The sequence below is a fragment of the Roseateles albus genome (assembly GCF_028595345.1).
In the GTDB taxonomy this organism is placed as follows: Bacteria; Pseudomonadota; Gammaproteobacteria; order Burkholderiales; family Burkholderiaceae_C; genus Paucibacter_A; species Paucibacter_A albus.
This window is the reverse complement of record NZ_JAQQXT010000002.1, coordinates 1-57,671: the sequence shown is the minus strand read 5'-3', so window position 1 is coordinate 57,671 and position 57,671 is coordinate 1. Positions and strand designations below refer to the sequence as shown.

General features: G+C 62.9%; 47 protein-coding genes (1 of these 47 running past the window's edge). 22 read left to right on the top strand and 25 right to left on the bottom strand.

The features are described from left to right. Window positions 1-33, top strand: the final stretch of a protein-coding gene (ugpQ, locus tag PRZ03_RS03290) for a glycerophosphodiester phosphodiesterase (protein WP_273599019.1). Its footprint begins 708 nt before the window's first position; only the last 33 of its 741 coding nucleotides appear in the window; the start codon falls outside the window, past its left edge; the stop codon is at window positions 31-33. Between the two features lie 167 nt (window positions 34-200). Beyond that, window positions 201-1,619: a hypothetical protein gene (locus PRZ03_RS03285; RefSeq protein ID WP_273599018.1), complete on the top strand. Its 1,419-nt coding sequence runs from the start codon at window positions 201-203 to the stop codon at window positions 1,617-1,619. 7 nt (window positions 1,620-1,626) lie between these two features. Here PRZ03_RS03285 and PRZ03_RS03280 read toward each other — a convergent pair whose 3' ends face one another. Then, window positions 1,627-4,770 carry an ATP-binding protein gene (locus PRZ03_RS03280; protein ID WP_273599017.1) on the bottom strand — a complete coding sequence of 1,048 codons (3,144 nt, stop codon included), beginning with the start codon at window positions 4,768-4,770 and terminating at the stop codon, window positions 1,627-1,629. 175 nt (window positions 4,771-4,945) lie between these two features. On the opposite strand from PRZ03_RS03280, the gene PRZ03_RS03275 reads away from it, so the two are divergent. After that, window positions 4,946-6,982, top strand: a complete 2,037-nt coding sequence (locus PRZ03_RS03275) for a M13 family metallopeptidase (protein ID WP_273599016.1) — start codon at window positions 4,946-4,948, stop codon at window positions 6,980-6,982. A 2-nt stretch (window positions 6,983-6,984) separates the two neighbouring features. Here PRZ03_RS03275 and PRZ03_RS03270 read toward each other — a convergent pair whose 3' ends face one another. Beyond that, the gene (locus tag PRZ03_RS03270) at window positions 6,985-7,944 is read right to left on the bottom strand and encodes a glycosyltransferase family 9 protein (protein WP_273599015.1); all 960 of its coding nucleotides are present in this window, start codon (window positions 7,942-7,944) and stop codon (window positions 6,985-6,987) included. A gap of 71 nt (window positions 7,945-8,015) precedes the next feature. Here PRZ03_RS03270 and PRZ03_RS03265 point away from each other — a divergent pair, with 71 nt between their 5' ends. Both PRZ03_RS03265 and PRZ03_RS03260 read left to right on the top strand, forming a co-directional pair. Further along, window positions 8,016-8,696, top strand: coding sequence for a DUF4254 domain-containing protein (locus PRZ03_RS03265; protein ID WP_273599014.1), 681 nt, complete (start codon window positions 8,016-8,018; stop codon window positions 8,694-8,696). A 147-nt stretch (window positions 8,697-8,843) separates the two neighbouring features. Then, the gene (locus PRZ03_RS03260; protein WP_273599013.1) at window positions 8,844-11,669 is read left to right on the top strand and encodes a tetratricopeptide repeat protein; all 2,826 of its coding nucleotides are present in this window, start codon (window positions 8,844-8,846) and stop codon (window positions 11,667-11,669) included. 87 nt (window positions 11,670-11,756) lie between these two features. Here the strand turns inward: PRZ03_RS03260 and PRZ03_RS03255 are convergent, their stop codons facing one another. The 8 genes from PRZ03_RS03255 to PRZ03_RS03220 all read right to left on the bottom strand — a co-directional run bounded on the left by PRZ03_RS03255 (window position 11,757) and on the right by PRZ03_RS03220 (window position 24,367). Beyond that, a complete protein-coding gene (locus PRZ03_RS03255; RefSeq protein ID WP_273599012.1) occupies window positions 11,757-12,473 on the bottom strand; it encodes a PEP-CTERM sorting domain-containing protein in 717 nt (238 codons plus the stop codon). Between the two features lie 234 nt (window positions 12,474-12,707). Further along, complete coding sequence (locus tag PRZ03_RS03250) at window positions 12,708-13,763, bottom strand: GGDEF domain-containing protein (protein WP_273599011.1); 1,056 nt, start codon at window positions 13,761-13,763, stop codon at window positions 12,708-12,710. A gap of 98 nt (window positions 13,764-13,861) precedes the next feature. Further along, complete coding sequence (locus tag PRZ03_RS03245; protein ID WP_273599010.1) at window positions 13,862-20,149, bottom strand: hybrid sensor histidine kinase/response regulator; 6,288 nt, start codon at window positions 20,147-20,149, stop codon at window positions 13,862-13,864. A 16-nt stretch (window positions 20,150-20,165) separates the two neighbouring features. After that, entirely contained in the window at window positions 20,166-22,466 is a 2,301-nt protein-coding gene (locus tag PRZ03_RS03240; RefSeq protein WP_263531763.1) for a methyl-accepting chemotaxis protein, read from the bottom strand. 61 nt (window positions 22,467-22,527) lie between these two features. After that, a complete protein-coding gene (locus PRZ03_RS03235) occupies window positions 22,528-23,118 on the bottom strand; it encodes a chemotaxis protein CheW (RefSeq protein ID WP_263531762.1) in 591 nt (196 codons plus the stop codon). A gap of 130 nt (window positions 23,119-23,248) precedes the next feature. Next, window positions 23,249-23,614, bottom strand: a complete 366-nt coding sequence (locus PRZ03_RS03230) for a response regulator transcription factor (RefSeq protein ID WP_263531761.1) — start codon at window positions 23,612-23,614, stop codon at window positions 23,249-23,251. 54 nt (window positions 23,615-23,668) lie between these two features. Then, window positions 23,669-24,091, bottom strand: coding sequence for a response regulator (locus PRZ03_RS03225; RefSeq protein ID WP_273599337.1), 423 nt, complete (start codon window positions 24,089-24,091; stop codon window positions 23,669-23,671). Window positions 24,092-24,214: 123 nt separating this feature from the next. Beyond that, window positions 24,215-24,367 carry a rubredoxin gene (locus tag PRZ03_RS03220; protein ID WP_263532277.1) on the bottom strand — a complete coding sequence of 51 codons (153 nt, stop codon included), beginning with the start codon at window positions 24,365-24,367 and terminating at the stop codon, window positions 24,215-24,217. A 242-nt stretch (window positions 24,368-24,609) separates the two neighbouring features. Between PRZ03_RS03220 and thiD the strand changes: the two genes are divergently transcribed. Genes thiD through PRZ03_RS03200 form a run of 4 tightly spaced genes read left to right on the top strand, consistent with a single transcriptional unit; the run spans window position 24,610 to window position 28,796 of the window. Beyond that, window positions 24,610-25,611, top strand: coding sequence for a bifunctional hydroxymethylpyrimidine kinase/phosphomethylpyrimidine kinase (gene thiD / locus PRZ03_RS03215; protein WP_273599009.1), 1,002 nt, complete (start codon window positions 24,610-24,612; stop codon window positions 25,609-25,611). Between the two features lie 42 nt (window positions 25,612-25,653). Next, on the top strand, window positions 25,654-26,940 hold the full coding sequence (gene hemL / locus PRZ03_RS03210; protein ID WP_273599008.1) for a glutamate-1-semialdehyde 2,1-aminomutase: 1,287 nt from the start codon (window positions 25,654-25,656) through the stop codon (window positions 26,938-26,940). A gap of 27 nt (window positions 26,941-26,967) precedes the next feature. Then, on the top strand, window positions 26,968-28,344 hold the full coding sequence (mpl, locus tag PRZ03_RS03205) for a UDP-N-acetylmuramate:L-alanyl-gamma-D-glutamyl-meso-diaminopimelate ligase (RefSeq protein ID WP_273599007.1): 1,377 nt from the start codon (window positions 26,968-26,970) through the stop codon (window positions 28,342-28,344). After that, on the top strand, window positions 28,344-28,796 hold the full coding sequence (locus PRZ03_RS03200; RefSeq protein WP_273599006.1) for a GNAT family N-acetyltransferase: 453 nt from the start codon (window positions 28,344-28,346) through the stop codon (window positions 28,794-28,796). Before mpl ends, PRZ03_RS03200 begins: the two co-directional genes overlap by 1 nt. Window positions 28,797-28,798: 2 nt before the next feature. Here the strand turns inward: PRZ03_RS03200 and PRZ03_RS03195 are convergent, their stop codons facing one another. Then, on the bottom strand, window positions 28,799-30,031 hold the full coding sequence (locus tag PRZ03_RS03195; RefSeq protein WP_273599005.1) for an MFS transporter: 1,233 nt from the start codon (window positions 30,029-30,031) through the stop codon (window positions 28,799-28,801). A 79-nt stretch (window positions 30,032-30,110) separates the two neighbouring features. Here PRZ03_RS03195 and PRZ03_RS03190 point away from each other — a divergent pair, with 79 nt between their 5' ends. From PRZ03_RS03190 to PRZ03_RS03180, 3 genes are all read left to right on the top strand, one after another. Further along, window positions 30,111-30,932: an AraC family transcriptional regulator gene (locus PRZ03_RS03190; protein ID WP_273599004.1), complete on the top strand. Its 822-nt coding sequence runs from the start codon at window positions 30,111-30,113 to the stop codon at window positions 30,930-30,932. A gap of 32 nt (window positions 30,933-30,964) precedes the next feature. Further along, on the top strand, window positions 30,965-32,065 hold the full coding sequence (nadA, locus tag PRZ03_RS03185; RefSeq protein WP_273599003.1) for a quinolinate synthase NadA: 1,101 nt from the start codon (window positions 30,965-30,967) through the stop codon (window positions 32,063-32,065). Between the two features lie 98 nt (window positions 32,066-32,163). Beyond that, the gene (locus tag PRZ03_RS03180) at window positions 32,164-32,454 is read left to right on the top strand and encodes a late competence development ComFB family protein (protein ID WP_273599001.1); all 291 of its coding nucleotides are present in this window, start codon (window positions 32,164-32,166) and stop codon (window positions 32,452-32,454) included. Here the strand turns inward: PRZ03_RS03180 and nadB are convergent. The 3 genes from nadB to PRZ03_RS03165 form a co-directional block, all read right to left on the bottom strand. Further along, a complete protein-coding gene (gene nadB, locus PRZ03_RS03175; protein ID WP_273599000.1) occupies window positions 32,451-34,091 on the bottom strand; it encodes an L-aspartate oxidase in 1,641 nt (546 codons plus the stop codon). The two genes, PRZ03_RS03180 and nadB, sit on opposite strands and share 4 nt — an antisense overlap. Before the next feature lie 164 nt (window positions 34,092-34,255). Continuing rightward, window positions 34,256-34,771 (bottom strand): GNAT family N-acetyltransferase, encoded by a 516-nt coding sequence (locus tag PRZ03_RS03170; RefSeq protein WP_273598999.1) that lies wholly within the window; start codon window positions 34,769-34,771, stop codon window positions 34,256-34,258. A 324-nt stretch (window positions 34,772-35,095) separates the two neighbouring features. After that, complete coding sequence (locus PRZ03_RS03165; RefSeq protein WP_273598998.1) at window positions 35,096-35,977, bottom strand: sterol desaturase family protein; 882 nt, start codon at window positions 35,975-35,977, stop codon at window positions 35,096-35,098. A 139-nt stretch (window positions 35,978-36,116) separates the two neighbouring features. Here PRZ03_RS03165 and PRZ03_RS03160 point away from each other — a divergent pair, with 139 nt between their 5' ends. Both PRZ03_RS03160 and PRZ03_RS03155 read left to right on the top strand, forming a co-directional pair. After that, window positions 36,117-37,106: an AraC family transcriptional regulator gene (locus PRZ03_RS03160; protein ID WP_273598997.1), complete on the top strand. Its 990-nt coding sequence runs from the start codon at window positions 36,117-36,119 to the stop codon at window positions 37,104-37,106. Next, a complete protein-coding gene (locus PRZ03_RS03155) occupies window positions 37,103-38,116 on the top strand; it encodes a DUF2804 domain-containing protein (protein WP_273598996.1) in 1,014 nt (337 codons plus the stop codon). Before PRZ03_RS03160 ends, PRZ03_RS03155 begins: the two co-directional genes overlap by 4 nt. A 24-nt stretch (window positions 38,117-38,140) precedes the next feature. Here PRZ03_RS03155 and PRZ03_RS03150 read toward each other — a convergent pair whose 3' ends face one another. Continuing rightward, on the bottom strand, window positions 38,141-38,443 hold the full coding sequence (locus PRZ03_RS03150; protein ID WP_273598995.1) for a DUF3297 family protein: 303 nt from the start codon (window positions 38,441-38,443) through the stop codon (window positions 38,141-38,143). A 171-nt stretch (window positions 38,444-38,614) separates the two neighbouring features. On the opposite strand from PRZ03_RS03150, the gene PRZ03_RS03145 reads away from it, so the two are divergent. After that, window positions 38,615-40,720, top strand: a complete 2,106-nt coding sequence (locus PRZ03_RS03145; protein WP_273598994.1) for a M3 family metallopeptidase — start codon at window positions 38,615-38,617, stop codon at window positions 40,718-40,720. Window positions 40,721-40,770: 50 nt separating this feature from the next. Next, complete coding sequence (locus PRZ03_RS03140) at window positions 40,771-42,081, top strand: M16 family metallopeptidase (RefSeq protein ID WP_273598993.1); 1,311 nt, start codon at window positions 40,771-40,773, stop codon at window positions 42,079-42,081. A gap of 113 nt (window positions 42,082-42,194) precedes the next feature. Here the strand turns inward: PRZ03_RS03140 and PRZ03_RS03135 are convergent, their stop codons facing one another. From PRZ03_RS03135 to clpB, 5 genes are all read right to left on the bottom strand, one after another. Then, entirely contained in the window at window positions 42,195-42,791 is a 597-nt protein-coding gene (locus tag PRZ03_RS03135) for a hypothetical protein (protein WP_273598992.1), read from the bottom strand. Window positions 42,792-42,802: 11 nt separating this feature from the next. Further along, window positions 42,803-43,873, bottom strand: coding sequence for a M48 family metallopeptidase (locus PRZ03_RS03130; RefSeq protein WP_273598991.1), 1,071 nt, complete (start codon window positions 43,871-43,873; stop codon window positions 42,803-42,805). A 53-nt stretch (window positions 43,874-43,926) separates the two neighbouring features. Further along, entirely contained in the window at window positions 43,927-44,640 is a 714-nt protein-coding gene (locus PRZ03_RS03125) for a hypothetical protein (RefSeq protein WP_263531733.1), read from the bottom strand. 296 nt (window positions 44,641-44,936) lie between these two features. Continuing rightward, entirely contained in the window at window positions 44,937-45,590 is a 654-nt protein-coding gene (locus tag PRZ03_RS03120; RefSeq protein WP_273598990.1) for a GNAT family N-acetyltransferase, read from the bottom strand. 201 nt (window positions 45,591-45,791) lie between these two features. After that, window positions 45,792-48,398 carry an ATP-dependent chaperone ClpB gene (gene clpB, locus PRZ03_RS03115; protein ID WP_273598989.1) on the bottom strand — a complete coding sequence of 869 codons (2,607 nt, stop codon included), beginning with the start codon at window positions 48,396-48,398 and terminating at the stop codon, window positions 45,792-45,794. Between the two features lie 142 nt (window positions 48,399-48,540). Between clpB and PRZ03_RS03110 the strand changes: the two genes are divergently transcribed. Continuing rightward, window positions 48,541-49,056: a DUF1993 domain-containing protein gene (locus PRZ03_RS03110; RefSeq protein ID WP_273598988.1), complete on the top strand. Its 516-nt coding sequence runs from the start codon at window positions 48,541-48,543 to the stop codon at window positions 49,054-49,056. Between the two features lie 119 nt (window positions 49,057-49,175). Next, window positions 49,176-49,658 carry a YciI family protein gene (locus tag PRZ03_RS03105; protein WP_273598987.1) on the top strand — a complete coding sequence of 161 codons (483 nt, stop codon included), beginning with the start codon at window positions 49,176-49,178 and terminating at the stop codon, window positions 49,656-49,658. A 40-nt stretch (window positions 49,659-49,698) separates the two neighbouring features. Here the strand turns inward: PRZ03_RS03105 and PRZ03_RS03100 are convergent, their stop codons facing one another. From PRZ03_RS03100 to PRZ03_RS03090, 3 genes are all read right to left on the bottom strand, one after another. After that, complete coding sequence (locus tag PRZ03_RS03100) at window positions 49,699-50,667, bottom strand: collagenase (protein ID WP_273598986.1); 969 nt, start codon at window positions 50,665-50,667, stop codon at window positions 49,699-49,701. A 109-nt stretch (window positions 50,668-50,776) separates the two neighbouring features. Continuing rightward, window positions 50,777-51,166, bottom strand: coding sequence for a fluoride efflux transporter CrcB (crcB, locus tag PRZ03_RS03095; protein ID WP_273598985.1), 390 nt, complete (start codon window positions 51,164-51,166; stop codon window positions 50,777-50,779). Further along, entirely contained in the window at window positions 51,163-51,648 is a 486-nt protein-coding gene (locus PRZ03_RS03090) for a molybdenum cofactor biosynthesis protein MoaE (protein WP_273598984.1), read from the bottom strand. The genes crcB and PRZ03_RS03090 overlap by 4 nt, the downstream gene beginning before the upstream one ends. Before the next feature lie 107 nt (window positions 51,649-51,755). On the opposite strand from PRZ03_RS03090, the gene PRZ03_RS03085 reads away from it, so the two are divergent. The 3 genes from PRZ03_RS03085 to PRZ03_RS03075 are packed head-to-tail and all read left to right on the top strand — an operon-like array spanning window position 51,756 to window position 54,732. Further along, a complete protein-coding gene (locus PRZ03_RS03085; protein WP_263531725.1) occupies window positions 51,756-52,808 on the top strand; it encodes an SPFH domain-containing protein in 1,053 nt (350 codons plus the stop codon). A gap of 7 nt (window positions 52,809-52,815) precedes the next feature. Continuing rightward, on the top strand, window positions 52,816-54,465 hold the full coding sequence (locus PRZ03_RS03080) for a DUF4178 domain-containing protein (RefSeq protein ID WP_273598983.1): 1,650 nt from the start codon (window positions 52,816-52,818) through the stop codon (window positions 54,463-54,465). A 42-nt stretch (window positions 54,466-54,507) separates the two neighbouring features. Continuing rightward, window positions 54,508-54,732, top strand: a complete 225-nt coding sequence (locus tag PRZ03_RS03075) for a DUF350 domain-containing protein (RefSeq protein WP_263531723.1) — start codon at window positions 54,508-54,510, stop codon at window positions 54,730-54,732. A gap of 78 nt (window positions 54,733-54,810) precedes the next feature. Here PRZ03_RS03075 and PRZ03_RS03070 read toward each other — a convergent pair whose 3' ends face one another. After that, complete coding sequence (locus PRZ03_RS03070) at window positions 54,811-55,314, bottom strand: hypothetical protein (RefSeq protein ID WP_273598982.1); 504 nt, start codon at window positions 55,312-55,314, stop codon at window positions 54,811-54,813. Between the two features lie 203 nt (window positions 55,315-55,517). After that, window positions 55,518-56,423, bottom strand: coding sequence for an NAD(P)/FAD-dependent oxidoreductase (locus PRZ03_RS03065; RefSeq protein ID WP_273598981.1), 906 nt, complete (start codon window positions 56,421-56,423; stop codon window positions 55,518-55,520). A 145-nt stretch (window positions 56,424-56,568) separates the two neighbouring features. Here PRZ03_RS03065 and istA point away from each other — a divergent pair. Further along, window positions 56,569-57,671 (top strand): IS21 family transposase (gene istA, locus PRZ03_RS03060; protein ID WP_273598980.1); only part of this gene is annotated, 1,103 nt, incomplete at its 3' end.

Below are 57,671 nucleotides of genomic sequence, written 5' to 3'. Positions count from 1 at the left end.
ACCGACGCGGTGGACAAGTTTTCGCCCGCTTGAGCGCCTGCCCATGGGCGCCACAAAGGTGACAGCTTGATGCGAATCTGACTTTGGCTTGACGGCCACAGAAAGTGCAGTCAACAATGCGCCGCCCCGGCCTCGGGCTTGAGTTTGGGCTTGGGGCAGCTGGCTCCAAGCCAATCCTTTGTTGAACAAGGAGTGATCACATGCCCTGTACCAAGACCCGCAGCGTTAGCAGTCTCCAACGATTTGCCTGGGGCGGCCTCGTTTTCTGCGCTGTGCAGCTGAACGCTTGGGCGCAGGTGCCCGACCCCTTCGCCGGCAACAACACGCTCTACCCGCCGGAATGGTCGCAGCCTTTTCGAACCAGTCACTACGACTACCCCTTGCAGCCGGTAGCGGCCAAATGGCCCGCGGCCAGGCCCGCAGGCCCCTTGAGCAAAGAGAGCGCGCCGGCCTATGTGGCAGCGGTCAAAAAAATGCTGGAAAAAGATTTGAAGGGCCTGCTCAACGACCCGCTGCACTGGTCGCCGCAGCAGGCGGGCTGGTACGACATGCCTTGGGGCGGGCAAGGTGCGACCATGAGCAACGGCAAGATCGACCCCTCAACAGGCCGCGAAGCACTGCTGGGCTCCTACACAGGGCAGATTCTGCAAAGCATTTCCTACCCCGAGAACCAGCGCCCCACCGTGGCCTCGTTTCAGAACCATGCGGTGGTCTATTACAACGATGTGGCGGCCCATCAACTGGGCAAAATCTGGAAGAACCCGCTGCGCCCCGACCTGAGTGCTGCACAGTTCCCGGAAGGTTCCATCGTCGTCAAGGTTGAAGGTGTGACCTTGCTGGAGGACCAATGGCCGAGCAAGAACGGCCCGCCGGTCTTGAAGGGTTCTTCGGTGTCTCATCTCTACCGCCCATCGGTCGCTTCGATGGAGAAAGAGCCGGACCCGACCAAGCGCGTGCCCGTCATCACGCCGATGCGCTTTTTGCAGATGGCGGTGCGCATCAAGGACAGCCGCGCCTCGCCCAAAACAGGCTGGGTCTTCATGGCCTTTGCCTACGACAGCCGCTCTAACGCTGCCACCGTCTGGGACCGGGCGCTGCCGGTGGGCGCGATGTGGGGCAACGACCCCGAATTGGCCAAATTCCCCGACGGCCTGGGGCCCAACGGTGTGCTGCAAGAAACCTGGGTCAGCAAAGATCTGCCCGATTTCATCAGCTATGGCCTGGGCTGGGGCGGCAGGCTGGCCGGCCCGCTGGACGTGGGCATTAGGCACAATGTGGTGACCGTGTCCGGGCGCCGCTCAGCCCTTGGGCAACCCTTCCCGGCCACCTCCTGCGTGAGCTGCCACTCGGCCGGCCAATACCCATTCGTCGCCAATCTTTATCCCTCGCCGAACAAGGTTTTTCCGGAAGACGGCGGCCAGTTCATGCTCTTCGACCCGGGCTCCAAGCAATGGGCGCAGTGGTTCCGCAATCTAGCGGGCAATCAAGCGCTATCCGGCCATGGGCGCGACGGCATCGTCGCCACCGACTACGACATGATGCTGACCTTCGCCTTGATGACAGCGGGCGGGTCGACCGGCGCCGACGTGTTCGTGAGGCCGCGCCTGCCCGGGCACTGACGCTGCGCTACTGCGGCAAGACCTGGGCCCGCCGGCTTGCGATGCGCTGCGACCAGGCGGCCGCACCTTGCTCGCGCGCCAAGGCGGCCGCTGACTCGAAGTTCGCTTCGGCTTGGGCTTCGGCTTTAGCTTCGGCACTGCGTCCAGGCAGCGCAGCAAGAGCGGCCGCGCGTTCCCCCAAGAGCAAGCTTTCGAACTGGTGCTCACCGTTGGCCGCAACGCGTGCGAGTTGCCGCTCCATCAAGGCCAGCGCCGCGCCATGCTGCCCCAGCTGCCCCAGCATCTCCGCCTCCAGCACCGCGAACCAGGTCTGCCAGTTCTCGAAGCCGGTCTCGGCCCAGCCCGCAATACCGGCCTGCAGCTCGGCCAAACCTTCGGCCCAGCGCGCTTGCCCATGCGCCCAGGCCCAGCCCCTTGCGATCCGCGCCATCGCGATGAACTCAGGGAAACCGAACTGGCTCGAAAACTCGATGCAGCGCTCGGCCATAGGTAACGCCTCGGCGGCGTCCCCGCGCATCACTGCAGTATTGAAGTTAGCCAGCATCGCAAAGCCGAGCGTGTGGGGCTGGTTCAGGCCCTCGGCCAAGAGCAAGGCCTCGGCGGCAATACGCCGCGCCGCATCGGCAAAGCCCAGCACCTGGGTCGCCAGCGCCAGATAAAAGCGCCCGAACACACCGAAATCCATCAGGTAGACCGGATAGAGCGCGGCATCGCGCTGCGGCTCGTAGAGCGCGGTGGACTGCGACAAATGGGCCCGCGCCGCCTCCGGCTGACCTCGGTGAAACTGCACCATGCCCGCCATCGTGTGGGCGGCCAAGGCCGCTTCGGTTTCACCGGCGCGCAAGGCGGCGGCAAGCAGCAAGCCGTCCGCCAGCTCGCCGGCCTCAACCAGCCGGGCACGCCCCCAGTTGAACAAGCACCAGGCGTAGCTGGTGGGGAACAACAGGGGCTGGCCGGGCAAGGTCTGGCTGAGTTCATAGGCGCGTTGCTGGACGCTGCCAAATTCGTCGCTGCCTGGGCCCAGCAAGACCATGGTGGTGGGGCCCAACATGGACAGGAGGCCCAGTTCGGCCCGGTCGCGCTCAGCGCTGGCAGCCACCCCGCCCAAAGCAGCCACGCCGGCGCGCAGATGACCGGCAGCCTCACGCGGCGCGCCCCGCGACAGCGCTTGCCCGCCGGCGGCCTGCCACCAAGCGGCGGCCTCCAAGCCCCGGCCGGCGCGGCTCAGGTGGCGAGCGGCCAGCTCGGGTTGGTGATGGACGCGAGTCTTGAACTGACTGAGCAGCACATCGGCCAAGCGGCCGTGAATCTCGGCACAGCGCTTGGCCGGCACCGAGCCGTATGCGGTGTCTTCAACCAAGGCATGCTTGAACAACAAGCGCTCGCCGTCGGCGCTACCGCTCAGCAGCAGGCCGCTGTCCAGCATCGCTTGCAGCGCAGCCTGCAACCCGCCTTCAAGTTCGGGCGCGGCCGCAAAAAGCAGCTCGCGGTCGAACTCGCGGCCAATCACCGCCGCGACCTGCGCCAACTCCTTGGCCGCCGCCGGCAGCCTGTCCAGCCGCTCGGTTAGCAAGTCCACCAAGGTCTCGGGCACCGCATGGCCCAAGCCCACCGCGCCACTAGGTGCCGCCCGGCGCTCCAGCAGCATATGCGTCATTTCCTCGATGAACAGCGGCACGCCGTCCGTTCTTTCGATGATCGCGGCCAGCCATTGCGGCGGCAGGTCGGCCTGCTGCAGCTGCTGCGCCGCCACGGCAAAGGCGTCCTCGTCAGGCAAGCGCTGCAGCACCAGTTGCAGAAAGTTCTCGCCGTCCTGCCAGCGCGAGGAAAAGTCATGGCGCGCGGTCATCAAGAGCAGGATGGACGCGTCGTCGCCACTGGCCAGCAACTGCTCGATCAGCTCCAAGGAGGTCGGGTCGACCCAATGCATGTCCTCGATCACCAGCAGCAAGGGTCGCTCCTCCGCATGGCCGACGAAATACCGGGTGAGCGTTTGCTCATTGGCCGGGCTCAGGCGCTGGTGGGCCAGGCCGGAGAAGTAATGCTTGAGTGCCTCCTTGATCAGCTGCAGCTGCATAGGCGGCGGCATGGCCAGGGCCGGGTAACGGCCGTCCGATGCCACGCCCAAGAGTGCGGCAATCAGCGCGCAGTCGCTCGGGTCCTCGATACCGCCGATGGCCAGCTGCGCTTCGAGCTTGTCCAGCTTTACCGGATTGCTGTCGCTGCTGCTCAGGCCCGCGGCCACGGCCAGATGTTGGACAAAGGGCTGCAAGGCGCTGTTGACATGAAACGGCGAGCATTGCAGGCGCAGCATGGTGTGGCCCTGCGCCGGCAGCACAAGATCCAAGGCCGTCACCAAGCGCGATTTTCCCAGGCCCGGCTCACCGAGCACCAAGGCGCCGCAGGTGCGCCCGGCGCTGGCGCGCTGCCAGATGGCCTGCAGGCTGTTGAGCTCGGCCCTGCGGCCGACCATAGGCAGACGGGTGTCGCGGCCGCGCCAAGCGGACCTGCTGTCCTGCGACAGCGCCCGGCGCACCACATTGATCGCCACCGGCGCTTCGAAGCCCTTCAGTGCATGCTCGCCGAGTTCAGCAAACTCGAACTGCCCTCCGGCGATGTGGCGGGTGCTGGGTGCAACACCGATGGCACCCGGCGGCACCGCAGCCTGAATGCGCGCGGCCAGATTGGGCGTGGGCCCAGCCACCGCAACCCCTTGCCCTACGCTGACGGCGACCATGCCGGTGGCGATGCCAATGCGCAAGGACAGCGGCACGCCCGGCTCCACCTCGATGCGCGGCAGCTCGGCCGCCAAATTCAGGCCGGTGTGCAAGGCCCGGGCTGCATCGTCCTCATTGGCGAGCGGATAGCCGAAATAGACATCCACCCCGTCACCAACGATACGGGCGACAAAACCGCCATAGCGCGCGCTGACTCGCCGCACCAGATCGTGATACTGCTGCAGAGCTGCCAACCAGTCGTCCGGGTCGCAGCGCTGCGCCAATTCGGTTGAGCCGACCAAGTCGCAAAACAAGACGGTCATCTGGCGGCGCGAGCTGCGCTGCACCGCGTCCGAAGCCGGCAATGGCGCACCACATTGCGCGCAAAATCGGCCGCCCGCTGGACTGGCGGCTTGGCAACGAGGGCAAAACATAGGGTGCTTTTCAGGAGGCGGACCGCCGCAGTGTACGCGTTGACCCCTGCCAAATTGCCGGAAAACCTGAACAGCAGCCGTCGCAGCAAGGGTCTACCCACCGTGCGGAAAGTCATCTTGCCAAGCCATTGCCCTTGCACTACGCTGCGCGCTCTCCTATCCCAGGCATTTCCGCATGAAACTCTTTCGACTTTTGCCCCTGTCCGCCCTGCTGTTGTCGGCCGCTCTGACTCAAGCTGCAACGCCCGCAAAGGCCCCTACCTCTGGCCTGGACCTCAGTGGCTTTGACAGCAAGGTCCGCCCGCAAGACGACTTGTTCCTGGCCGCCAACGGCGCCTGGGTCAGCAAGACCGAGATCCCGGCCGACAAGGCCGAGTACGGCAGCTTTTATCAGCTGCGCGACCTGTCCGACAAGCAAGTGCGCGTGATCGTTGAGGCTCTAGCCGCCAATCCAAAGGCGAGCCAAGCCAAGGGTAGCGTCGAGCAAAAGATCGCCGCCTTCTATGGCTCCTACACCGACCTGGCGGCCATCGACAAAGCCGGCTTAAAGCCCGCCAAAGCGATGCTGGCCAGCATTGACGCGATCAAGACGCCGGCCGATTTGGCGCGCTGGTTGGGTCGCGCTCAGGGTGCCGTCAACACGCCTATGGTGCTGTGGGTGATGCCTGACTTCAAAGAGCCGGGCATCAACCGTGCGCTGACCTGGCAAGGCGGCACCGGCATGCCGGACCGCGACTACTACCTGAAGGACGACGACAAGCTGAGCCAGGCGCGCAAAGCCTATCTGGCCTATTTGACGACCCTGGCCAAGCTCTCGGGCGAAAAGGCTCCTGGCGCTGTGGCCGCCCAAGTGATGGCGCTAGAGAAGCGCATTGCCGAGGCCCATTGGGACAAGGTCGACAACCGCAACCCGGTCAAGACCTACAACCCGATGACGCCGGACGAGTTGGCCAAGGCTGCGCCCGGTTTCGACTGGGCCGCCTTCATGGCCGCCGCACAACTGCAAGGCGTTGACCGCATCACGGTCTCGCAGCCCAGCACCATGGCCGCGCTGGCCAAGATGACACAAGAAGTGCCTTTGGCCGACTGGAAGGCCTATCTGAAGCTGCGCGTGCTGGACGAGAACGCCGAACTGCTGCCCAAGCCCTACCGCGAGGCGCGCTTTGCCTTCCATGGCAATGCGCTGACAGGGGCTAAGGAAGAAAGGCCGCGCTGGCAAAAAGGCATTGCTGAGGTCAACGGCGCCCTGGGCGAAGCCATCGGCCAGGTCTATGTGGCCCAGCATTTCCCGCCCGCTTATAAGACCCGCATGGTCGAGTTGGTCGGCAATCTGATGAATGCCTACGGCGACTCGATCGACGGCTTGAGCTGGATGACGCCCGCCACCAAGGCCGCCGCCAAGGACAAACTGTCCAAATACATGGTCAAGATCGGCTACCCCGACACCTGGCGTGACTACAGCGCGTTGGAAGTGCGCGAAGGCGACGCCTTCGGCAACCGCGCGCGCTCGGGCCGCTTTGAATGGGAACGCATCGCCACCCGAGTTGGCAAGCCGGTCGACCGGGCCGAATGGGGCATGACGCCGCAAACCGTCAACGCCTATTACAACCCGTCGATGAACGAGATCGTCTTCCCGGCCGCGATTTTGCAGCCGCCCTTCTTTGATATGGCCGCCGATGACGCGGTCAACTACGGCGCCATTGGCGCCGTCATCGGGCATGAGATCAGCCATGGTTTTGACGACCAAGGCAGCCAGTTCGACGGCGACGGCGCGCTGCGCAACTGGTGGAGCGATGCCGACCGTCAGGCCTTCGAAAAGGTCGGCGCGCAGTTGGTGGCGCAGTACGAAAAGTATGAGCCTCTGCCCGGCAAGACGCTCAACGGCAAGCTGACCTTGGGCGAGAACATTGCCGACCTGTCCGGCCTGCAGATTGCCTACAAGGCCTACCGGCACTCACTCGGCGGCAAACCGGCCGCCGTGATCGACGGTTACACCGGCGAGCAGCGCTTTTTCATGGGCTGGTCGCAAGCCTGGCGTGCCAAGGCGCGGGATGAACGCACCATGCAGAACTTGACCGTAGACCCCCATTCACCGGCCAAGTTCCGCGCCAACGGCGCCGCAGTCAATCACGACGGCTTCCACGAGGCTTTCGGCACCAAGCAGGGCGATCAGATGTTCAAGGCCAGCGAGGAGCGCATTCGCATCTGGTAAGTTCAAACGAGGCGTTGGCTCACCCGTGCCAACACCTCGTCCGCGCTGAACCACTCGGGATAGCGCTGCATGATCTCCACATTCGGCCCCCATGGCGCCCACAGCGCCAGCGGGGTCGGCCCGATCACGCTGAGCAGCGGTGCGCCGACAGCCGCCGCCATATGAGCCGGGCCGGTGTCGTTCGAAACCACAAGCCTGGCTCGCGCCAGCAAGGCGTTGTAAACGCCCAGGCCGACGCCTTCGAGGCGTAGCGCTGTCGGGTACATACGGCGTCCGCCCTCGGCCTCATTGGGCCCCGGGCAGATCAGCACTTGCTGGCCGCTGGCGACCAGCCGCTCGACAAAGGCCGGAAAATGCGGCCAGGTTTTGTCGACCAGCTCAATGGTGTCATTGGCAAATGGACACACCAACACAAAGCCGGGCCGAACGCCATGCTGCTCCAGCAAGGCATCGGCCTGCGCAAATTGCGCAGCGCTGACTTTGAAATCGATCGAAACCGGCGGGGGCTCGCTGATACCGAGAAATGCACAACTCAGGTCCCAATAACTGCGCAAGGTATGGACCTGCATATCGATGGCATGGCTGCGCGCCAGCAGCCAGCTGCGCCCATCACCGGCATAGCCCTCGGCTCGCAAACCGGCCAAACGCATATCCAGCGCGGCTGAAATGGCACCGGGAAATACCACGGCATTTGAGCGGCGATCAAAGTCGGGGTCGAGGCGGCGTGCTTCGGCGCGCAAGCGGCGCAATTGCTTGATCCGATCACCCAGCTTTTTGGGCCGAACATGTACCGGCCAGCCTTCGGCGGCGAACAAATCCGGCGCCCAGCCCTTGCCGACCAGTTGCAGCTGATAGCCATGGCGCTCAAGCAGGCGCAGCGCCGGCAGACCCAGTACCGCATCGCCGACAAAATTGCGCAGACGCACAATCAAGGGGCGCGGCCCATTTGCCTTGACTATCATCGCGAGTACTCCCGGTTATGCTCTGCGGCGGCATTCTGCCATTGCACCCAATGCCCACTCTCGAGAACCTTATGCCCTCTTCTGCCCAAGCCCCGATTGCATTGCCCACCGCGCGCGAAATCATTGCGCTGCAAACCGTGGCCCTGGAACTTGGCTTACCCGCCACAGCGCCCGTCGCCGACGACCTGCTCGGCTGGATCAGCGTCAACCATTTCTACAATGCAAGCCTCTGGGGCGAGGAAGATCTGGCTCGCCGGCAGCAGGCGCAGGATGCGGATATCGTCGCCAACAAGCGCGCCATTGACCGCTTCAACCAAGCGCGCAATGACGCCATCGAGCGCATCGATGAATTCTTGCTCAGTGCCTTGGGCTTGGTCGACGCGGCCAGCATCGGCAGCCCGACACCGCGCTCGACGCAAGGCCCCGGCGCCCGGCTCAATAGCGAAACCGCCGGCAGCATGGTGGACCGCATGTCCATCATGTCTTTGAAGGTCGAGGCGATGCGCTTGCAGACCCTGCGCAGCGACGTTGACGAGGAACACCGCGCCGTCTGCAGCGAGCGCCTCGCCCGCCTGCGCCAGCAACGCAGCGATCTGGGCGACTGCTTTGATGCCTTGCTGGCCGATTCACTCGCCGGCCGCGCCTACTTCAAGGTCTACCGCCAGTTCAAGATGTACAACGACCCGCGCCTTAATCCGGCCTTGGTCATGGAACAAAGCACGGCGACCTCGCCAAGCCCCAGCAAGGCCTGAAGGGATTTCGCGCACGCTGGTGACGCAGCGCTGCAGCCAGCCGTTTCAGCTTGGCTGCGTGATCGACCCATCGGCAAACCTATACTCCCGGCCATGCCGCAGGGAGTTTCGCCCACCGAACTCTGCTCGGCCAGGGAGAATCAGTTAATGTCGGAAATTCGTGTCTTGCTGCTCACCGACGTGGTTGACAGCACCAAACTCTCGGAACAACTGGGAGACCAGTTGATGGCCGAGGTCTGGGTTCAGCATGACCGCGTGGCCCGTGACCTCTTGATTTCTTGGCGTGGCCGCGAAATCGACAAGACCGACGGCATGCTCTTGATGTTCGAGAACGCCGATGATGCGGTCCGTTATGCGCATGCCTATCACCAGGCCATTGGCGCGCTCGATACACCGCTTGCGGCGCGCGCGGGCATTCATCTTGGCCCGGTCATTCTGCGTGAAAACAGCGAAGAAGATGTGCTGCGCGGCGCCAAGCCCCTCGAAGTGGACGGTTTGGCCAAACCCACTGCGGCACGCATCATGTCCATTGCAGCCGGCGCACAGACGCTTTTGAGTGCCGAGGCCAGAGCGGCACTTGCTGCGCCCGAATGGGAGGTCGAATCCCACGGTCATTGGATGATGAAGGGCGTCTCGGACGCGATCGAGATTTTCGAAGTCGCCCTGCCCGGCAAGCACGTCAAAGCCCCTGCTGATGGAGAAAAGGTCTACCGCGTGACTCGGGTTGCCGAGAACTGGATGCCGGTCAAGGAGATTCCCAACAACCTGCCGCTGCAGGGCAGCAAGTTCATCGGGCGCGAGCAAGAGCTGCGCGAGATCAAAACCCTGCTCGGCAACGCACGCTTGGTCACATTGCTGGGCATGGGCGGCCTGGGCAAGACCCGTTTATCGCTGCAAGCAGCGTTCGAGTTGATTCATCAGTTCCCTGACGGCGTCTGGTTCCTGGATCTGGCTCCGATCAGCGACCCGAGCTTGGCCCTGAGCGAGGCCGCGCAGGTGCTGGGCGTGCGCGAAGAACCGGAGCGCACGCTGCTGCAATCGGTCTGCGCCTATCTGAAGAATCGCCGGGTCTTGATGGTTTTTGACAATTGCGAGCATCTGATCAAGGCCTCTGCAGACTTGGCTCAGGCCGTCATCAAGGCTGCGCCCTTCGTGCGCCTGGCCGCATCAAGCCGCGAGGCATTGCGCATTCCTGGCGAACGCGCATACCCTATCTTGCCCTTGCCGCTGCCCAGCGTCGGCGATAGTGTGAGCAGCCTGCTCAAGTCCACTGCGGTGCGGCTCTTCGTCGATCGCGCTCAAGCGCACAAACCCAGCTTCGAGTTGACCGAGGAAGTTGCGCCGGCGGTGGCCGAACTGGTTGCGCGCCTGGAAGGCATACCGCTGGCCCTTGAGCTGGCCGCTGCACGGGTACGGGTGCTGTCGGTCGAAGATATCAATCGGCGGCTGAACGACCGCTACAAAATCCTAACCGGCGGTTCGCGCGTGCTGCAAGAACGGCAGCAAACCCTGCGCGCCTTGGTCGACTGGTCCTACGACATGCTGTCGGAAAACGAGATGACGCTGCTCAATCGCTTGGCGCCCTTCAAGGGCGGCTTTGATATGCAGGCTGCGGAATCCATATGCGGCAGCGAGCCGCTCAATCCCGACGATATTCTCGACTTGCTGTCCGCGCTGGTGGAAAAGTCTCTGGTCATGCAAATCGAGGAGGCCAACGGCACCCGCTACCGAATGCTGGAGACCATTCGTGAATATGCGCAGGGCAAATTGAATGACAGCGGCGAGGCCGATGACCTGCGAGTGGCTCATTGCCAATACTATTTCGAGCTGGCCAAACAGGCGCGCGATGGCCTGCGTGGCGCCAAGCAAGGGGAATGGCTGGCCCGCTTTGAGGCCGAACAAGACAATTTGCGCGCCGCCATGAGCTTGGCGCTGTCGGATGAAGGCCTGGTGGACCCCATCCTGACGGTGAAGCTGGCCGTCGCGCAGCAAAACTTCTGGGTGCTGCGCGGCCACGCCGCAGAAGGCCGAGCCGCTGTGACCGCCATGCTTGAGCTCGCGGCGGTGCAAGACTCGGCGATGGTGCACGCCCATGCGCTTTATGTGGCTGCGGTGCTGGCCTGGAGTCAGAGCGATCACGCCTCGGCCTTGAAAGCACTTGAGCCTTGCTTGGCGCTGCGTCGTGAGCTGGGCCAAGCGGCCTTGCTGGCGCCGACGCTGTCCACCATTGCACTGGCCAAACTCAGCGCAGGCGACGGCCGCGGCGCACGTGAAGCTGTGCTGGAAAGTCTGGCCCTGTTCCGGCAATGCGGCGATGCGGGCAACGAAGCGATCGTGCTGACCCAATTGGCGCAAATCGACTACTTCAATGGCGATGACGAAGAGGCGGCTCGCCATCTTCAAGAAGTGCTGGCCTTGGCTCGCACGCACAAACATCCGGAAACCGAAGCCGAAGCCGAGTTGATCACCGGCCTGATCGCTTTTGAAGCGCAGGATTTTGACAAAGCAGACTTGGCCTTTGCCCGCTCTTTGAAGATTTGCCTGGCAGCAGGCGACCGACGCGGTGTCGCCAACGCGCTGTGGCGGCAGAGCCAGGTGTTGTCGGTCAAGGGTGAATGGGCCGAGGCCAGCAGCCGGCTCTATGACGCGCTCACCGCCTTCAATGCGTTCGAGATGCGTGAGCAGTTGCTGGGCTGCCTGGATGATCACGCCGTCTTGGCTTTAGGCCTGGGTCATCAGGAACTGGCAGTTGGCTTGGCATCCGCCAGCACTCAGCTGCGCAACAACGCAAGACTCACGCGCCCGCAGCGAGCGCAAGCGCGCTGGCAGGCGTGGTTAGAGCAACTGAAAGAAGCGGTGCCCGCTTCAGCCTATGAGCAGCTATGGCAGGAGGCGCTGGGCTGGGGCTCGGACGACTTGCTGCGCAAGTCATTGGCACTGTCGCTGAAGCGAGTGGCTGCACGGGCTCAATGAGCCAATAGCTCTTGAGCATCTGCATGAAAAAAGGCGGTCGCTTCAAGCGACCGCCTCTTTCTCTATAGCGGCTTTGGCCGCGCTGACTCAGCGCTTGCGGCGAACCATGAAACCCAGGCCCAACAAACCGGCCAGACTCAGCATCAGGCTGCTCGGCTCCGGCACTTGCGTGATGACGTTGTTGATGCTGCTCGGTGAGCCGCCATCCAATGTCATCGTGACAATATGGGTAACGCCACCATCGTTGCTCACAATTGATTTTTGGATGAAGTTATCGTGCTCGCCGCGAATGTTGCTCGTTCCACCATTGCACTTGAGGCAATTCAGCAAAGGCACGCCGCTCTTATACGAAAACTTGAAACTATTGACGTAGGACGATGGGCCGTTTGCGGCAGCCAAGCCAGCAAAGTCGGCCTTCAAGTCGTCCGATGGGTCTGTACTCCAACCAACCACGATACCGTCTTTCACATTCAGGCCAACAATGTCCAGAACGATCCCGGGAACTGTAACTTTGTTGATCGCCGGGTTGTTTATGTCATACAAAGTCAAACTCGCCAGCCCTGTCAGCGAGCCGCTGCAGGGCAGAATTTCCTCATGGACACCAGACATCGAACCCAGGCAACTGTCAGGGACCATGAAGTCAAACGTACCCGCATAACCCAGATTGGGCAAGGCGATCCCAAACAGCGGATCAAAGCTGGTGCTGACCGCGCCAGCGTGCGCGACACCGGTAAACGCACTGGCCGCCAAGGCGACGGTCAAGCCGGTCTTTTTGAAAGCATTGAAAATTTGACTTGTCGACATGACGTTTTCCTTAATGAGGCCCAGGCATTCGGTGGGGGCAGACTGCAGATGAATCTATTCACCGACGAGCATGATGGCATAACGGTGCTCCAAAGTACCGATAATTTTCACCAAAACCACGTTCACCCCCTAAGCCGGGGGGGCTGAGATTTGCGCAAACTGGCGCAATAGACTGGCCACTGGCCGGGCTTTTGCCCATCAAGCCAAATCAACCCAGCCCTTCGCAGGCCAGGGCTAGAACAATTCCATCGCGCTGAGCTGCGCCTGCTCGCTCATCTTGCCGGCCAAGACCAGCTCGGCATGGCTGTGCACCTGATTGCGGCCCGAATCTTTCGCGTGGTAGACGGCCTTGTCGGCGCGCTCGAAGGCAGAGGCCGGCGAATCCTCGATACGCACTTGCGTAAAACCAATGCTGACGGTGATGCGGCCAATCTGCGGGAACGCATATTGCTCGGTATTGAGGCGCAGGCGCTCGAAGGCATGGGCCGCGTCTAACTCGTCTTCGCAGCGCATCAAGACCACGAACTCCTCACCACCAAAGCGGTAAAGCAAGTCGTGAAAGCGAAAGCTGCTGCGCATCAGGCGCGACAACAAGAGCAAGACCTCGTCACCGATCAAATGTCCGAAGCGGTCATTGACCTGTTTGAAGTGATCGATATCAATGACGCCCAAAAAGTAACGCGGACTGCTGCCCTCGTGACGCCGCCCATCATCGGTATCGGCCAGAATCGCCCGCGCCGGCAGTTCGCTGACGGCCTTCAGGAAGCTGTCCTCAAAGGTCTTGCGATTGAGCAGGCCCGTCAAGGTGTCACGTTCGCTGTAGTCGAGCAGGCCTTGGAAGTTGTGATAAATCCGCAGCACGCTGCTGACCATGCGCTGGGCCTTAGGGCTCATGCGCTGCGTTGAAATAACTTCCAAGACCCCCACCACCTCACGATCGGTGGCGATGGGGAACAAGCTGATGAACTGCTCGGCTTTGTCGGCCCAGGCTGGTAGCTCGCCCTGCACCACGGCGCGGCTATGCATGCAGTCCAGGCGCTGCGGGTAATCTTGCAGCAAAGGCAGGCCAGCGGGGTCGGACCAGAGCGGGTCGGCGGTGGCCACAGCATCATCGGCGCCCAAGCGCGCGCGGGTCAGCCAGCGCTGCTCGCCCGCGTCGCCGACACAGCGAAAAATCGCCACCGACAGCGGCTCCAAGAGGTCACGCAATGCGCACACCAGGGTCACGTCCATGACGTCCCGGTCCCGGAAGCCGGTCATTTCGGCCAGATGATCAACGACTTCGGACATTTTTTTGACTCACTCCATTGCAGGAGTTCGAGCTACTTTTATTGACTTCGACGGACCCAGAGGGTTAAAGCTGCGGCCCCGACCCGCAGCGCCGAGCGCTAAACAGTGGGCTCGGCCGCAAATTGTGTCGAAGTGTATCCAGCAATCAATGACAAAAGTAACTCTTCGTCATAGGGCTTGCCCAAGTAATGGTTGACCCCTAGTTGTTGGGCGTAATCGCGATGCTTCTGCGCAATTCTGGAGGTGATCATCACCACCGGCAGGCCGGCCAGGCGCGGATCGGCCCGCATATTGCGAACCAGGTCGAAGCCGTCCATGCGCGGCATCTCGATGTCGGACAAGACCATGGCCGGTAACTCCTCGGCGGCCAGGCATTCCATCGCGTCCAGGCCGTCTTTGGCCAACTGCACCCGGTAGCCCTCGCGCTCCAGCAGCCGCTGGGTGACGCGGCGCACCGTCAATGAGTCGTCCACTACCAGCACCAGCGGTGCCAAGGCCTGCTCGGCCTCGGTCGGCTTGGCCTGACTACCCGGCCCATCTTGACCCAGTGACTGGCGCAGCGCGGCCAAGCGCTGTTGCGCGGCGGCGCCATACCAGGTGGACAGCGCGACCGGGTTGTAAATCAGGGCAACCTCGCCCGAGGCCAGCAGGCTGATGCCGGCAAGACCTGGCACCCGGCTCAGCTGCGGGCCTAAGTTCTTGACCACCACTTCCTGATTGCCTAAGACCTCGTCGATGTGCAGTGCGATGCGCTGCTGGGCACTTCGCACCAAGACCACCGACATATGCTTGCCCTGGCCATGGCCGCGACCGGCCAGGCCCAGCAGGCCACCGAGCCAGTAAAAAGGCAAGGCCTCGCCGCCGAATTGCAGCGTTCCGCTGGCATAGGCCGCCTCGACCTGCTCGCTGGGCACACGCTGCAAGGAATCCATCAAACCGGCCGGCACCGCCACCACCTGCTCGCCGCAACGCAAAAGCACCACCTGCGTCAGCGCTGTGGTCAGCGGCAAGCGCAGCATGAACGCCGTGCCTTGGCCAGGCACCGAGCTGGTTTCGATTGAGCCGCCCAGCGTGCTGACTTCGGCGCGCACCACGTCCATGCCTACCCCGCGCCCGGACAACTCGGTCACCTGCTCGGCGGTCGAAAAGCCCGGCGCGAAAATCAGCTGCATCAAGGCGGCCTCGTCAGGCATGTTAAGCGCCCCCACCGACTCGCCTGTCACGGCGGCCGGCAGCAAGCCCAGCTGCAAAGCGCGCTCGCGGATGCGCTGCAGGTCCAGGCCGGCTCCGTCATCGCTGAAGTTCAGCAAGACTTCATTGCCTTCTTGGCGCACCGTCAGGCGCAATGTGCCGACCGGGTCCTTGCCCTGAGCGATGCGCGCCTCGGCCGCCTCAATGCCATGGCTGACACTGTTGCGCAGCAAATGTTCAAAAGCGCCCGCCATCCGCTCCAACACGCTGCGGTCCAGCTCGGTCTGCGCGCCAACAATCTCCAGCCGCGCCTGCCGCCCAGCGTCGCGCGCCGCTTGGCGCACCACCCGGTGCAAGCGCTCGGCCAAGCTCTCAAACTCGACCATGCGGGTGCGCAGCAAGTCGTCTTGCAACTCTCGCGTCAGGCGCGACTGTGCGGCCAGCTCATCCTCACCCAACTGCACATTGCGCTGCAAGGCGCGCTGCACGGTGGCCACGTCGCCGACCGACTCGGTCATCATCCGCGTCAACTCTTGGAAGCGCGTGTAGCGATCGAACTCCAGCGGGTCAAAGTCGGCCGAGCCGTCCTTGGCCTGGAGCAGCTCTTGTTGGCCACCCAGCTGCGATTCGGCCTGCAGCTCCAGTTCACGCAACTGGGCGCGTAGCCGGCCCAAGTTGTCGTCCAAATCAAGCAAGCTGCTCTTCATCTGTGCCAGCTCAGACTCCAGCCTTGCGCGCCTGATGCTGACCTCGCCGGCCTGCGCGGCCATGCGCTCCAGCAAGCTGCCCCGCACCCGCACCATGGCTTGCAGCCCGGTCGCGGCCGCCTCGACGCCCTCGTCCTGTGGTGAATCGGTGAAACGTGACCAATCAATTTGCACCCCGGCCATCGCGGGCTGAGGCGCTATCGGCAAGCTCTCCGAGAGCACAGCGTCGCTGACCTGTTCCAGCTCGGGTTCCACGAGCGATTCGGCAGGAGCTTGGGCCGACAGTTCAGCGCTCACTTGCGCCGCCGGCTCCACCGCCAATTCGAGCAGCGTCTCAGCCGCGGGCTCGATGACTAGCTCAACTACTGGCTCAACTACTGGCTCGACTACAGGCTCCGCAATGGCCTCGACTTCAGACATAGGCGCCTGTACCGGTACCGCTACCGCTACAGCACCCAAATGCTCAAAGCTGGCTTCCAGCGCATCCGCAGCGGCCTGCAAGCCCAGCAAGTCGTCCGGCGAAGGCAGGCCATCGGCGACGGCTCGCTCGAGCGCCGATTCCAGCGCATGGGCCTGCTCACCCAAGCGCATCGCGCCGGTCAGGCGGGCGCCGCCCTTGATCGTGTGCAATGCCCGCATGCAGGCCGAGGCGCAACGCAAGTCGCTCGGCTGGGCAACCCACTCCCGCAGCGCCGCATGCAGATCACGCAGCAAATCGCGTGCCTCTTCTTCGAAAATGGGCAAGAGCACCGGGTCGATGTCATCGGGCAGGCCCGGCTCGACCTCATCGGCTTCAGCCAAGGGCATGCCAACTTCGGACGCATCTGGCACATCCAGGGCAGCGGCTGCTGCCCCCGGGCGCGAGTCCCGCCAATGTTTGCCATCGTCCTCAAGATCACTCAACTCACCGAAACGGCTATTGGGCTCAAGATTGGGCTCATAGGCGCGCAAAGCCGCCAGCGTTGCCGAGTCAAAAGTCTTCAAGAAACCGGCCGCAAATTGGTGCAGCAATTGCCGCACTTGGTCCGCCGCGCCGACAAACAGCTGCGCCTCGGCTTCGCTGTAGCGGCTGGCTCGCGCGGCCCGCCCCAAGGCATGCTCCATCGCACGAGTCAAGGTGGCCAGATCATCAAATTTGACCGCCGAGGCGCTGCCCGACAAGGCATGTGACAAAGCCTCGCAATTGGCCGGCACCGGGCGGTTCAACTCCAAGGCCCATTCGGCCAAACTCGTGGCCAGGCGACGCGACAACTCGTCGGCCTCGTTGAGGAAGATATTGAACAACTCCAACTTGACCGGCAAGCTGCCAATCATTTTGTACTGCTCGTCCAGCGACTCATCCAGCGCGACCGGCTCAGACTGCGGCATGTCCTCGGCCTCATCCGGCACCAGCGGATGCGGCTCGACGGCTGCGCGGCCACCCATGACCAAGACCGGCTCAAAGGCCGAGCGCGGCGGCGTGCGGGCGACGCTGGGCTCGACCGAGCCATGAGCTTCCTGCGTTTCGGCTTCGGCCTGTAGTTCTGCTTCTGCTTCCGCTTCTGCTTCTGCTTCTGCTTCTACAGGCGCATCCACCGGGATCAGCGGTGCCGGCGAAGCAGCCACCAAGGCCGACTGCTCCAGTTCCTCGCCCAGATCCAAGCTGAGCTCGAACTCGGGCAACTCAAACACCGGCGCGGCAGGCGCGGTCGGCTCGGGCGGCAGATGGAGTTCGAAGGGCAAGACCTCGAGTGTCGACAAATCGTCGAGCGCGGTGTCCGGTTCCGGCAAGGGGGCTGCGGCTTGTTCCAGCTCCGGCAACACCGGCAACTCCCGCAAATGCAGCGGCTCCAAGGCGTCGGCCGGTGCTTGCGCCAGATCGGTCGCCGGTGCATCGATCGAGGTCACGGGCCAATCGGTCGGAACTTCTAGCTGGGGAGCAGTTGTCGTTTCAGCCGCCGATTCCAGCGGCGCGGCAGCCTCGCCCAGACGCAAGGCATCGGCCGCCTGGCGCAAATACTCGGACCGCTGTGAAACCGGCGCTTGCGCCGCGATCTGCGCGCACCAATCGCCGAGGTAATCCAGCGCCTCGCCGGTAAAGCTCAGCAGGGCCGCGTCGCCAAAAGGCGCGGCCTCGGCCAGGCGGGCGTTGTATAGCTGCTCGCAGGCCCAGGCGCCCTCGCCGAAGGCGTCCATGCCGACCATGCGGGCGCTGCCTTTGAGCGTGTGAAAAGCGCGCCGCAGGACAGTCATGGCCTCGCGCTCGCTCGGCGTCTCTTGCAAGGTCGCCAGCGCCGCGCGCGCATTGAAGATGACCTCATCGGCCTCCTCCAGGAAGATCTCTTGCATCTCCGGGTCATGCGGCGGCTGGGCCACGGCGGCCGCAGGCGCAAGCACGGGAGCTTGGGCTTGGGCATGAACTTGGGGCGCAGCGATCGCCTCAGGCTGCGGGGGCTCCTCAATGCTGACGGGCAATTCAAGCGGTGCCGTGGGCGCGGCTTCAAATGCCAGGTCAAGCGCCAAGTCAAGGGGCGGCAGCTCGGCATGCGACGACCCGACATCGATCTCAGCAGCAACAGCAACAGGCTGGGGCTCAACCGCATCATGTGCGGGCAAGGTCGGCAGCGGCTGATCCAGTGCCGGTGGATTGCGTGGCGGCACCGGGCTCGCGTCGCTGCGCCGGCCCATGACCGGATTGAGGCGGCCACTGGCTTCGTCGAAGCTGAACATGCGCTTGGCCAGTTGCGGCTGCACACTCAACATATCGATGAGGAAGCCCAGCGCACCCAGGTTATTGGCCAAGCGGTCAAACAATTCGCGCGGCCCGCCGCGTTCGACGTCGACCTCGGTATTGGCCAACTCGTCGACCTCATCGCGCATGCGCAAACAGGCCAGCGAGGCTTGATCCAGCCCCAGCACCGTCAAGACACCGCGCATCGCTTGCAACTGGCCCGGCACCGGGATCAGCCGCTCGCGCTGGCTGGGGTTGCGGAAATACTCGTCCGCCTGACGCTCGATCTCGGACAGGTTGACGCGCAACTCCTGAACCACGCTGCCCAGGGTTTGACGATCGGAGACCCGGCGGTACAAATCCTCCATCCAGGCTTCCAGCGGCTCGGGCTCGCCGCCGCGCGCCACCGACTCGATTCGGCCGGCCAGCCGGCGCACCCGTTCGGCCTGCTCGGGCTGATCAAAAGCGGCATCATCCAGCGCAGCTTCGACATACAGCAAGCTGGTCGCAACCTCCATGGCCAAGGCTGGCGGCGGCGGGGCTTCCGAACGCAGAGTTGCCACCACCGCACGCTGCAGCGACTCGGCCAACACCTCGCCGCTGGGAAAGAGTTTTTGCAGTGATTCGGCCAGAGCCGCAAACTGCTCATTCAAGGCGCTGGCCCGTTGGCTGTCGCCCTCGGCCGCACTGCCCCAAGAGTCCTTGGCCGACACCACCCGGCGGCGCGCCTGCGTCACCCAAGCGGGGTCGATATGACCCAGCGTCGCGTCCTCATAGTCACCGGCGGGCATATCCAACAGCCCATAGCTGGCCAGGGCCGCTTGCAAGCGCGGGGCCGACTGCATCGCCGTGGACGTGGGCGTGGGCGCACTGCTTTGGGCGCAAAAGAACAGCAGGTCTTGCGCCAGGCGCTCATTCACACCCGCATCGCCCTGGGCCAGCGCGCGCATCTGCGACAGCAAACGCGAGCCCAGGCGCTTGACCAAGGCATCGACCGTCAGCAAGCCCAGCGTCTGCGCCTCGAACACCGCGGCGGCCAGCTGCCACAAGGTTTTCGAGCGGGGCGACTGCAGTCCCGCAGCCAAGCCCGCGCTGAGCTCACTCAGGCTGCGCGCATGTTCTGCGTTAGGCGCACGCATATGCTTGAGCAAAGCGGCCTCAAACGCCGGCCGCACCGTCGCTGCTGGCAAGGCCTGCGCATGCGCATCGGCCGGCAGCGAGCGCCAGCTCCATTCAAACTGCCATAAGTCGGCCGGATGAATGCGCTCGGCGCCATTCATCGTCTGCAAGTCCCGGTAGGCCGGAAACAGGCTCAGGGTCGATACGGGGCTGGCACTGTGGGTGGTTGCCTGGCTCGCCGCCGGGCCACCGGCCAACATGCGCGCAATCAGCGACAGCAAGGCAAAGTTGGCGCGCTCTATCGTTTCGACGTGCGTCACATCAACCTGAGCCGGCGCCTCGGCCAGGGCAGTCACAGCCTGTTCGGCCGCCCGCAAAACCAAGGCTCCCGCCGGCAAGCCCACCAAGCCCAAGACACCGGCCACTTGGTGCAGCTGTGCGGCCGCCGCCTGCAGCGCCGCCTGTGCGCCCGCATTGACCGGAGCAGCCACCATGCCCTCTGCGCCCAAGCCCGCCGCAGCCGATTGGCGATTTTCACCATCGCGCAGTATGCGGCGCAGGGTTTTATGAACCGCCTCAAGCGAGCGCCGCAACTCCTCTTGCACCCAGGCAAGCGGGCTGAGGTCGGCGGGAAATTCTGAATCGCGTGCAATATCCATGCTCGGATCCCAGGCCTTAGGCTACTTTGAAGCGAGCCACCGACTGCTTCAATGCGTCAGCCGATCGGGACAACTCATGCACCATCAAGGCAGTCGAACGCGTGCCTTCGCTGGTCTGCTCGGTCACCGCAAAAATGTGCTGGATATTCGAGGCCACTTCATTGGCCGAATGCGCCTCACTGAGCGCCTGGCTTGAAATCTGCGCAATCAAGTCATCCAAACGCCTGGACACTGCATCAATCTCCTCCAGCGCGCGGCCGGCCGCGTCTGACAAACGCGTGCCCTGCACCACGCCCAGTGTCGAGCGCTCCATCGCCGCCACGGCGTCATGGGTGTCGGTTTGAATGGTCTTGACCAGCGCCGCAATCTGCCGCGTCGCGTCACCCGAGCGCTCGGCCAAACGCTGCACTTCCTCGGCCACCACCGAGAAGCCGCGTCCGGCCTCGCCGGCAGACGCAGCCTGGATCGCCGCATTCAGCGCCAGCACATTGGTTTGCTCGGTAATGTCGGAGATCAGCTCGGTGATTTCGCCAATCTCTTGGGACGACTCGCCCAGGCGCTTGATGCGCTTGGAGGTTTCCTGGATGTGCTCGCGGATGGCGTTCATCCCGCTGATATTGTTCTGCATCGCCTGCAGGCCCGATTCGGCCGCCTGGCGCGACTGACGCGCGACGGTGGCGGTAGCCTGGGCTTGGTTCGACACCTCATTGATGCGGCCGGCCATTTGCAGCACCGCCTCGCCGGTGGAGCGAATTTCGTGCAACTGCTCTTTGGACGCGGCCAGCAGATCGGTCGAGGTTTGATCGACCTGGCCGGTGGTGTCAGTCACCCGGGAAGCCGTCAGCTGCACCTGGCTGACCAAGTTACGCAATTCTTCGACGGTGTAGTTGACCGAATCGGCGATCGCGCCGGTGATGTCTTCGGTGACGGTGGCTTGCTGGGTCAAGTCACCCTCGGCCACCGTTTGCAACTCGTTCATCAAACGCAAAATCGCACCCTGATTGGCGTCATTGACGCGCTTGGCCTCTTGCTCCTGCGCCTCGGCCTCGGCCTTTTGCGCCTCCGCCATGGCCGCACGCTGCGCCTGCCCGCTGACATACAAACGCAGGAAACCTAAAGCCCCAACCACCAAGGCCGCCAAGGACGCCAACATCAGCGCCAGCAAACCCATGCTGACGCCACCTTCCGATTCCAGCTCCAGCGCCACTTGCTCCAGGCCTTTGCGCAGGCTTTCGCTGTCGCCCAAGATACTGCTTTGAGCCTCACGCGCCGACACCAAACCCTGCAAATTGCCCAGAATCGCCGTCGCCTGTGTGCGGGTTTGGTCGTATTGCTTGAGCAGGCTTAGCAAACGGGCGCGCAATTGACCGTCCTTGGCGGCGGTCAAGCGCAACTCGGCGCTGCCATTGAGCAAGGCATCGGTGATCAACTTGAAGGAGTTCAAGTCCTTGCCCAGCAAGAAGACCGCCTCCGGGCTAACGCCCTCTTGGGTCAGGAATTCGTTCGCACTCTTGCCAATGCGCTGCGTCAACATCACCAGTTGCCCAGCGGCCGCGATCTCCCCGGCAGAGCCACCTTGTTGCAAGGATTCAGCCGACACGGCTTCGGCGCTTTCCAGCAAATCGGCCGACTGCCGATTGATGGCCCGCAAAGCCGCTGCCACTTCGGTCAAGACCTTCTCTTGCGACTGCACCAGCTGACCGTTTTTGGCGGCACGCTCGACCAGCGGCGCCACCACTTCCAAGCTTGGCTGGACCGCTGCTGCGGCGGGTGCCAACACCCCTTCGCCACCGCGCAAATTACTCACCACCGAGCTCAAGATGCCGGTACTTTCTTTCAACTCGGCAAAAGCGGCCGGTGTACCGACCAAGGCCGCAGAAACAGATTTGGCCATGCGCTGCGAATGCATCAAGGCCTGACCGGTGGCCCGCACCTGGGCAGCGCTGCGCGAAGCGCCCACCAAGCTCAAGCTGACCGTGGCGGCCGTGCCCAGCAAACCCAGGGCCACAAGAGCAGTCAACAGCGCTTGACGGCGCCCGCTGCTGGGAGGGGCCACGACAGCTCGGCCAGAGCCGTTGTCGGCGGCCGAGACCGTGGAGGCAAAGGTTGCGGTGGTCTCGCCAAATTCAGTGCTGTTGGCTTCGGTCGGCAGTGACTCGGCGATGATTGACACGGCCGGCTCGGCTTGCCTGACCATCCCGTCTTGCCCGGGCACAGAAGAAATCAAGGCATCGCCCGTCTGCATGGAAGCAGCGTGCTGTGCTGACAGCTCCGACTCGGTCTTGCCCAGGTTCTTGATCTTGTCCAGGAAGCTCATCTCACCCTCGTTCATCGTTGGTTAAGCGGGCGTGACCCCAGCTTGTACTTGCTACACCGAATCAAACCACAACTCGCAAGAACTGTTCGTGCCTAGAAAGGGCGTCCAAATGCAGCTGTTGCCACGATCGCCCCTCGCCGTCGACCATATGCGGGCCGGCAAAACGGGGTCGTTTCACCGAAACCTCCCTCCCCGTTTCGTCAAAACGGGGTCGTGGGTCGCCTTCCACGGTCTCGGTTTGTACGGTCAGCTGCTCGTCGCTGCGCAGGCCCACCAAGCGATCGACCAACAAGGCGCAGTTGATATGGAGCTCGGGGCTCAAGGACACCAAGCGGGTTTGCGCGCTGTCGGCCCGCATATCGGAGCGCACGCTGCTGCTTTCCCGCAGGCCCAGGAACATCGCCAAATCAACGACCGTGAACAGGCCACCGCGCAGATTCGCCACGCCTACCAACCAAGGCTTTGCGTATGGCACGGGCTTGATGGCCACCGGGGTGAAGATTTCCGCCGCCTGCTTCAAGGACAGCAGCAGGCCATAACCAGCACATTCCACGGCCAGCCAGTTGGCGACCTCGGTTTTTTGTTCGCGCGCATCTTGCATGCGCTGGGCCAAACGTTGCTGCAGTTCCCGCAGAGCTTGCTTATTGGACATGGAACCCCTCGCTCAGCAGGTACGCTGATCGGCCCCCCGAGGGGGCGCCAAGCCTGCGCTTGGCAAATCGGCCCGGCTTGGGAGCGGCCCGGCGCTCGATCCGAAATTCAAATAGACTCGCCATCGCGACTCAGCCCAGCGCCTTGATCTTGGCCAGCAACTCCTCGGACTTGACCGGCTTGACGACATAGTCGCGTGCGCCCTGCCGCATGCCCCAGACCTTGTCGGTCTCCTGGCCCTTGCTGGTGCACATGATCACCGGCACCGCCGCAAAGCGCTCATCGCGCGTGATGGTGCGGGTCAGTTGGAAACCGTTTTGCCCCGGCATCACCACGTCCATCAAAATCAGGTCGGGCGTTTGCTCGGCCAGGCGCTTCATCGCCTCCTCGCCGTTTTCTGCCGTGCGCACCGTGAAGCCCCGCTTGATCAGCATCTCGCTGAGGACATGCAATTCGGTTTTGGAATCATCGACCAGCAGGATATTTTGGATAGGCATAGGGTGTTCCTCAGGCCAGCGCGGCGAGCAGGTCGGCGCGAATAGAGCTTTGCATCAAACCCCGCGCCGATGCGCCAGCACGGCCTGCAGCAATTGATCTTTGGTGAAGGGCTTGGTCAGATAGTCTTGCGAGCCCACCATGCGGCCACGCGCCTTGTCAAACAGGCCATCCTTGCTGGACAGCATGATCACCGGCACGCCGGCAAAGACGGGGTTGCGCTTGATGATGGCGCAGGTTTGATAGCCATCCAGGCGCGGCATCAAGATGTCGCAAAACACCAGGTCGGGCTGGTAGTCACTGAGCTTGGCGAGGGCGTCGAAGCCGTCTTCGGCCAGAACCACCTCGTGCCCGCCTTGCTTAAGGAAGATCTCGGCGCTGCGCCGGATGGTGTTGCTGTCGTCAATGACCAGCACTTTGGCAACGGCCGCTGCTGAGCCGGCGGCACGACCATTTGCGTTGCCTTCAGGAACTTGCACGTCCAAGCTGTTCTCCCCTCACCAACAAACAAGTGGCTTCGCCTAACGTCCCGCCTCTTCGCATGATGCGCAGTGTGACACGCCGCAGCCACCGTCACGCATTGTTACGTGAGCGCAGTCGCTTTAGATACGAACCATCTCGAAGTCATCTTTACGTGCCCCACATTCAGGGCAGGTCCAGTTCATATCGACGGCGGCCCAGAGGGTGCCGGGTGCGATCCCGTGTTCAGGGTCGCCCGTTGCCTCGTCGTAAATCCAGCCACAGATCAGGCACATCCAAGTACTTGCTTCGCTCACGATAGGTATCTTTGCTCACTACAATGCGAAGATTGTAGCCACGCCGGAGGACTCCGCCTTCGCTGGTGAATCGGCAAGAATGCGACAGACTGCGGTCGGATCGCACACTTGATGCACGCTTCACCGTGAAAAGGATCCGGCCACGTTTCTTGCCGCCTGCGGCCAGCCTATTGCAGCATTGAAAAAAGCTTGCAGAACCAAATCCGTCGCGCCGCAAAACCATGACCAAACCCGCTATCCCTGCCACCTCTGCGGCCGTCCTAGTCGACCCCGCCCTCAGCCTAGAAGAACAAGAAGAAGCGCAAGCGCCGGCCTGCGTGATGAGCTTCAATGCCAGCGACGCCAGCGGCGCCGGCGGCCTGGCCGGCGACATTGCCACCATCGCGGCGATGGGCGCGCATTGCCTGCCTGTCGTGACGTCCATCATTTTGCGCGACACCGCCGAGACCTTCGAGCATCACACGCTGGACTCCGAGACCATCGCCGAGCAGGCCAGAATGATTCTCGAAGACGTACCGATTTCAGCCTGGAAGGTAGGCTTTCTCGGCAGCCCCGAGGGCATCAGCGCGGTGGCCGAGGTCTTGAGCGACTACCCCGATGTACCCCTGGTCGCCTACCTGCCCAATGTGGCCTGGCTGGACGAAGAGCAGCAGCAAAGCTATATGGACGCCTTCCGAGAGTTGGTGCTGCCGCAGACCCATGTGCTGGTCGGCAATCACAAGACCCTGACCGACTTTTTGCTGCCCGACTGGGACGCCGACCGGCCGGCCTCGCCGCGCGAGTTGGCGGTGGCCGCTGGCCAGCACGGCACGGCCCACGTCTTGGTAACCGGCATCAGCATGGCCAACCAATTCGTTGACAACGTGCTGGCAAATTCGCTCGGCCCCATCACCGGCGAGAAGTTCGAGCGCCTGGACGCCAGCTTCATCGGTGCCGGCGACACGCTCTCGGCATCGCTGGCTGCGCTGCTTTCGGTCGGCGCCGAGATTCACTCCGCCGTCGGCGAAGCGCTGTCCTTTTTGGATCAGGCGCTGGACGCGGGCTTCAGGCCCGGCATGGGCAACGCCATTCCCGACCGTTTCTTCTGGGCGCTGCCGCCCAGCGAAGAAGAGGAAGCCGCTGCAGCCGCCGAGGCTGAAGCTGCCGGCGCGCTTGAAGTCGAGCAAACCGCAGCGGGGCCAGAAGACAGCCCGCCGACCCGCCCATCACGCCGCATGCACTGAACTGCTGGCTCGCTTCGTTCAATCTTTGTTTTTCGTCTGCTCATGTCCCAAAACCAAACCCTGTTCGAACGCGCTCAGCGCGTGATCCCTGGCGGCGTCAACTCCCCCGTGCGCGCCTTTCGCGCTGTAGGTGGCACGCCGCGCTTCATCACCCGCGGTGACGGCGCTTATATCTATGACGCTGACGGTCAGCGTTATATCGACTACATCGGCTCCTGGGGCCCGATGATTCTGGGCCACGGCCATCCGGCTGTACTGGAAGCGGTGATCAGCGCAGCCCGTGAAGGTTTCTCCTTCGGCGCGCCGACCGAACGCGAGATCGAGCTGGCCGAAGAGATCCTCAAGCTCGTGCCCAGCATGGAACAGGTGCGCCTGGTGTCCTCGGGTACCGAGGCGACGATGAGCGCCATCCGCCTGGCGCGCGGCGCCACCGGCCGCAGCAAATTCATCAAGTTCGAAGGCTGCTATCACGGCCACACCGATGCCTTGCTGGTCAAGGCGGGCTCGGGTCTTGCCACCTTTGGCCACCCGACCAGCGCCGGCGTGCCCGAAGAAGTGGCGCAGCACACCTTGGTGCTGGAGTTCAACCATCTGGCGCAGCTGGAAGAAGCCTTCCTGCTGCACGGCAAGCAACTCGCCTGCGTCATCATCGAGCCGATTGCCGGCAATATGAACTTCGTGCGCACCCAAGTCGCCTATATGAAGCGGCTGCGCGAGCTGTGCACCGAGTACGGCGCGCTCTTGGTGCTGGACGAGGTGATGACGGGTTTCCGCGTCGGCTTGGCTTCCGCGCAGGGCCACTACGCCAAACTGATCCCCGGCTTCAAGCCCGATATCAGCGTGTTCGGCAAGGTCATCGGCGGCGGCATGCCGCTGGCTGCCTTTGGCGCCAGCCGCGACATCATGAAACACCTGGCGCCGCTGGGTGGCGTCTACCAGGCCGGCACCTTGAGCGGCAACCCGGTCGCCACCGCCTGCGGTCTGGCGACCTTGCGCGAGATCCAAAAGCCCGGCTTCTTCGAGGCGCTGTCGGCCAAGACTCGCAGCCTGGTCGACGGCCTGGCCGCAGTCGCCAAGGAAAACGGCGTGCCCTTCAGCGTCGACTGCGAAGGCGGCATGTTCGGCTTCTTCCTGATGGACCAGCTGCCGCAGGAATACCAAACCGTGATGACGACCGACAAGGCCCGCTTCAACCATTTCTTCCACGCGATGTTGGACGCCGGCGTCTACCTGGCGCCGGCCCTGTACGAAGCCGGCTTTGTGTCGGCCGCGCACAGCCAGGCCGATATCGAGGCCACGCTGGCCGCCGCCGCCCAAGCCTTGCGCTGATTCGACATTCGCCTTTTCCCGTTCAAGATGCATATTCACATCCTCGGTATCTGCGGCACCTTCATGGGCGGCCTGGCTGCCTTGGCCCGCGAGGCCGGCCACAAGGTCACCGGCAGCGACGCCAATGTTTACCCGCCGATGAGCGAGCAGCTCGAAGCGCTGGGCATCGAATTGATCAGTGGCTTCGGCGCCGATCAACTCAGCCTCAAGCCCGACCTGTTCGTGATCGGCAATGTGGTGACACGCGGCGAGAAATTCCCGCTGATGGAAGCCATTTTGGACGCCGGCCTGCCCTACACCAGCGGCCCGCAGTGGCTGGCCGACCATGTGTTGCAGGGCCGCCATGTGCTGGCCGTGGCCGGCACGCACGGCAAGACCACGACGACCTCGATGCTGGCCTGGATTCTTGAGCATGCGGGCCTGCAGCCGGGCTTCTTGGTGGGCGGTGTCCCGCAGAATTTCGGCGTTTCGGCAAGGCTGGGGTCGGGGGCACCGTTCGTGATCGAAGCCGACGAATACGACACCGCGTTTTTCGACAAACGCAGCAAATTCGTGCACTACCGGCCGCGCACGGCGGTGTTGAATAACCTCGAGTTCGACCATGCCGACATCTTTGCCGACCTGGGCGCCATCGAGACGCAGTTCCACCACCTGGTGCGCACCGTGCCGGCCAAGGGCCGCTTGGTCGTCAACGCTCGCGAGGAGGCGCTGCAGCGGGTGCTGAGCCGGGGCTGCTGGAGCGAGTTGCAGCGCTTTGGCGCTCGCAAGGAAGAGCCCGGCGCGCTGCGTGCGCGCGGCGAGCCGCAGGCCTTTGACGTGTTGCGCGGGAGCTTGAAGGTGGCCCGGGTCGAATGGGCTTTGTATGGCGAACACAACCAGCTCAATGCCCTGGCCGCAATCGCCGCCGCCGAACATGTCGGCGTGACGCCGGAGCAAAGCGCGGCAGCCTTGGCCGAGTTCCAAAATGTGCGCCGCCGCATGGAGTTGCGCGGCGAGGTCGTCCGTGCCGGTGGAAGCATCAAGGTCTATGACGACTTCGCCCACCACCCCACGGCCATCCGCACCACCGTCAACGGTCTGCGCCGACGTATCGCGCCAGTTGAGCGCATCCTGGCGATCTTTGAGCCGCGCTCCAACACGATGAAGTTGGGCGCCATGAAGGCTCAGCTGCCTTGGGCGTTGGAAGAAGCCGACCTGAGTTTTTGCAATCAGCAGGGCCTGGACTGGGACGCCAAAGACGCCTTGGCGCCGTTGGGCGCACAAGCCATCGTTGGCGCCGATGTCGACGCACTGGTGGCCGCCGTGCTCAAGCAAGCCAAGCCAGGCGACCATCTGCTGTGCATGAGCAATGGCGGCTTCGGCGGCATCCACGCGAAGTTGCTGGCGGCCTTGGCCGAGCGCTGATGCAAGTGCAGCTTCGCCCCACTCGCGCCGACGAGGTGGGTGAGCTGTTTCGCGTACGGGCGTCCACCGCCGAGAACGCCATTTCCACTGAGCGCTTGGCCGAACTGGGCATCACACCCGAGGCGGTACGCGCCTCCCTGCTGGCCGGCGAGATACACAGCTGGGTCGCTGTGCACGAAGCGCAGGTGGTCGGCTTTTGCAGCGCGCAGAACAGCAGCGGCGAGGTCTTGGTGCTGGCCGTGCAGGCCGGCTTTGAGGGCCGTGGCTTGGGGCGTGCCTTACTGGCTTGCGCCGTGCAGCATCTACGCGCCGTGGCCAACTGCCAGCGCATCTGGCTGATGGCCGGCGCCGACCCCGCGCTCAGATCACATGGGTTTTACCGTGCACAGGGCTGGCAGGCCAGCGGGCGACACGATCAACACGGCGATGAGGAATTGCTCTGGCAAGCTTGAGCTCAGTGCTTGCGCGCCAGACCCACCAGGCTCGCCGCTCCTATCGCCAGCAACAAGGCCAAAGCTGCGCCATAGAACACGCCGCTGGGCTGATCGCGGTCCATCAAGGCGCCAAAAATCGGCGCGGCCAGCGCAAAGCCCAAATCCAGGCCCGAATAGACGGTGCCGTAAACCCGGCCAGTGGCACCGGGCGGCGCGGCGCGCTTGATCAACATATCGCGTGAGGGGCCAGCCAAACCGGTGCCGAAACCCGCCACCGCAACAATGGCCGCCGCCAACAAGGGCGCAATCCAGCCGGTCGCCGCCAGGGCCAAGAGCGCAGCCGCGCCGGCCAAGCCGATCGTGATGTTGCGCTCCAGGCGGTGGCCCTTGGCGACCCAGAAGCCACCAATCACCATGCCGACAGCCCCGCTGAGCATATAGCCGGTGACGACAAAGGCCGTCAGCTTCAAGGGCAGGCCGTACAAGCTGGTCAGGGCCGGGCTGGCGAAGCTCTGAATCGCCGTCAAGGCGGCGGTACCGAAGAAGAAGAACGAGAAACACAACCACACCGAGGGCAGGCGCAAAAACGCCATCGGGTGCTCGTCTTTGACACTCGCAGCGCCGGCTTTGTCATGCGACCACTGACCTTGGCTGTCGTCGATGGCGGCGCGTTTCACCCACAGCAGGCCCAGGACAGTCAAGGCCAGCAAGCCTGTGCCGACATAGGCATAACGCCAATTGCCCGTGAGCTCGGCAATGCCGATCGAAAACACCGGCGCCAAGGCCCAGCCCAGATTACCGGTGATGCCGTGCACCGAAAAAGCGTGACCCAAGCGCGCCTGCGAGACACGCTTATTCAAAATGGTGAAGTCGGCCGGGTGAAACGGCGCATTGCCCAGACCCGCCAGAGCGGCCGCCAGCAGCAAGCCGCCAAAGCCGCCCGCCAGCGCTGCCGCCACCGACGACAGCACAAAACAGCTCAGCGCCGCGAACAGCACAGGTCTGGCGCCGGTGCGATCAACCAAGAATCCGGCCATGGCCTGGCCAAGCCCCGAGATGATGAAGAAGGTCGTCACCAGCAGACCGAGCTGCGAATAGCTCAGGCCAAAGTCATGCATAAAAGCCGGGAACAGCGGCGGCAGCAGCATGTGGAAAAAATGCGAGGTGCCATGGGCCAGACCGATCAGGCCTATGGTGGAAAAGTCGCGGCGAGCCTGCTCGGAGGCTTGAAGTGGAAGCGTTGCTGTGTTCATGCCCAGACTTTAGGCGCGCCGAGGCAGGCCGAGTTACGATAGATGGACAAGTTCTATCGAATTCAAGCCAATGTCTTCCATGACTCGCAAATTAGCCAGCAAGCCCCGCAGCAGACGCACCAGCCTGCCGCCGCTGGATCCGCTGCGCTATGCGCCAAGTGCCGCACGTCCGGTACGCGCCAAGGCCCGCCTGCTTGAGCATGATGTGGACATCCAGGCCCATCACCATGCTTGGGGTCAACTGGTTTTTTCGGTCAGCGGCGCGGTGCGCGTCAACACCGCACATGCGACCTACCTGGTGCCGCCGGCGCGCGCCGTCTGGATCGCGCCAGGCATCGTCCATGCGGTGACTGCCGTGGAGCGAGCCGATCTGCGCACCGTCTACCTGCATCAAGCGCCGGCCGACGGCGCCTTGTGGCAGGGCTGCCGCGTCATCGAGGTGACGCCCTTGCTGCGCGAGTTGGTGATGCAACTGGCCATCTCGCCCGATGCAGCGGACGACCCACACCGAGAACAAAACATCGCCAGCCTCGTGCTGGACGAACTGCGCCGCGCCAACAGCCTGCGCCTGGGCGTTGACTTGCCGCAGGACAAACGCCTGCGCCGCCTGTGCGAGGCGATGCTGGCCGAGCCGCTTCGTCACGCCGATTTAGACGGATGGGCGACTGAGGTGGGGGCCAGCGCGCGCACTATCTCAAGGCTGTTCCGCGATGAGTTGGGCAGCAGCTATGCGCAGTGGCGCTCGCAAGTGTTGCTGGCGCGGGCCTTGAGCTTGGCCGCACGCAAAATGCCGATGAGCCTCATCGCCCATGAGCTGGGCTACGCCAGCGCCAGCGCCTTCACGGCGATGGTGACGCGCACCGTGGGCATGCCGCCGAGCCGATTCTTTGCCCTCGCCTGAGGGCTTTGCCGTCACCCCTAAAATCCACGCCCATGGAACAAGTTCTCTTCGACTACACCCGCCAAGACGGCGACGGCCTCAGCTGCACTGCGCAAGCCTGGGCCAAAACGCCTGCCCCGCTGACACAAAGCCAAAAACAGGCGCTCAAGGCCCGTGCGGCCGAGCTGCTGAAGGCCAAGAATGCGGTGCTGGTCGCGCATTTTTATGTCGACGGCGACTTGCAAGACCTGGCGCTGGAGACCGGCGGCTGCGTGTCGGACTCGCTGGAGATGGCCCGCTTCGGCCGTGACCACGCGGCGCAGGCGTTGGTGGTGGCCGGCGTGCGTTTCATGGGCGAAAGCGCCAAGATTTTGAGCCCCGAGAAGCGCGTGCTGATGCCCGATCTGGACGCCACCTGCTCGCTCGACCTGGGCTGCCCGGCCGATCAGTTCGCGGCTTTTTGCGACGCGCACCCGGACCGCACCGTGGTCGTCTATGCAAACACCAGCGCGGCGGTCAAGGCGCGCGCCGATTGGATGGTGACCAGCTCTTGCGCGCTCGAAATAGTCTCGGCCTTGAAGGCGCAGGGCAAAAAGATCCTCTGGGCGCCGGACCGCCATCTGGGCCGCTATATCGAGGAGCAGACCGGCGCCGACATGCTGATGTGGCAAGGCGATTGCATCGTCCACAACGAGTTCAAGGGCCTTGAGTTGCAACTGCTGCGCGAGCAGCATCCTGACGCGAAGATTCTGGTCCACCCAGAGTCGCCGCAAAGCGTGGTGGCGCTGGCCGATGTGGTGGGCTCGACCTCGGCGCTGATCAAGGCCGTGGTTGAAGGAACGGCGCAGGAATACATCGTCGCCACCGACAACGGCATCTTGCACCGGATGCGCCAGCTCGCTCCGACCAAGACCTTGATCGAAGCGCCCACGGCGGGCAATAGCGCCACCTGCAAGAGTTGCGCCCATTGCCCCTGGATGGCGATGAACGGCCTGCAAGGTTTGGTGGACTGCCTGGAGCGTGGCCTGCCGGAAATCGAGATCGAAGAGGCCACGCGCGTCAAAGCGCTGGGCTGCATTGAGCGCATGCTGGACTTCACCGCCAAGTCCAAAGCTGCGGCGGCACGCCTGGTGCCCGGCATCGGCGCGGCTTGAAACGACGACAAATAGGCGGCCGGATCAGGGCATTTCAGCGACCCGCTGAGAGCAAAAAGCGTTTATCGTGTGGGAATCTTTGACGGAGGCTTAGCCCCATGAACCAAGACTTCAGCTCGATCTACAACCACCATGAACGCGAGGTACTCGGGGCCGTGATGGCCTTGGCGCCACAGTTCCCGGCCATTGCCGCCGACAGCGATCTGCTCTGCGACGTGGCCTGCGTCGCTCTGAACCGCCTGCCGCCGCGCTATATCCGCCATGCGGTGGACTTTCTGTTCTACCTGACCGAGCATGAGCGGCGCGAGATTGACTCGGCCATCGATGAATCGGTTGGCTACGCGTTCAACTTCGTGCAGGCCAGGCTGGCGCTACGCGCCAAGCCCTAGAGTTTCCTTAAACCTCGCTCGGCCATCAACACCGTCGGGAAGCTGACCGGCAGCGTCAGCGGATAGTCGCGGCTGTAATGCAGGCCGCGGCTTTCATGGCGCAAGAGTGCCGAGCGCACGATCAGCTCGGCGCAATCGACCAGATTGCGCAGTTCCAGCAAATCGCGGGTGACGCGGAAATTGGCGTAGTAATCATCGATCTCGCCGCGCAACAAGGCGATGCGGTGCAACGCCCGCTCCAGCCGCTTGGTGGTGCGCACGATGCCGACATAGTTCCACATCAAGAGCCGTAGCTCATCCCAGTTATGCGCGATGACGACCTGCTCGTCGGCGTCTTCGACCTGGCTTTCATCCCAACCCGGCAAGGGCGCAGGCTCCGTTGCCGGCAGGCCCAAGATGTGATCGGCACAGGTCTGACCCAAGACCACGCATTCCAGCAGCGAGTTGCTGGCCAGGCGGTTGGCACCATGCAGGCCGGTGTAAGCCGTCTCACCCACCGCATAGACACCTGGCATATCGCTGCGCCCGGCCAGATCGGTGACCACGCCACCACAGGTGAAATGCACGGCCGGCACGACCGGAATCGGCTGCTTGGCGATATCTATGCCTAAGCTCAGGCAGCGCGCATGGACGGTCGGGAAATGCTCCTTCAAAAAGGCCTCGCCCAGATGGGTGGCGTCCAGCCACACATGGTCGACGCCGTGTTTCTTCATCTCGAAGTCGATCGCACGGGCCACGATGTCGCGCGGCGCCAGCTCCATCCGCGCATCATGAGCGGCCATAAAGCGGCCCCCGCCGACATGCTCGGGCAGCTTCAAATAGCCGCCCTCACCGCGCAGCGCCTCGGTGATCAAAAAGCTGCGCTCCTGCGGGTGGTACAAGCAGGTCGGGTGGAACTGGATGAACTCCATGTTCGCGACCCGGCAACCGGCCCGCCAGGCCATCGCGATGCCGTCGCCAGTGGACGTGTCCGGGTTGGTGGTGTAACGGTAAACCTTGCCGGCACCGCCGGTGGCCAGCACCACCGCACGCGCCGGCAGCGCTTCAACGCGCTGGGTGTCAATGTCCAGCGCGTAGATGCCATAGCAGCGCGGCTCTTCCTCGCGCTGCACATGGCGCGAAGTGATCAGATCCAGCGCCATCCAGCGCTGGCGCAGCGTGATGTTCGGGTGGGCCTTGGCGGCGGCCAACAGCTGGTCGTGGATGGCCTTGCCGGTGGCGTCTGCCGCATGGGCGATGCGACGCACCGCATGGCCGCCTTCGCGTGTCAGGTGCAAGCCAAGCGGGCCGTCGTCATCGGGCGTGAAGGGCACGCCCTGGTTGACCAACCATTCGACCGCCGCGGCGCTGCGCTCGGCGATGAAGCGGGCAGTATCGACATCTACAAGGCCAGCTCCGGCATCTTGGGTGTCGCGCACATGGGACTCGATGCTGTCGTCATTGCCCAGCACGCCGACGATGCCGCCCTGCGCCCAGGCGGTGGCGCCTTCGGTCAACTCGCGCTTGGCCAGCACGACCACCGGCACCGTGTCGGCCAGATGCAGCGCCACTGTCAAACCGGCCAAACCGGCTCCCACGATCACAACGGGTGACACCGGCGGAGCGGGCGTTTTCGACTTGGCAGCAGCAGCATTCATTCGTGGGCTTCCGGCGCCTTGTTGAAGGCGCCATGCAGGGGCAGGAGGCTGGATTCTAAAGACAGGCTTCGCAGGCCGATCAAATAGGGGTAAGGGCGAGACCGGTCTACCCGCACGATGCCGGGGGTCAAGTCCTGCCTAAAGATCCGAGACCTGGCCCAACCCTAAGAGACCGCGCAGCGAGAATCCTGCGTCATAGGGTTGTTCATCACGAAGATGCTTTGCGGCGCACCGAACCGAATGGTCGTCTTCAAACAAGACATGCCGACACGCGCCAATAGCAGCACCGACCGCCCATTTGCGGTCTGGGTTTCGGCGACGACGCGGTGTAGGCGCATGACCTCGAACGCATGGTTCAACGCAAGTCGAGCTGCGTCGGCAGCGTAGCCAAGACCCTGGTACTCGGGAAGCAGCGCGTACGAGAGCTCTACATCGAAGCCGTCGTGGTGGGAATCCAAGGACACCACACCCGCCAATTGGTTTGGCTCCGCGCTCAAGGGTCGTATGGCCCAGGCGGGCAAGTCGCTATTGTTCTCCAGCTGAGCCCGCACGCGCTCCAGAGCAAGGGAAGGCTCGACTGGACCACCAAGAAAGGTCCTCACAGCTGGGTCCACAAGCAAGCGATACAGACTGCTGGCGTCTCGAGCCCGAAACTTGTCAAGTGTGCATCTGTGTTGCATGTTCGCCGGGGTCAGTTGCCGCGCTCCAACCATTAGCTTCGAACTGTCGCATGAACGGCAAGGCTTGCAGACCATCGGTTCAGGGTCGAATTGGCGAAAAACTTCAATGATGGAAGGCCGCCACGCCGTGAAGAGCGATACCGCTAGGCCCCATCCCCTTCATCCCCTCCATCCAGGCTGAAAGTGCTTCTTCTCAAATGTGCCACCCGACAAGTCTGGCCGGGCGACATCTGCAACGTGCAGTAAATCGCTGCCTTCAGGGAAGCATTGGCCAGGATGAAGGGGATGGAAGGGATGAAAACGTCAAGTCCAGGTTTTCATGAGCTAAGCCACATCCCCCCGCTCCCACTCCGGCGGCGCCCACAAATGCTTGAAAGCCAGCCACCACGAGCCCTTCTCGCGCAGCTCGCGCCGCATGTCCTTCAACATCGCCGCCCATTCATGCACATTCAGCCAGACCAGATTATTGGTCGGCACCGGATGCTCCAGCCCATAGTCAACCGCCTCCTGTTCCGGCACAAAGCTGCCGAACAGACGGTCAAAAATGATCAAGGTGCCGCCGAAGTTACGGTCTATATAAACGGGGTTGCGGCCATGGTGCGCACGGTGATGCGAAGGCGTGTTGAACAGCCACTCGAACCAGGCCGGCAGCTTGCCCACCCATTGCGTGTGCACAAAGAACTGATAACCCAGGTTCAGAGACAGCGCAAACAAGACCCAATGCGGCTCGAAGCCCAGCCAGACCATGGGCGTGTAGAACAACCAATTGCCGGCAATCGCATAGAACCAGCTCTGGCGCAGCGCGGTGGTGAAGTTCATATGCTCGGAGCCGTGATGCACGACATGGGCGCACCAGAACCAGCGGATGCGGTGGCTGGCGCGGTGAAAGCCGTAATACAACAGTTCAACGCCCATAAAGAGCGCAAAAAAGGTCCAGGGCGTGATCTCTATCGTCCATAGCCGGAACTGATAGACCCACTGCATCGCCGGGATCACCAAGACAATCACCAGCAATAAATCGACGAACAGATAGCTGCCGCCGCTGTTCATGCTCATGAAGGTGTCGCGCCAGGTGTAAACGCCGGGCACCTTGCGAAAGCGCCAGGCCTCCAGCGCGATGCTCAGCATGAACAGCGGAGACAAGAGCAGCAGGGTCAGGTCGCGTGGGTCGAGATGCTGGCGAAAAAAATCGAGCAAGGGTTCCATGTCTTCACAGGCCTTTTGGTTCAAACCGAGCTGCCGATCTTGCAAGCTTATGTGCGTTTTGCCTTGACCATACGCGCCAAGTTGGCGCGGGGTAAACCACGGCTGTGATGAGCGCTGCGCTGCGGCATCATCATGCCCCATGACCGAAGCCCGCCTTGCCGCCTCCTATGTGCATCTGCTCTACGAGTATTTGCGCGGGCTGGGGCTTGACCCCCACAAGCTGCTCGGCCCCTTGCCCAGCGGCCATTTTGTGGCTCTTCCCACATGGCGCGCTGCACTGGATCTGGCCCAAGCGCTGGACCCACGCCCTGCTTTGAGCTTGCGTTTGGCCGCTGGCATCAGCGCGCGGCATTTCGGGGTGGTGGGCTTCGCGGCGCTGGCCTGCCCAAACTTGTTCGCGGCGCTGCAGCGCCTGGAGCGCTTTCACAACTCGGTCTATGACGTCAACCCGGCACAGGTCGAGCTCACCGCGCAAGGCCTGTGCATTGAATGGGGCACGGCACGCGGGCGCCCCGGCGCCTTGGTGGACGAGACCGCGCTGGCCTCGCTGGTGCAGCTAACGCGTGACTTCACCGGTCGGCGGCTGGCGCCGCTGCAGGTCGACTTCGTCAACCCAAGGCCGCTCGATACCTCGCCTTACTTGAGCTTCTTCGGCTGCCCGGTCTATTTTGAACAGCCTTCGACAAGGCTGCTGCTGGCGACGCAAGACCTCTCACTGCCGCTGCGCAAGTCTGACCCTGCCCTCTTGGCGCTGCTGGACGCCCAAGCTGAAGCCTTGTTGCAAGCGGTCAGCCAGGTGGCGGCACCCGTTGCGGCCTTCCGGCTCAGCTTGGTGGCCTTGATACGCGAAGGCCACACCTCGCTGGACGCGCTGGCGCGGGCCCACCACCTCAGCACGCGCAGCCTGCAGCGGCGCCTGGCCGAGCAAGGCCTGAGCTTCCAAGCGCTGCTGGACGGCACGCGCCGGCAACTCGCCGAAGCCTATTTGCGCAGCCCCGATCTGGAGCTCAGCGAGATCGCTCTGCTCTTGGGTTTTTCCGAGCAAAGTGCCTTCACGCGCGCCTTCGGTCAATGGACCGGCATGGCCCCAGCGAATTGGCGCAAACAGCATTTGAGAGACCCACTATGACTGAAGCCCGCAGCCGCTTGCCGGCGCCACCGCCCGAGGTGGTGATAGACGGCGCACCGGCAATCGGCCGTTATGCCGGACGCATCGCGACGATTGACTGGCGCGCCTTGAGCGAGCCTCATCGGCGCTCGGCCTTGTGGCAGCGCCTGCATCACAAGCGCTGGCACTATGTGGGGCTGGGCAATGGTGAGTTGTTCATCGGCGTGGCCATCGTCGACCTGGGTTGGACCTGCACCGCATTCGCCTATGTGTTCGAGCGCCGCAGCAAGAGCCTGTTAGCCAATTGGCGCCAAGACGGTTTGCCGGGCCTGCAATGCCGCGTGTCGGATCAGCCGCTGAGCGGATGCGAGAGCTGGTTTCGCGGCCCTGGCGCGCGCCTGAGTCTGCGTCATCAGCCTGAGGACACACTGAGTCTGAAGGTACAAACCGCTGGCATCGACTTGCAAGCCGAGTTGAGCTTGACTGACGCCGCGCCCATGCTCTTGGCCATAGGCCGGATAGAAAACGGCGGCGTGGCCCATGCGACGCAAAAGAGCCCGGCGCTGATGGTCAAAGGCCAGTTGAAGGTCGGCGGCCAAGCTTTCTCACTGGACGATGCGATCGCCAGCGTGGATGCCTCCAATGGGCTATTGGCCCGCAACACCGATTGGCGCTGGGCCTGCGCGCACAGCCCGGAAGTTGGCTTCAATTTGCAGAACGGCTATTTCGGCGCCAACGAGAACGCGCTCTGGCTGCAGGGGGAATTGATCCCCTTGGGCGCGGCGCGTTTTGAGTTTGAGCCCAAGCAGCCCATGGCGCCTTGGCGCGTCAGCACCGATGACGGTCTGCTCGATTTGAGCTTTAGCCCGGAGGGCGCGCGCCAGGAAGACCGCAATCTATTCATCGCCGCTAGCCATTACATCCAGCCGGTCGGCACGTTCAGTGGCCAGGTCAAGGCCTCAAAAGACGCCCTGCCTTTCGCCGTCAAAGGCTTGCTCGGCGTGACCGAGGATCACCAATCGCGCTGGTGATCGTGGCGACGCCCGGTCAGCTGCTTATTTGTAAAACGCTTCGACCTTGCCCTTGATCTTCATCATCAGCGGGTTGCCCTTGCGGTCGCGCGTCTTGGCGGCGCGCACCATCACCCAGCCTTCGCTGATCGAGTATTCCTCGACGTCGGAGCGCTCTTTGCCGTTCAGGCGAATGCCGATTTCATGCTGGAACACGGCCGCGTTGAAATGCGGGCTGCGCTCGTCCACCGACAGGCGGTCGGGGATGGCGGGCTTTTCAGCGGCTGGGGCTGGGGCTGGGGCTGGGGCTGGGGCTGCGATGGTTTCTGGCTTGGCTTCTTCGGTCATGATCTTTTTCGACTGCTGTTTTCAAAGGCGCCGTGAATGGCGGACAGGCTAGATTCTCGCGGATAAATCTCAGTTAACTCTGCCAAGCCGCAGCGTTTTCACCCGGATCGCGGTGGGCAGCTCGCGGCGATACTGCAGCCCACCTGACCCAATCCGCCCTCGACACGCCTCATGCGCAAACTCCTGCTCCCCTTATTGCTTCCCGTCTTGCTCGCCAGCAGCTTCTCAGCCGGCGCACGTGACAACCCGCTGCTGCAGCCCTCGACCCTGCCGCTCGGCTACCCCCATTTCGACCAGCTCCAAGACGCCGATTTCGCGCCGGCGCTGCAGGCCGGCATGGCGCTGCACTGGCGTGAAGTCGACACCATCCTGCGCAATCCGGCGGCGCCGACCTTCGAGAACACGGTGGAAGCGCTGGAGCGCGCAGGCCGCCTGCTTGGCCGCACGCAAAACATGCTGGGCAGCCTCAGCGGCACCGACAACAACCCGACCCGCCAAGCCTTGCAGCAACGCTTTGCGCCCGAGATGGCAGCGCACCGCGACCGCATCGCGCTGGACCCGCGTCTGTTCGCCCGCATCGACTCGCTACTCAAGGCCAAACCCAAACTCGACGCCGAGCAGCAACGCCTGCTGGAGCGCATGCACCGCAATCTGCGCCGCGCCGGCGCCGAATTGCCCCTCGACAAGCAGCAGCGCCTGCGCGAGATCAATAGTGAACTCGCGCAGATGGGTGCCGAGTTCAACCGCAAGGTGCAGGCCGGCGTCAACGACGCGGCCTTGTTCATCACCGACCGCGCTGCGCTGACAGGTCTAAGCGATGCCGAAATCGACGCGCTGAAGCAAGCCGATGGGCGCTTTCGAATAGCGCTGCAAAACACCACCGGCCAGCCCTTGTTGCACCGTTTGCAGTACCGCCACCTGCGCGAGCAGCTCTACAAGGCTTCGATTGCACGCGGCAGCCAGGGCGATGCGAACGACACCACCGCCCTGGTCAGCCGCTTTGCCGCCCTGCGCGCCGAGCGCGCCGCGCTGCTGGGTTTTGCCACCTATGCCGACTTTGAATTGCAGGAGCAGACCGCCAAGGAGGTCAAGACGGTCAATGCGCTGCTGCGCCAACTCGCACCTGCCGCAGTGGCCTCGGCACGCAAGGAACAGGCAGCGCTGCAACAGCTGGCCGACCAGGAACAAGACGCCGCCGGCAAGCCGCGTTTCGCCTTGCAGGCCTGGGACTGGGATTTCTACAGCGAGCGTCTGCGTGCCGTCCAACATGGCTACGACGGTGAGCAGCTGCGCCCCTACCTTGAATTGCAGACGGTGCTGGAGCGCGGTGTTTTCCATGCCGCCACCGAGCTCTTCGGTCTCAACTTCAAGCGGCGCCACGATCTGCCGGTCTACCACCCCGATGTGCAGGTCTGGGAGGTCTTCGCGCCGAACGGCAAGACGCAGGCGCTGCTGTTGTTTGACTTCTACGCCCGCCCCAGCAAGCGCGGCGGCGCCTGGGCTAACGGCTATGTGCGGCAGAGCCGCCTATTCGGCGAAAAGCCGGTCGTCGGCAACCACATGAACATCCCCAAACCTGCGGCCGGTCAGCCCACGCTTTTGACCTGGGACGAGACCAAAACCCTGTTCCATGAGTTCGGCCACAACCTGCACAGCATGCTCAGCGACATCCGCTACCCTGGCCTGGCCGGCACGCCGCGCGACTATGTCGAGTTCCCCTCCCAAGTCAACGAGATGTGGCAGACCTGGCCTTCGGTGTTCAAGCACTACGCCCGCCATCATCAGACCGGCGCGCCCATGCCCGAGGCCTTGTTGAACAAGGTGCTGGGCGCGGGCACTTTCAACCAGGGCTATGCCACCACCGAGTACCTGGGCGCGACGCTGCTTGACCAGCGCTGGCATCAGCTGAGCTTGGCCGAAGTCCCCAAGCCCGAAATGGTGATGGCGTTTGAAGCTCGCGTGCTGGAACAAGAAGGCTTTGGCCCCGCGCAGACCTTGGTCGCACCGCGCTACCGCTCGCCTTATTTCAGCCATATGGTCGGCGGCTATTCGGCCGGCTACTACAGCTATCTGTGGAGCGAGCTGCTGGATGCGACCACGGTCGAGTGGATAGAGAAAAACGGGGGCTTAAGCCGCCAGGTCGGCGAGCAGCTCAAGCGCCATGTGCTGGCTATCGGCGGCAGCAAAGACATCATGGCGGAGTTTGAAACCATGGTCGGCTCGAAGCCGAAGCTGGAGCCCTATTTGAAGCGGCGCGGGCTGAGCTTGAACAATTGAGCCGGCTCAGCCCTCTCCCGCTTGATAACGAACGATCCACATTGACAATTTTGAACAATTTGACCGCCTTACACCCCAACCACAGCGCCCAATTCGAAACGCTGGCCAACGGCCTGCGCACCGTGGTGATACCAATGCCCTGGCGCCAAACGGTCAGCCTGAGCGTCTTCATACGCACCGGCAGCCTTGATGAGAGCTCCCGGCTGAACGGCATCAGCCATGTCGTCGAGCATATGGCCTTCAAAGGCACGGCGAGCCGTGATTGCCAGCGCATCAACCTCGACGCGGAGGCCATGGGCGCCGAGGTCAACGCCCACACCGACAAGGACCATACCGCTTTTCACATCGAAGGCTTGCCGGCTGACTTGCCGGCCTTTGTGGCCTGGCTGGCTGACATTGTGCTGAACAGCAGCTTTCCGGCCGATGAGCTGGAACGTGAGCGGCGCGTGATCGAACAGGAGTTCAACGAGTTCGAAGACGACCCCAGCAGCGTGGTTTTCCAATTGCTGGACCGCGCTTGCTACGGTCAGCGCCATGCCGCCGGTCGCCCCATCATCGGCACGCGCGCCAATATCCTGCGCTTCAGCCGTGATGAACTGCTGGCCTACGTCCAGGCCCAGTACACCGCCAGCAATGTGGTGGTGGCCGTGGCCGGACCGGTGGACGCTGAGGCGTTCACGCGGCTGGTTGAGCAGTTCTTCGGCGCCATGCCTGAGGGTCAGCCGAATGCGCTGAGCGCGCCGCTCTGGCTGGGCGGCATGAAAACGCGGCGCATGGCCGGCAGCGGCCAATGCCAGCTGATGCTGGGTTTTGAAGCGCCCAGCCTGGGCGAGTACAAGAGCAAACGGCATCTGCCGCATGTGCTGGCTGCTGCCCTGCTGGGCGAGGGCATGAGCTCGCCGCTGCTGGACGAGATCCGCGAGCGCCGCGGGCTGGCCTATCACGTCGCCTGCTCAGCCGACATCCTGCCGCTCTACGGCCAGTTTTTGATCGAGGGCGCGACCGCACCGGCCCAGGCCGAGGAGTTCTTAAAAGCGGTGCAGCAATTGCTGCAGCGTCAGGCCGACGGGCCGCTGAACAAGGTCGCGCTGGCGCGTGCGCGCAAGCAGTTGCAAGTGCGCGGACTGCGGGCGCTGGAGCAGCCGGCGCGGCGCATGGAAGCCGCCGCGCAAGAGTTGTTCAACTTCGGCCGCCTGCGCGAGCCCCAAGAAACGATGGCCCAAATGCGAGCGGTCACGGGCGCGCAGGTGCAGGCGGTGTTCGAGCAGCTGCTGCAGCCCGGCCGCTCAAGCCCGGCCATTGCCTTGGCAGGCAGCGTGCCGCAACGCGCACGGGACTGCGCTAGAGCGCTGTTTTCCTGATCGCGAGGGCGCTTTTCAGGTCAAGCCAAGGTCATAGCTTGAGGATCAAATCCGCGCGATACGAAACGAAGCTCTAGGGCCGGCGCCGTGATCGGCGGCCCGCCCTCCCGCTCTCACGACTTTAGCTTGGCACCTCGAGCCAGAGTCTCGACGCGAGCTTGGTAGCGAGGGAAGAACACCAGGCGCGGCGCGCTGTAATGGATCACGAACAGTTCGCCCTTTTGCACCGTCCCATAGGCCAGGCCGCGCATCGGAACATCATCGACCTTGCGATTCAGCGCGTACTCGAAGCGAAAGCCCTTGCCGCCCAGGAACTCGGCCGGCTCAAGCTTGACAAGCTCGAAGCTTGAGCCATCACGGGTCAACATCGCCTGATAGAGCGCCACCACATCGGCGGCTTGCATGGAAGACTTGAAATTCAACGGCTTCTGGTTCTTGGCCGCGTCAGGCAGCTTGGCAATCGGCTGCCCGTCCTTGATACCCACATAGAACTGCAAAGCGTCTATGGTCACGCCTTCAACGGTCCAGGTCGGGGTATCGTTACCCAAACCACGTTCGAATTGGTTCCAGGATGTGTCTAACTTGAGCGCCATACGGTCACCAACCAAGGCGTCACCCGTGGACACTTTGCTGACGGCGGCGCAACCCGACAGCACCAGCACCAAAGTCGCGGCGGCCAACAGGCCTGCCAGATTCTTGTTTTTCATCATCGAATACTCCCTCATAGAAAACTCTTGATCAACGCGAGGTCAGCGGCCTCGGGGGCCAGCTCGACATAACGGGCAAAGGCCTCTCGGGCCTGCTCTGGCTTGGCGCGACCTTGGTACAGATAACCCAAGGCGCGGTGCAATTGCGCCGGTTCCTGACCGAGTTGCAGGGCCTGCTCGAAATCTTGCAGTGCCCGGTCACCGTCATCCCCGGCGGCCCGCTGTCGCCTTGTCTCGCCGCGGAAATACAGAAGATCACTGCGCTGGGGCGAACGAGCTATCAGCCGGTCCAGCAAGACCAGGGTTTCGCCATGTTGGCCGCGCCGCAATTCATCCTCCAGCATCAGCTGCTGCAGGCCAGCCAGCCGGCTACTCAACTCTGTAAACCCGACAAAGCCCCCGCCGTCCGCCGCTGCAAGGCGCGCCAGGGTCGCGCTGCGCTCTTCAGACGCCGGGTGGGTGGCAAACATCGGACTGGATCTTGAGGGATCGTGAGCGGCGGCGGCCTCTGCGCGCAAATTCTCCCAGACCTTGGCGGCCTCGCGAGTGTCGTAGCCGGCCTTGCGCATCAGATCCAAGCCGATGCCGTCGGCCTCGCGCTCCTGGTCGCGCGAGAAACCAAAAGCACCCGACAACATGGCCAGCTGACCAACCAGACCCACCACACCGAACATACCCATGAACATACCAAAGGCGCTGCGCGCCTTGACATCACGCAGCTTCTCCAAGGTATGGCGCTGCATATAGTGGCCGATCTCATGACCGATCACCGCAGCCAGCTGAGCCTCGTTGTCGACTCTCAGCAGCAAGCCGCTCCATATCTGCATCATGCCGTTCGGCGCCATGCTGGCATTGAAAAAGGGCGTGCGAACCGGATAGACGCGCACATCGGCACAATGCTCGCCAGCAAGTTTGCAGGCAATGTCCTGGATGTAGTCGCGCAGCGGGGCATCGCGCAACATGAAGGGGCTGCGCCGCAGCCGAGCTTCCTCCCGGTCCATCATGGCCCAAAGCCCGCCCTCGTCGCTTGCCGCGTCAGGCTTGGCAAACCGAGCAGGCGCCAACCAAGCGCTGCCCTGAGCCATTGCAGAACAATGGGCGCAGCCTATGCCAAGGGCCGCCAAAAGCCCACGGCGCTTCATTGCACCTTGGGAAAGCCGGCCAGCAAGGCCTCGATAGATTCGGCCGCTGCTTCGGCCTCACGCAGATCGCCACTGGCACGCGCCAGCCGGTTAAACCACATCACTTGGCCACTGTTCAGATCAACCAGCGATGCATAACCGGTCTGAGTACCCCCTGCCAGACCTATGCCCAGCAGCGCCAGGCCCGCCATCGCCAACTTGCGCTCGGCGGTGGCATAACTGTCTCGCACCCAGACAAAGAGGCCGTACTGCGCGCCCGTCGTGGCTTGCAACTGCTTCATTGCATCGCCAAAGCTCCAATCCAACTTGCCTTCTTTGGTCGGAAGCGCCCAAACTCCACCCACCGAGTGATGCAAGGCAATTGAACGCGCCACTGCTGCATGCAGGGCAATGGGTTCGGCAAACTCGTCGGCCGCCCCCTCGCTCATGGGCTCCGCGCTAAACCCGAGTTTCTTAGACTTGCTGGCCAGGGCGGCTTTCATATGTCCGTGGGCCGCCGTTGTCCAATCGGCTCGCGGTTCATTGACGCCACCGGCTGACATCGAGAACAGCTCGACGTCTACCGGCATGACCACCACTTTGGCGGCCTTGGCCAGCTGAGTAAAGCCCGGCGCCAGATTCGTATTCTCTGCCAGCGCGGCACCCGAACTCACGGCCAAACCGATTGCCAAGCCGGCAACAGCCAGCATGGACTTCAAATCATTGCTCATCAAAAACCCTCCCTAAGCGATAGCGTCAACTGGCGCAGACGCTCTCCGGCGCCTTGCGTTCTCTGAATCTCACGGGTGAGGAATGTAGCAGCGCGCCGCTAGGCTCAAGCCTGTGAAATACCCTAGGCGAAAAGATTCACCAGTGGCGGCAACTGTTTGACTTGTCAGGCGATGCCCGGCACATCGCAGCCGTGCGTAGGGGCAAACCGGCCCGACGCTGCGCGAATGCGTTATTTGAGCGGCATCACCAGCAGCACGTTCTACACACAAGGCCACCGGCCGCTTGCCGGTTTGGCCTATGCATCCACGTCCTGCGCGATCACGTCCCAATTGCCATACAAACTCAAACCGACGGCCTGGGCCAAGGCAATCGAGGCCGCGTTGTCAAGTTGGCAGCGGTATTGGGTTTGCAACCCGGCTTGAGCCGCATGGCGACAAATGGCTCGCACCACCCGACGCGCTTGGCCTTGGCCGCGAAAGGCAGGCAAGGTCAAAACACCGATGTCCGCGATTTGCGCGCCGTCCCAGGGGTACATGCTGGCCGCGCACATCAGCTGGCCCTGCGCATCAACGGCGCCAAACACCGCCCAGTGATCCAGCTCGACCCAAGCATCATCCAAATCCTGCTCACTTGCCTGCGACTGGAATGCGGCAAACAGTTTTTCATCGGCAGCACTCAAAGGACGGATGTGCGCGGCCTGAGGCTCAGCCAACAAGGCCGCCAATGCCGCCTCGCTGAAATGGAAAACATGATCCGCCCCGTGCAGGGCAATGCCGGCGGCCTGCAAGGTCAGCCGCAAGCTTTCAGGCGTCAAGTTCTGGTCTTGTGACAACAAGCCGATCTGCTGCGCCAACGCCGGCTTCATGGCCACCATCAGCTTGCCCTCCGCGCGCTCGAGCGAGACCAGCCGGCGCGCCTCCTCCAGTTCGGGCTTGATGTGCACGCTCATGCGTTCACTGTCGAAAACCGCTGTCTCGGCAAGGAATTGGCTTTGCCAAAAAGACTCAACAACAGGAGAGAACATAGGCGTGACGGGCGCTGAACGCCTTTTTAAAGGAGGATTGAATCAATCAATCCCCCATTATCAGAGCGCACAAGCCACCGTGAAGCAAGCGACGGCCCTTTGACGGGGCCGTCTGAAGAGCAAGCCTCAGTGCACCACTCGCCCGAAGTGGAATTCGCCGTCCAGCACGTCGACCGGGATCACATCCTTGGGGCCAAACTTGCCCTGCAGGATCAGCTTGGACAAGGGGTTCTCGACCCGCTGCTGGATCGCGCGCTTGAGCGGCCTTGCGCCAAACACCGGATCGAACCCGACCTTGGCCAGCTCGGCCAGCGCCTCGTCGCTGACGTCCAACTTCATCTCCAGCTTCTCCAGCCTTGATTCGAGAATCTGCAGCTGAATCTTGGCGATCGCCGCGATGTTCTTGGCGTCAAGCGCATGGAAGATCACCGTCTCGTCAATCCGGTTCAAGAACTCCGGCCTGAAATGCGCCTTCACCTCGCCCCAGACCGCCTCGCGGATCACTTCCTTGGGCTCGCCGACCAGACCCATGATCTGCTGAGACCCGAGGTTACTGGTCATCACGATGACGGTATTCTTGAAGTCCACCGTGCGGCCTTGCCCGTCGGTCAGGCGGCCATCGTCCAAGACCTGCAGCAGCACATTGAATACATCCGGGTGCGCCTTCTCGACCTCGTCCAGCAGCAGCACGCTATAGGGCTTGCGCCGCACCGCCTCGGTCAGATAGCCGCCTTCGTCATAGCCGACATAGCCCGGTGGCGCGCCGATCAGGCGCGACACCGAATGCTTCTCCATGAACTCGCTCATGTCCATGCGGATCAGGTGCTCTTCGCTGTCGAACAAGAATCCCGCCAAGGCCTTGCACAGCTCGGTCTTGCCGACGCCGGTGGGGCCGAGGAACAAGAAGGAGCCGAGCGGCCGATTTGGATCAGAAAGACCCGCCCTTGAGCGGCGGATCGCATCGGCCACCGCCGTGATCGCCTCGTCCTGGCCGACCACGCGCTGGTGCAACTTGCCTTCCATTTGTAAGAGCTTGTCGCGCTCGCCCTGCAGCAGCTTGGAGACCGGAATGCCGGTCGAGCGCGCCACCACCTCGGCGATTTCCTCGGCACCGACCATGGTGCGCAACAAGCTGGGCCGCGCGCCGGGCGCGGCGTTCTTGCCTGACTTGCCGGCTTCCTTGGCCTGCGCATCCTTGAGCTTGGTTTCCAGCTCAGGCAAGCGGCCATATTGCAGCTCGGCGACCTTGTTGAAATCGCCCTTGCGCTTCCATTCCTCGATCTGCTGGCGGATCTGGTCGATCTCTTCCTTCACATGGGCCGAGCCCTGCGCCTGCGCCTTTTCGGCGAGCCAGATCTCTTCGAGGTCGTTGTACTCGCGCTGCAGCTTGAGCAGCTCCACCTCGATCAGATCAAAGCGCTTGATCGAGCCTTCGTCCTTCTCGCGCCGCACCGCCTCGCGCTCGATCTTGAGCTGGATCATGCGTCTATCGAGCTTGTCCATCACCTCGGGCTTGGAATCGATCTCGATCTTGATCTTGGCCGCCGCCTCGTCGATCAGATCGATGGCCTTGTCGGGCAGGAAGCGGTCGGTGATGTAGCGGTGGCTCAGCTCGGCCGCGGCGATGATGGCCGGGTCGGTGATCTCGACGCCGTGGTGAACCTCGTACTTCTCTTGCAGGCCGCGCAGGATCGCGATCGTCGCCTCGACGCTGGGCTCATCGACCAGCACCTTCTGGAAGCGCCGCTCCAGCGCCGCGTCTTTCTCCACATATTTGCGGTATTCGTCCAGCGTGGTCGCACCGATGCAATGCAACTCACCACGCGCCAAAGCGGGTTTCAGCATATTGCCGGCGTCGATCGCGCCCTCAGCCTTGCCGGCACCGACCATGGTGTGGATTTCGTCGATGAAGAGAATCGTCTGGCCTTCGTCTTGCGCCACTTCCTTCAAGACCGACTTCAGACGTTCCTCGAAATCGCCACGGTATTTAGCGCCGGCCAAAAGCAGCGCCATGTCCAAGACCAAGATGCGCTTGTTCTTCAGCGAGTCGGGCACCTCGCCATTGACGATGCGCTGCGCCAGGCCTTCGACGATGGCCGTCTTGCCCACACCGGGCTCGCCGATCAAGACCGGGTTGTTCTTGGTGCGGCGCTGCAAGACCTGGATCGAGCGGCGAATTTCATCGTCTCGCCCAATCACCGGGTCGAGCTTGCCGGCGCGTGCGCGCTCGGTCAGATCCAGCGTGTATTTCTTCAAGGCCTCGCGGTTGCCTTCAGACTCCTGGCTGTCGACTTTTTGGCCACCGCGCACTGCCTCGATTGCGGTCTCAAGTGCCTTGCGGCTGAGGCCATGGCCACGCGCAATGCCGGCCAGATCGGTCTTGGCATCGCAAAGCGCCAGCAAGAACATCTCGCTGGCAATGAAATGGTCTCCGCGCTTGGAGGCTTCCTTCTCGGCCGCTTGCAAGAGCGACACCAGGTCGCGCCCGGCGCCAACCTGCTGGCCCTCGCCTTGCACATTCGGCAAGCCGGCAACGATGGTGTCCAGCGCGGTCTTGAGGGCGGCGGTCTTGACGTTCGCTCGCTCCAACAAGGCCTTGGGGCCATCTTCCTGCGCCAGCATGGCCAGCAGCAAATGGGCCGGCTCGATATAGGGGTTGCCGCGCGTAACAGCCGCACTCTGCGCATCGGCCAGGGCTTCTTGGAAACGGGTGGTGAATTTGTCGGGGCGCATGATGAATCAATCCTCCGGTTAAAACTTGATTGGCAAATGAGGCGGGCCTGGCCTGAATTCAAGGGGCAGGCTGCGCGATTCGCTTGTGCCGCCGGGCTTTGCTCTGACAATCGCCGCAAACAACTCAGCCCGTCCTGAATTTATGAGCTTGAACCTTTATGCGGCTTCGGTGCCGGTTTTTCAACGCTATCTTGGCCAATTGAGTGCAATGCTTGATATGGCTCAAACGCAGATCGAGGCGGGAGCCCTGTCGGAGGGCGATTTGCTCGCCGCTCGGCTGGCAGCCGATATGTTGCCGCTGCGGGCCCAAGTCGAGGTGGCCGGCGGATTTGTGTTGCGGGCCCTGGCGCCACTCTTGGGGCGGGACGTGCCCGCCTTCGGCGAATATCCGGCCGGTTTGAGTGGGCTGCAGGCCATGATCCTTGCTCGCCAAGCTTGGTTGGCGGAATTGACGCCGGAGCAGTTTGCAGGCGCCGAGGCTAGGTCGATCAGCAGTGACGCGGGCCACGCCACGATAGAACTGCCGGGCATAGACTTTCTCTGCCAGTTCGCACTGCCTAACTTCTTCTTTCACCTGAGCTGCGCTTACGCCATCCTGCGCCAGCAAGGCCTTGCCTTGAGTAAAGAGGACTTTGACGGGCTGCATCGCTGGCGTTGAGCCACAAACCTATCGCTGGCCAAACATGTAAATCGCAAGCGGCGCCCTCACAGTTGACGGACAAGCGCTCAGCCCAGGCCTGGCGTAGCATTGCCCGAACCCCAAAGGAGATGCCCGCCATGCGAATGCTCATTGCCAGCCTAACGCTGTGCTTACCCTGGGGCGCCGCGCTCGCCCAAACGCCTCAGCCCGCTGTTACACCCAAGCCGCCTGCCGCGATTTATGACGCCGAGTTGGCTCAAGCTGTAGGCGCGGACGAATACGGCATGCGGCGCTATGTGCTGGTGATCCTCAAGACCGGGCCGACTCCGATGCCGGCGGGCGAGGCGCGCAGCGCCATGTTCAAGGGCCACTTCGCCAATATCAACAGTCTCGCGGCCGAGGGCAAGCTGGCTCTGGCCGGCCCACTGGACGGCGTGGACGGGTGGCGAGGTTTGTTCGTATTGGCCGTCAGCGATATCGAGGAAGCCAAGCTGCTCACGGGCACCGACCCCGTCATCAGCAGCGGCGAGATGGTGGCCGAGTACCACAAGTACTACGGCTCAGCGGCGCTGATGCTGGTCAATGACGCACATAAAAAGGTAGCGAAGAAGAGCTTTTGAGACGGCACTTGGATGCAGGGCAATGCCTGCATCCCTTGTCTCACTCAGCCTTGATTGACGCCGCCGCCGGGCTCAGGCCGTCCAGCCACGTCGCAAACTCCCCATCCAAGCTCTTGCCCCAGCCGCGCAGCAGCGCCTGGTAGCGCGGGTAGTCGCCGCTGCGGGTGAAGCTCAGCATCTGCTCCAGCTTGGACCGCTGCTGCTCGATCATGAAACGTGCGGCCAAGTAACCCCAGGCATAGACGCGCTCATCGCCGCTATTGCTCATATAGCCGGTGTCGAACAACTGACTCAGGGTGAAGGCCTTGCTGCCCGCCAGTTTCAAGGCTTTGGGGTGATCGGCTCCGCGCGCGATGTACTCGGCCACGCCTTCGGTCCACCAGATCAGATAGGGTGTTTGCGGCGCGGGCTTGGCGCAGTTCTCCGGCGGCTCATGGGAGTCATGCAGATTGGCGCAAAAGTCGCCATAGAGGTTGAAGCGCCCGTCCAGATAGTGAACATACTCGTGCCCGAGATTGCGCACGCTGCCGTCCTTGTTTTGGTTGGCAACAAACTCGGCCCTATTGCCGCTCTGCTCGGGCAGGCCTTCCAGATACATGCCGCCATTGTTCGTCGGCATATTGAAATGCGCACCCGCATAACGAACAAATTCATCGGCCGAGGCGTAGATATTGGCGCGCAACGAGTTGTTCAAATCATGCTTGACCGGCTTGCCCTCGGTACCGAACAGCCGGTGAAAGCGCGCTTCAATCTCGGCCAACTCGCGGCAGATGGCTTGCTCTTGCTGCGCACTCAAGGACTGCGAGCGCAGGTCCAGCGTGGCACTGCAGCGGTGGCTGCGACTCATGACCTGGTCCGCGCCGCCTAGCGCACCAGCCGCTGGATTGGACTCAGAGGCAGCGGCTTGCGCCACCCCCAAGAGACCCATGCTCAGCAGCACGCCGATCGCCAAACCTATGTCCCTGCAAGCCTGAGTGCCGGCTGCCCCAAATCGTTTCTTCGCGTTCAAATTTTTCCTCTCGGCTTCTGCGTCCATGCATCATATTTACTAATATATCTGCAATATAAGGCAACAAAAGATCAAGAGTAAGCGAGCAAACCCGCAGCCCGAGTGCGAGCTAAGCCTGCTGCATCAAGCGCCAACCCGCCGCCGCGCAGCCCAGGCCGCCGAGCGTGTGCAAGGCCGCGTGCCACAGCGCCAGGCCCGCCTCGCCGCGCTGCAACAGAGCCAAAGACTCGGCCGAGAAGGCCGAAAAAGTGGTCAGGCCGCCCAGAAAGCCAGTGACCAAGAGCAGCTTGAGTAAATCATTAGGGCTGCGGCCAAACCAGGCCATCGCCATGCCTATCAAGAAGCCGCCGGCCAGATTGACCACCAGCGTGCCGAGCGGAAAGCCCGCAACACTCGCGAACCGCTCATTGAGCCACAAGCCGGTAGCCCAACGCAGCAGCGCACCGACGGCCGCGCCGCCGGCGACGGCACCCGCCTGGAAGAACAAGGCCGCCGTCATACGGTGGCGTTGTTCGAGACCAAGCCCCAGCGCGCCAGCGCCGCATCGTCGCTGTCGCGCGCGTCGACCCAATGGGCGCCGTCGGGCGTGGTTTCCTTCTTCCAAAACGGAGCCTGCGTCTTCAGATAGTCCATCAAGAACTCGCAGGCTTGAAAAGCCTGGCCACGATGCGCCGAGGCCACCAGCACCAGCACGATCTGATCACAGGCGAGCAAGGCGCCGACGCGGTGAATCACCCGCGCGGCGCGAATGTCAAAGCGCGCAAAGGCCGCGTCAATCATGCTTTCGATCGCCGCCTCGGTCATGCCGGGGTAATGTTCCAACTCCATGGCACTGACGTTCTGGCCATGACTGGCATCCCGCACGGTGCCGACAAAGGCCACCACAGCGCCTATGCCGCCGTCTTGCCCACGCAGGGCCAGCGTTTGTGCGCCCAGATCAAAGTCTTCGGTTTGGATGCTGACACGGGGAATTTGCTTCATGCCGGAATTGTGCCTGCGCTGCCACGTGAAAATCACCCACAGGGAGAGTAAAACCGGGCCGCAGATGTCGCATACTGCGGCGCACGCTTACAACGAAGGAGCACACCATGGGGCTGATGGACTTCATCAAGAAACAGTTCATAGACATTATTCAGTGGACCGAAGACACCGACGGTACGCTGGCCTGGCGTTTCCCGATTGCCGATATGGAAATCCAGTACGGCGCCTCGCTGACCGTGCGCGAGTCGCAGATCGCCGTCTTCGTCAACGAAGGCAAGGTGGCCGATGTATTCGGCCCCGGCATGTACAAGCTGACGACGCAGACCCTGCCGGTGCTGACCTATCTGAAGAACTGGGACAAATTGTTCGAGTCGCCCTTCAAGAGCGATGTGTACTTTTTCAGCACCCGCCAACAGATCGACCAGCGCTGGGGCACACAGCAACCGGTGACGATTCGCGACAAGGATTTCGGCGCGGTGCGGCTGCGAGCTTTTGGCAACTTTGCTTACCGCATTGCCGACGCCAAGCTCTTCCACACCGAGATTTCGGGCACGCGCGAGCGCTACACGGCCCAAGACCTGGACGGCCAACTGCGCGGCATGATGCTGCAACACATCAGCGATGCGGTCGCGCAGGCCGGCATCCCATTTCTTGACCTGGCGGCCAATCAGGTCGAGTTTGCTGCGCAGCTGCAAGCCGTCACCGCGCCCGAGTTCGCCAAGATAGGCCTGAAGCTGGAGAGCGTCACGCTGCAAAACGTCTCGCTGCCCGAGGAGTTGCAGAAGATCCTCGACCAGAAAATCGGCATGGGCATGATCGGCCAGAACATGGGCCAATTCATGCAATACCAGACCGCGCAGGCGATCCCCAAGTTTGCCGAAGGTGCGGGCAGTGGCGGCGGCGGAAGTGGCGTGGCCGGCGACGCGATGGGTCTGGGGGCAGGTCTTGCCATGGGGCAAGTGATGGCCCAGCAATTGCAAGCGGGCTTAGGTGGCCAAGCCGCGCCAACTGCAGCAGCAACAGCGCCGGCAGCTCCGGTACAAACCGCGGAAGACATCATGGCCTTGCTGGAGAAGCTCGGCGAGCTCAAGGCCAAGGGCATCTTGACCGACGAGGAGTTCGCCGCCAAGAAGACCGATCTGCTGAAGAAACTCGGCTGAATTTCCTTTGACTCCAGCTGATTCCCCCGGCTCGGCGCAGCGCCGCTGGAGCGCAGCCTGCCCGAACTGCGGTGCGACGGTCGAGTTCGCCTCCGCCGCCTCGGCCAGCGCCGTCTGTTCCTTTTGCCGCAGTAGCTTGCTGCGCGAAGGCGCGGTGCTGCGCAAAATTGGCCTCAGCGCCGAGCTGCTGGAAGACTATTCACCACTGCAGCTGGGTGCCGGTGGGCGCTTTGCCGGCGATGCATTCACCGTGCTCGGGCGCTTGCAGCTGGGCGGCAGCAGCGGCACCTGGAACGAATGGCATGCGCTGTTTGATTCGGGCAAGAGTGCCTGGCTGAGCGAGGATAACGGCCAATTTGTGCTGAGCTTCGAGTCGGGCTTGAACGAGACGCCGCCGCAGTCCCATGAGCTGGTGCTGGGCGATATGCTGGTGCTGGCGGGCACAAGCTGGCGCGTTTCCGCGCTGACAATGGTCAAGACCCTGGCCGCGCAAGGCGAGCTGCCGCGCCCGCCAGCGCTAGGCGCCGAAGCTTGGCTGGCCGAGCTGCGCAATGCCAAAGACGAAGTCGGCACCTTGAACTACGGGGCGGACGGCGGCGTGCAGTGGTCGCTGGGACGGCCGGTACGCTTCGAGGACTTGGCCTTGCACGGACTGCGCGAGGACAAGCAAGAAGCCGCACTCAAGGCGCGCAGCCTAGAGTGCCCGAGCTGCGGCGCGGCGCTGACGCCGCAGCTGGTGCAAAGCAAATCCATCGTCTGCGGCCAGTGCCAGGCGGTGGTGGACATCTCGCAGGGCCCAGGCGTAGATTCAAACGCCGATACAAGCGCCGGACTCGCGCATTACGCCCAAGAAGTGGCCGGGCGCGAGCCGCAAATTCCGCTCGGCCGAGTCGGCCATATCGGCAATTTGGCGCTCAGCACGGGCGCCAAGCTGCCGTGGCAGGTGGTGGGCTACCAAGAGCGCTGCGATCTGCCGGCCGCCGGCAGCGATGACGAACAGACTTTTTGGCGCGAGTACCTGCTGTTCAACAAATTGGAGGGCTTTGCCTTCCTGGTGGACACCGAGGAAGGTTGGAGTTTGGTGCGGCCCTTGACCGGCTCACCCCAGGGCCAAGGTGAGCGCATCGAATGGCAGGGCCAGCGCTTCAGAAAACGCTGGAGCTATGCGGCCAAGGTCACCCATGTGCTGGGCGAGTTCTATTGGCCGGTGGCGCGCGATCAAATCGCGCAAGTCAGCGACTATGAAGCCGCCGGTGGCCAAGCCGGCACCCTGCTCAGCCGCGAGCAAACCGCGGATGAAGTCACCTGGAGCCTGGGCCGCAAGCTCGACGCCGCCGAGGTGGCCAAGGCCTTCAAACTCGATGCCAGCCAAGCTGGGGCACTCAGCCGCGATACGTCGAGCTTCAACACCGGCTCGCAGCGCCCCATGCGCAACATCATCCTGAGCCTGTTTGTGCTGTTCTTCATCTTCATGCTGGTGAAGTCCTGCGGCGCCGGCAATGACGATTGCCAAAGCTATAAAGACAATTTCGGCGAAGCCAGCGCTGAATATGCGCAGTGCCAGCGCAGCGGCGGACCACGCATCTACCCTGGCGGTGGAGGCTATACCGGCGGGTCCTATGGTGGCTCGGGCAGCAGCGGTGGCGGGCACAAATGATCAGCCGGGCGCGCCAAACAAGCAAACTTCAAGGAGTAGCGTATGAGTGGATTTGAGTGGTTACGCCCGGCCGTCGTGCTGGGCTCTATCTTGTATGCCGTGATCGGCGTGCTGGTCTTCTGGATCAGCTTTGTCATCATCGACAAGCTGACCCCTTACAAGCTCTGGGAAGAGATCGTTGAGCACAAGAATATGGCGCTGGCGATCGTCGTCGCCGCCATGTGCATCTCGATCGGGCAGATCGTGGCGGCGGCGATTCACGGTTGACTGCTGCGCAAGAGGCAATGGCTCCGGCTGCGCAAATGGCAGTCGCCGGCGAGACCCGCAAAGGTCCGCAAAGGCCCGTTAAGCCCTATGGGCAAACGCGAACACATCCTCCGGGCGCCAGATATGGCCTGACCAGGATCGATATCCGCGCAGCCAGAGACACCCGTCGAGACGCCGCAGGTACAAACCTTTGGGGAAGTCATCGTCTTCTTTCAAGGGCTTGGATGCAACCGTGATCGAGCCCCGCGGTGCTCCCCGCTCGGTTTGGGTGTCGGCAGTGCGGTCTTCCAGTTGCTCAAGCAGTTGCAGCCTCATGTGAGGCCCGAGTTCGGCCGGACAGGGCTGCAGGCCGGCCGCAGCGGCGACCGCAAGGACTTCAGAATAGTGAGCGCCTGCCGGCAGTCCAAGATCTGCGAGCGAGAGGATCTCGAGATCGACGGTGTAGGAACTTGTTGACACGATGAAGCCCTCATCAAGGATGAATGTCATCGCATAGGCATTCATTTGGACCTGCGCTTCGTGCAGCCTGATCAACAGGGCATCTTTTGTGAGGCCGCCTGTGCGGACAGCGAGCTGCGACATGTGTGGGCTGATGGGTCAAATGGATGGGGTGTCAAAGGCTGGGCCGATTCACAGCGCATTGTGAACGCAGACCATGCACCAAGCGGGCGCACTCCCGGCGATATTGCATCACAGCGCAACCCCCTGAACAATTTTGCCCCGGACGCCGAGGCGCCCGGACACAAAAACCGCCGCAGAGACAAGGGCGCTCAGATTCAGACCATTCAGGCAAACGAGTCCGCCATCAGCGCCTTGAACCATTCGTTCATGTCGTCAAAGTTGTCACCGCTCCAACCAAGGGAAGCACTCGCGCTGGCGGGCACCGCCTGCATCGTCTTTGTCACCGGATCGTATTGAAACACCACGTTCAACCAAGATGCCTGCGTACGCGTGATGGTCGAGAAGCAGGCCGAGTTGGTGACCGGAGCAGGGTCCGGCGCCAAGCCGCCGAAGTAACGCACCAGCGCATCGGCGCAGACCTTGGCCTCTTGGTTAGCGATATGCCCGGCCTTGGGCTGCGTGGTGGCGCTGGAGTCGCCGATGACATGAATCTTTGGCGCGCTCAAGCTGGCATAGCTCAGCACATCAACCGGCGCAAAGCGCCCGTTGGTGGCGGTGGCCAAGCCCGTTTGCTCGATCAGCTTGCCAGCCCGTTGCGGCGGGATCAAGTTGATGACGTCACCATGCACCGCGCCGCCATTGGTGTAAAGCATCATCTGTTGCTCATCGACCGAAGATATTTCCACATTGCGGTGGTACTCGATCACGTTGGCATGCAAGCCGAAAAACGCTTGAGAGAAATTGTCTTTCTCCACCACGATGTCGGGGTTGGCGTCCAGCACGATCAGCTTGCTGCGAGGCTTCTTAGCCTTCAGCCAATCGGCCACCAAACAAGCTCGCTCGTAAGGCCCGGGAGGGCAGCGGTAAGGCGTCTTGGGTATCGTCAGCAATACCGTGCCGCCGGCGCGCATCGCGGCCAATTGCTTGGCTAACTGCTCGGTTTGCACGCCGGCCGACCAGGCGTGCGGCATGCGAGCGGGATCGGTCTGACCGGGCAGCAGATCAAAGCGCATACCCGGCGCGAGCACGATCTTGTCAGCTGCGTATTTCAGCCCATCGCGGCCACCCATTTCAGCGGAACGCGGACAGCGTTTCAGACGAAGGCGGACACCATTTCAGGCTGATCGCGGGCAGCGTTTCAAACTGATCCCGGACACCCCGAGCGCGCGCAAGTGACCTGAACCGTGGGCATGCTGACCGATTTTTCGGTCTCTCATGCCCACTCCCAGGATTCACATGCGCCAACTACGACAAACCCTAAGACTTCACCTGGAGTCAAACCTGAGCATGCGCGAGTGCTCGCGCGTTCTGGGCATCGCCAAGTCGACCGTCAATAGCGTCGTCCTGAAGGCCCGCGCCGCCGGCGTCGATTGGGCCGTGGCTCAGACGCTGGACGATGCCGCGTTGGAGGCCCGCTTGTACGGCCCCGCTGTTCCTCGGTCCAGCACCCAGCTTGAACCCGACTTCGCCCTCATCCACCAGGAGCTCAAGCGCCCCGGCGTCACCCTACAGTTGCTCTGGGAGGAGTACCAGCGCGGCCTGACCGACGCCGGCTCGCAAGCCTACAAGTACACCAGCTTCTGCGTGAAGTACCGCACCTGGGTCGCCAGCCTCAAGCGTTCGATGCGCCAAGTTCACCCAGCTGGCGAGCGCTTGTTCATCGACTACGCCGGCCAGACCGTGCCGCTGATCGATGCCGTCACCGGCGAGATCCGGCAGGCTCAGATCTTCGTGGCCGTGCTCGGCGCCTCGAACTACACCTTCGCCTGCGCCACGCCGACACAGACAGCAGCCGACTGGGTCGGCGCCATCATGGATGCGCTGGAGTTCATGGGTGGCGTGCCCCGGCTGATCGTGCCGGACCAGGCTCGCGCCCTGATCGCCCGGCCCGACCGCTATGAAGCCACGCCCGGCCGCCTGGTCGAGGAGTTCTGCGACCACTACGACGTGGCGATGCTGCCGGCGCGCCCGGCTCATCCCCGCGACAAGCCCAAGGTGGAGGTCGGCGTGCAAATCGTCGAGCGTTGGATTCTGGCGCGGCTGCGGCATCGGCGCTTCTTCACCCTGGCCGAGCTCAACGCCGCCATCCGAAGCTTGCTGGCGGACCTGAATGCTCGCCCGTTCAAGAAACTGCCCGGCTGCCGGGCCAGCGCCTTCGCGGCCTTGGATCGGCCGCTGCTCAAACCCCTGCCGGCGGCTCGCATGCCCATCGCCCGCTTCAAGCGCGCCCGGGTCAACATCGACTATCACGTTGAACTCGACGGCCATTACTACAGCGTGCCGCACCGGCTGGTGCGCGAGCAGGTCGAGTTGCGCAT

Excerpts from the sequence above, each read along its gene's own strand:
- PRZ03_RS03285 (WP_273599018.1), top strand. The coding sequence starts at position 201 with ATGCCCTGTACCAAGACCCGCAGCGTTAGCAGTCTCCAACGATTTGCC.
- PRZ03_RS03280 (WP_273599017.1), bottom strand. The coding sequence starts at position 4,770 with ATGTTTTGCCCTCGTTGCCAAGCCGCCAGTCCAGCGGGCGGCCGATTT.
- PRZ03_RS03275 (WP_273599016.1), top strand. The coding sequence starts at position 4,946 with ATGAAACTCTTTCGACTTTTGCCCCTGTCCGCCCTGCTGTTGTCGGCC.
- PRZ03_RS03270 (WP_273599015.1), bottom strand. The coding sequence starts at position 7,944 with ATGATAGTCAAGGCAAATGGGCCGCGCCCCTTGATTGTGCGTCTGCGC.
- PRZ03_RS03265 (WP_273599014.1), top strand. The coding sequence starts at position 8,016 with ATGCCCTCTTCTGCCCAAGCCCCGATTGCATTGCCCACCGCGCGCGAA.
- PRZ03_RS03260 (WP_273599013.1), top strand. The coding sequence starts at position 8,844 with ATGTCGGAAATTCGTGTCTTGCTGCTCACCGACGTGGTTGACAGCACC.
- PRZ03_RS03255 (WP_273599012.1), bottom strand. The coding sequence starts at position 12,473 with ATGTCGACAAGTCAAATTTTCAATGCTTTCAAAAAGACCGGCTTGACC.
- PRZ03_RS03250 (WP_273599011.1), bottom strand. The coding sequence starts at position 13,763 with ATGTCCGAAGTCGTTGATCATCTGGCCGAAATGACCGGCTTCCGGGAC.
- PRZ03_RS03245 (WP_273599010.1), bottom strand. The coding sequence starts at position 20,149 with ATGGATATTGCACGCGATTCAGAATTTCCCGCCGACCTCAGCCCGCTT.
- PRZ03_RS03240 (WP_263531763.1), bottom strand. The coding sequence starts at position 22,466 with ATGAGCTTCCTGGACAAGATCAAGAACCTGGGCAAGACCGAGTCGGAG.
- PRZ03_RS03235 (WP_263531762.1), bottom strand. The coding sequence starts at position 23,118 with ATGTCCAATAAGCAAGCTCTGCGGGAACTGCAGCAACGTTTGGCCCAG.
- PRZ03_RS03230 (WP_263531761.1), bottom strand. The coding sequence starts at position 23,614 with ATGCCTATCCAAAATATCCTGCTGGTCGATGATTCCAAAACCGAATTG.
- PRZ03_RS03220 (WP_263532277.1), bottom strand. The coding sequence starts at position 24,367 with ATGTGCCTGATCTGTGGCTGGATTTACGACGAGGCAACGGGCGACCCT.
- thiD (WP_273599009.1), top strand. The coding sequence starts at position 24,610 with ATGACCAAACCCGCTATCCCTGCCACCTCTGCGGCCGTCCTAGTCGAC.
- hemL (WP_273599008.1), top strand. The coding sequence starts at position 25,654 with ATGTCCCAAAACCAAACCCTGTTCGAACGCGCTCAGCGCGTGATCCCT.
- mpl (WP_273599007.1), top strand. The coding sequence starts at position 26,968 with ATGCATATTCACATCCTCGGTATCTGCGGCACCTTCATGGGCGGCCTG.
- PRZ03_RS03200 (WP_273599006.1), top strand. The coding sequence starts at position 28,344 with ATGCAAGTGCAGCTTCGCCCCACTCGCGCCGACGAGGTGGGTGAGCTG.
- PRZ03_RS03195 (WP_273599005.1), bottom strand. The coding sequence starts at position 30,031 with ATGAACACAGCAACGCTTCCACTTCAAGCCTCCGAGCAGGCTCGCCGC.
- PRZ03_RS03190 (WP_273599004.1), top strand. The coding sequence starts at position 30,111 with ATGACTCGCAAATTAGCCAGCAAGCCCCGCAGCAGACGCACCAGCCTG.
- nadA (WP_273599003.1), top strand. The coding sequence starts at position 30,965 with ATGGAACAAGTTCTCTTCGACTACACCCGCCAAGACGGCGACGGCCTC.
- PRZ03_RS03180 (WP_273599001.1), top strand. The coding sequence starts at position 32,164 with ATGAACCAAGACTTCAGCTCGATCTACAACCACCATGAACGCGAGGTA.
- nadB (WP_273599000.1), bottom strand. The coding sequence starts at position 34,091 with ATGAATGCTGCTGCTGCCAAGTCGAAAACGCCCGCTCCGCCGGTGTCA.
- PRZ03_RS03170 (WP_273598999.1), bottom strand. The coding sequence starts at position 34,771 with ATGCAACACAGATGCACACTTGACAAGTTTCGGGCTCGAGACGCCAGC.
- PRZ03_RS03165 (WP_273598998.1), bottom strand. The coding sequence starts at position 35,977 with ATGGAACCCTTGCTCGATTTTTTTCGCCAGCATCTCGACCCACGCGAC.
- PRZ03_RS03160 (WP_273598997.1), top strand. The coding sequence starts at position 36,117 with ATGACCGAAGCCCGCCTTGCCGCCTCCTATGTGCATCTGCTCTACGAG.
- PRZ03_RS03155 (WP_273598996.1), top strand. The coding sequence starts at position 37,103 with ATGACTGAAGCCCGCAGCCGCTTGCCGGCGCCACCGCCCGAGGTGGTG.
- PRZ03_RS03150 (WP_273598995.1), bottom strand. The coding sequence starts at position 38,443 with ATGACCGAAGAAGCCAAGCCAGAAACCATCGCAGCCCCAGCCCCAGCC.
- PRZ03_RS03145 (WP_273598994.1), top strand. The coding sequence starts at position 38,615 with ATGCGCAAACTCCTGCTCCCCTTATTGCTTCCCGTCTTGCTCGCCAGC.
- PRZ03_RS03135 (WP_273598992.1), bottom strand. The coding sequence starts at position 42,791 with ATGATGAAAAACAAGAATCTGGCAGGCCTGTTGGCCGCCGCGACTTTG.
- PRZ03_RS03130 (WP_273598991.1), bottom strand. The coding sequence starts at position 43,873 with ATGGCTCAGGGCAGCGCTTGGTTGGCGCCTGCTCGGTTTGCCAAGCCT.
- PRZ03_RS03125 (WP_263531733.1), bottom strand. The coding sequence starts at position 44,640 with ATGAGCAATGATTTGAAGTCCATGCTGGCTGTTGCCGGCTTGGCAATC.
- PRZ03_RS03120 (WP_273598990.1), bottom strand. The coding sequence starts at position 45,590 with ATGAGCGTGCACATCAAGCCCGAACTGGAGGAGGCGCGCCGGCTGGTC.
- clpB (WP_273598989.1), bottom strand. The coding sequence starts at position 48,398 with ATGCGCCCCGACAAATTCACCACCCGTTTCCAAGAAGCCCTGGCCGAT.
- PRZ03_RS03110 (WP_273598988.1), top strand. The coding sequence starts at position 48,541 with ATGAGCTTGAACCTTTATGCGGCTTCGGTGCCGGTTTTTCAACGCTAT.
- PRZ03_RS03105 (WP_273598987.1), top strand. The coding sequence starts at position 49,176 with ATGCGAATGCTCATTGCCAGCCTAACGCTGTGCTTACCCTGGGGCGCC.
- crcB (WP_273598985.1), bottom strand. The coding sequence starts at position 51,166 with ATGACGGCGGCCTTGTTCTTCCAGGCGGGTGCCGTCGCCGGCGGCGCG.
- PRZ03_RS03090 (WP_273598984.1), bottom strand. The coding sequence starts at position 51,648 with ATGAAGCAAATTCCCCGTGTCAGCATCCAAACCGAAGACTTTGATCTG.
- PRZ03_RS03085 (WP_263531725.1), top strand. The coding sequence starts at position 51,756 with ATGGGGCTGATGGACTTCATCAAGAAACAGTTCATAGACATTATTCAG.
- PRZ03_RS03075 (WP_263531723.1), top strand. The coding sequence starts at position 54,508 with ATGAGTGGATTTGAGTGGTTACGCCCGGCCGTCGTGCTGGGCTCTATC.
- PRZ03_RS03070 (WP_273598982.1), bottom strand. The coding sequence starts at position 55,314 with ATGTCGCAGCTCGCTGTCCGCACAGGCGGCCTCACAAAAGATGCCCTG.
- PRZ03_RS03065 (WP_273598981.1), bottom strand. The coding sequence starts at position 56,423 with ATGGGTGGCCGCGATGGGCTGAAATACGCAGCTGACAAGATCGTGCTC.